General features: G+C 55.6%; 48 protein-coding genes and 2 tRNA genes. 7 read left to right on the top strand and 43 right to left on the bottom strand.

Annotated features, from left to right (window positions below):
- The coding region (locus B088_RS02740) for a transposase family protein (protein WP_038973857.1) at positions 1-192 on the bottom strand (192 nt) is incomplete at its 3' end.
- A gap of 310 nt (positions 193-502) precedes the next feature.
- Here B088_RS02740 and B088_RS02735 point away from each other — a divergent pair.
- Positions 503-1,318, top strand: coding sequence for a hypothetical protein (locus tag B088_RS02735; protein ID WP_018106874.1), 816 nt, complete (start codon positions 503-505; stop codon positions 1,316-1,318).
- Positions 1,319-1,376: 58 nt separating this feature from the next.
- Here the strand turns inward: B088_RS02735 and B088_RS02730 are convergent, their stop codons facing one another.
- From B088_RS02730 to B088_RS02680, 11 genes are all read right to left on the bottom strand, one after another.
- Positions 1,377-1,571, bottom strand: a complete 195-nt coding sequence (locus B088_RS02730; RefSeq protein WP_018106873.1) for a hypothetical protein — start codon at positions 1,569-1,571, stop codon at positions 1,377-1,379.
- A 7-nt stretch (positions 1,572-1,578) separates the two neighbouring features.
- Positions 1,579-2,145, bottom strand: coding sequence for a Maf family protein (locus tag B088_RS02725; RefSeq protein WP_025081878.1), 567 nt, complete (start codon positions 2,143-2,145; stop codon positions 1,579-1,581).
- 14 nt (positions 2,146-2,159) lie between these two features.
- Positions 2,160-2,684 carry a KdsC family phosphatase gene (locus B088_RS02720; protein WP_018106871.1) on the bottom strand — a complete coding sequence of 175 codons (525 nt, stop codon included), beginning with the start codon at positions 2,682-2,684 and terminating at the stop codon, positions 2,160-2,162.
- Positions 2,681-3,496 carry a Rossmann-like and DUF2520 domain-containing protein gene (locus B088_RS02715; protein WP_025081879.1) on the bottom strand — a complete coding sequence of 272 codons (816 nt, stop codon included), beginning with the start codon at positions 3,494-3,496 and terminating at the stop codon, positions 2,681-2,683. The genes B088_RS02720 and B088_RS02715 overlap by 4 nt, the downstream gene beginning before the upstream one ends.
- Positions 3,497-3,501: 5 nt before the next feature.
- Positions 3,502-4,053 (bottom strand): nitroreductase family protein, encoded by a 552-nt coding sequence (locus B088_RS02710; RefSeq protein ID WP_018106869.1) that lies wholly within the window; start codon positions 4,051-4,053, stop codon positions 3,502-3,504.
- Positions 4,054-4,135: 82 nt separating this feature from the next.
- On the bottom strand, positions 4,136-4,681 hold the full coding sequence (locus B088_RS02705) for a pyruvoyl-dependent arginine decarboxylase (RefSeq protein WP_018106868.1): 546 nt from the start codon (positions 4,679-4,681) through the stop codon (positions 4,136-4,138).
- A gap of 111 nt (positions 4,682-4,792) precedes the next feature.
- The gene (locus tag B088_RS02700; protein WP_050560112.1) at positions 4,793-5,557 is read right to left on the bottom strand and encodes a glycoside hydrolase family 16 protein; all 765 of its coding nucleotides are present in this window, start codon (positions 5,555-5,557) and stop codon (positions 4,793-4,795) included.
- A 7-nt stretch (positions 5,558-5,564) separates the two neighbouring features.
- Positions 5,565-6,290: a YjjG family noncanonical pyrimidine nucleotidase gene (locus tag B088_RS02695; protein ID WP_018106866.1), complete on the bottom strand. Its 726-nt coding sequence runs from the start codon at positions 6,288-6,290 to the stop codon at positions 5,565-5,567.
- Between the two features lie 108 nt (positions 6,291-6,398).
- On the bottom strand, positions 6,399-7,289 hold the full coding sequence (locus B088_RS02690; RefSeq protein WP_018106865.1) for a Cbp1 family collagen-binding glycoprotein adhesin: 891 nt from the start codon (positions 7,287-7,289) through the stop codon (positions 6,399-6,401).
- 64 nt (positions 7,290-7,353) lie between these two features.
- Entirely contained in the window at positions 7,354-8,061 is a 708-nt protein-coding gene (gene rsmI, locus B088_RS02685; RefSeq protein ID WP_018106864.1) for a 16S rRNA (cytidine(1402)-2'-O)-methyltransferase, read from the bottom strand.
- A gap of 6 nt (positions 8,062-8,067) precedes the next feature.
- Positions 8,068-8,550, bottom strand: a complete 483-nt coding sequence (locus B088_RS02680; protein ID WP_018106863.1) for a hypothetical protein — start codon at positions 8,548-8,550, stop codon at positions 8,068-8,070.
- 252 nt (positions 8,551-8,802) lie between these two features.
- Here B088_RS02680 and clpP point away from each other — a divergent pair, with 252 nt between their 5' ends.
- The 5 genes from clpP (at position 8,803) to B088_RS02655 (ending at position 12,231) form a co-directional block, all read left to right on the top strand.
- Positions 8,803-9,501, top strand: coding sequence for an ATP-dependent Clp endopeptidase proteolytic subunit ClpP (gene clpP, locus B088_RS02675; RefSeq protein ID WP_018106862.1), 699 nt, complete (start codon positions 8,803-8,805; stop codon positions 9,499-9,501).
- Between the two features lie 59 nt (positions 9,502-9,560).
- Positions 9,561-10,844 (top strand): ATP-dependent Clp protease ATP-binding subunit ClpX, encoded by a 1,284-nt coding sequence (gene clpX / locus B088_RS02670; protein ID WP_025081882.1) that lies wholly within the window; start codon positions 9,561-9,563, stop codon positions 10,842-10,844.
- Positions 10,841-11,824, top strand: coding sequence for a tRNA dihydrouridine synthase DusB (dusB, locus tag B088_RS02665; RefSeq protein WP_018106860.1), 984 nt, complete (start codon positions 10,841-10,843; stop codon positions 11,822-11,824). The genes clpX and dusB overlap by 4 nt, the downstream gene beginning before the upstream one ends.
- A gap of 215 nt (positions 11,825-12,039) precedes the next feature.
- Positions 12,040-12,126: transfer RNA gene (locus B088_RS02660), tRNA-Leu, on the top strand.
- A gap of 21 nt (positions 12,127-12,147) precedes the next feature.
- A tRNA-Leu gene (locus B088_RS02655) sits at positions 12,148-12,231 on the top strand.
- Positions 12,232-12,370: 139 nt separating this feature from the next.
- Here B088_RS02655 and B088_RS02650 read toward each other — a convergent pair.
- The 23 genes from B088_RS02650 to B088_RS08275 all read right to left on the bottom strand — a co-directional run bounded on the left by B088_RS02650 (position 12,371) and on the right by B088_RS08275 (position 44,539).
- Positions 12,371-15,328 (bottom strand): putative LPS assembly protein LptD, encoded by a 2,958-nt coding sequence (locus tag B088_RS02650; protein WP_018106859.1) that lies wholly within the window; start codon positions 15,326-15,328, stop codon positions 12,371-12,373.
- Positions 15,329-15,387: 59 nt separating this feature from the next.
- Positions 15,388-16,281, bottom strand: coding sequence for a DMT family transporter (locus B088_RS02645; protein WP_018106858.1), 894 nt, complete (start codon positions 16,279-16,281; stop codon positions 15,388-15,390).
- A gap of 260 nt (positions 16,282-16,541) precedes the next feature.
- Complete coding sequence (locus B088_RS02640; protein WP_018106857.1) at positions 16,542-16,865, bottom strand: hypothetical protein; 324 nt, start codon at positions 16,863-16,865, stop codon at positions 16,542-16,544.
- A gap of 7 nt (positions 16,866-16,872) precedes the next feature.
- Positions 16,873-17,991, bottom strand: a complete 1,119-nt coding sequence (recF, locus tag B088_RS02635; RefSeq protein ID WP_018106856.1) for a DNA replication/repair protein RecF — start codon at positions 17,989-17,991, stop codon at positions 16,873-16,875.
- 14 nt (positions 17,992-18,005) lie between these two features.
- Complete coding sequence (locus B088_RS02630; RefSeq protein ID WP_018106855.1) at positions 18,006-18,989, bottom strand: glycosyltransferase family 2 protein; 984 nt, start codon at positions 18,987-18,989, stop codon at positions 18,006-18,008.
- Between the two features lie 2 nt (positions 18,990-18,991).
- Positions 18,992-19,369, bottom strand: coding sequence for a dihydroneopterin aldolase (folB, locus tag B088_RS02625; RefSeq protein WP_018106854.1), 378 nt, complete (start codon positions 19,367-19,369; stop codon positions 18,992-18,994).
- Positions 19,344-20,414 carry a bifunctional 3-deoxy-7-phosphoheptulonate synthase/chorismate mutase type II gene (locus tag B088_RS02620; protein WP_018106853.1) on the bottom strand — a complete coding sequence of 357 codons (1,071 nt, stop codon included), beginning with the start codon at positions 20,412-20,414 and terminating at the stop codon, positions 19,344-19,346. Before B088_RS02620 ends, folB begins: the two co-directional genes overlap by 26 nt.
- Complete coding sequence (locus tag B088_RS02615) at positions 20,414-21,427, bottom strand: DHH family phosphoesterase (protein ID WP_018106852.1); 1,014 nt, start codon at positions 21,425-21,427, stop codon at positions 20,414-20,416. The genes B088_RS02620 and B088_RS02615 overlap by 1 nt, the downstream gene beginning before the upstream one ends.
- Positions 21,428-21,433: 6 nt before the next feature.
- On the bottom strand, positions 21,434-22,705 hold the full coding sequence (locus tag B088_RS02610) for a DEAD/DEAH box helicase (RefSeq protein WP_018106851.1): 1,272 nt from the start codon (positions 22,703-22,705) through the stop codon (positions 21,434-21,436).
- A gap of 19 nt (positions 22,706-22,724) precedes the next feature.
- Complete coding sequence (locus B088_RS02605; RefSeq protein ID WP_018106850.1) at positions 22,725-23,522, bottom strand: type 2 periplasmic-binding domain-containing protein; 798 nt, start codon at positions 23,520-23,522, stop codon at positions 22,725-22,727.
- 9 nt (positions 23,523-23,531) lie between these two features.
- Positions 23,532-25,772 carry a putative porin gene (locus B088_RS02600; RefSeq protein WP_018106849.1) on the bottom strand — a complete coding sequence of 747 codons (2,241 nt, stop codon included), beginning with the start codon at positions 25,770-25,772 and terminating at the stop codon, positions 23,532-23,534.
- A complete protein-coding gene (locus B088_RS02595; protein ID WP_018106848.1) occupies positions 25,769-27,148 on the bottom strand; it encodes a dihydroorotase in 1,380 nt (459 codons plus the stop codon). Before B088_RS02595 ends, B088_RS02600 begins: the two co-directional genes overlap by 4 nt.
- A complete protein-coding gene (locus B088_RS02590; RefSeq protein WP_018106847.1) occupies positions 27,108-27,890 on the bottom strand; it encodes a polyprenol monophosphomannose synthase in 783 nt (260 codons plus the stop codon). The genes B088_RS02595 and B088_RS02590 overlap by 41 nt, the downstream gene beginning before the upstream one ends.
- A complete protein-coding gene (locus tag B088_RS02585; protein WP_018106846.1) occupies positions 27,887-28,267 on the bottom strand; it encodes a hypothetical protein in 381 nt (126 codons plus the stop codon). The genes B088_RS02590 and B088_RS02585 overlap by 4 nt, the downstream gene beginning before the upstream one ends.
- Complete coding sequence (locus B088_RS02580) at positions 28,267-28,587, bottom strand: FtsB family cell division protein (protein ID WP_038973856.1); 321 nt, start codon at positions 28,585-28,587, stop codon at positions 28,267-28,269. The genes B088_RS02585 and B088_RS02580 overlap by 1 nt, the downstream gene beginning before the upstream one ends.
- Before the next feature lie 837 nt (positions 28,588-29,424).
- The gene (locus B088_RS02575) at positions 29,425-32,613 is read right to left on the bottom strand and encodes a type I restriction endonuclease subunit R (RefSeq protein ID WP_018106844.1); all 3,189 of its coding nucleotides are present in this window, start codon (positions 32,611-32,613) and stop codon (positions 29,425-29,427) included.
- A gap of 15 nt (positions 32,614-32,628) precedes the next feature.
- A complete protein-coding gene (locus B088_RS08435; RefSeq protein WP_018106843.1) occupies positions 32,629-33,768 on the bottom strand; it encodes a restriction endonuclease subunit S in 1,140 nt (379 codons plus the stop codon).
- Complete coding sequence (locus B088_RS02565; RefSeq protein WP_018106842.1) at positions 33,768-35,333, bottom strand: type I restriction-modification system subunit M; 1,566 nt, start codon at positions 35,331-35,333, stop codon at positions 33,768-33,770. The genes B088_RS08435 and B088_RS02565 overlap by 1 nt, the downstream gene beginning before the upstream one ends.
- Positions 35,334-36,194: 861 nt before the next feature.
- On the bottom strand, positions 36,195-37,283 hold the full coding sequence (locus tag B088_RS02560; protein ID WP_245546715.1) for an endonuclease/exonuclease/phosphatase family protein: 1,089 nt from the start codon (positions 37,281-37,283) through the stop codon (positions 36,195-36,197).
- Positions 37,267-38,706, bottom strand: a complete 1,440-nt coding sequence (locus tag B088_RS08280; protein ID WP_018106840.1) for a DUF5689 domain-containing protein — start codon at positions 38,704-38,706, stop codon at positions 37,267-37,269. Before B088_RS08280 ends, B088_RS02560 begins: the two co-directional genes overlap by 17 nt.
- Positions 38,707-38,735: 29 nt before the next feature.
- Positions 38,736-41,489: a carboxypeptidase regulatory-like domain-containing protein gene (locus B088_RS02550; RefSeq protein WP_026170450.1), complete on the bottom strand. Its 2,754-nt coding sequence runs from the start codon at positions 41,487-41,489 to the stop codon at positions 38,736-38,738.
- Between the two features lie 36 nt (positions 41,490-41,525).
- Positions 41,526-42,446 (bottom strand): fimbrillin family protein, encoded by a 921-nt coding sequence (locus tag B088_RS02545; RefSeq protein WP_081605452.1) that lies wholly within the window; start codon positions 42,444-42,446, stop codon positions 41,526-41,528.
- A 35-nt stretch (positions 42,447-42,481) separates the two neighbouring features.
- Positions 42,482-44,539, bottom strand: coding sequence for a DNA/RNA non-specific endonuclease (locus tag B088_RS08275; RefSeq protein WP_081605451.1), 2,058 nt, complete (start codon positions 44,537-44,539; stop codon positions 42,482-42,484).
- A gap of 442 nt (positions 44,540-44,981) precedes the next feature.
- Here B088_RS08275 and B088_RS02535 point away from each other — a divergent pair, with 442 nt between their 5' ends.
- Entirely contained in the window at positions 44,982-47,456 is a 2,475-nt protein-coding gene (locus tag B088_RS02535) for a heavy metal translocating P-type ATPase (RefSeq protein WP_018106836.1), read from the top strand.
- 76 nt (positions 47,457-47,532) lie between these two features.
- Here B088_RS02535 and B088_RS02530 read toward each other — a convergent pair whose 3' ends face one another.
- The 8 genes from B088_RS02530 to B088_RS08270 all read right to left on the bottom strand — a co-directional run.
- Positions 47,533-48,021 (bottom strand): hypothetical protein, encoded by a 489-nt coding sequence (locus B088_RS02530; RefSeq protein WP_018106835.1) that lies wholly within the window; start codon positions 48,019-48,021, stop codon positions 47,533-47,535.
- Positions 48,022-48,047: 26 nt separating this feature from the next.
- A complete protein-coding gene (locus B088_RS02525) occupies positions 48,048-48,461 on the bottom strand; it encodes a hypothetical protein (protein WP_018106834.1) in 414 nt (137 codons plus the stop codon).
- A 77-nt stretch (positions 48,462-48,538) separates the two neighbouring features.
- The gene (locus B088_RS02520; RefSeq protein WP_018106833.1) at positions 48,539-49,108 is read right to left on the bottom strand and encodes an RNA polymerase sigma factor; all 570 of its coding nucleotides are present in this window, start codon (positions 49,106-49,108) and stop codon (positions 48,539-48,541) included.
- A 13-nt stretch (positions 49,109-49,121) separates the two neighbouring features.
- Positions 49,122-51,197 (bottom strand): HD family phosphohydrolase, encoded by a 2,076-nt coding sequence (locus B088_RS02515; protein ID WP_026170448.1) that lies wholly within the window; start codon positions 51,195-51,197, stop codon positions 49,122-49,124.
- A gap of 137 nt (positions 51,198-51,334) precedes the next feature.
- Positions 51,335-52,234, bottom strand: a complete 900-nt coding sequence (locus B088_RS02510) for a bifunctional 5,10-methylenetetrahydrofolate dehydrogenase/5,10-methenyltetrahydrofolate cyclohydrolase (protein WP_018106831.1) — start codon at positions 52,232-52,234, stop codon at positions 51,335-51,337.
- 36 nt (positions 52,235-52,270) lie between these two features.
- Positions 52,271-53,623, bottom strand: a complete 1,353-nt coding sequence (gene ffh / locus B088_RS02505) for a signal recognition particle protein (protein ID WP_018106830.1) — start codon at positions 53,621-53,623, stop codon at positions 52,271-52,273.
- 302 nt (positions 53,624-53,925) lie between these two features.
- The gene (locus tag B088_RS02500; RefSeq protein WP_018106829.1) at positions 53,926-56,493 is read right to left on the bottom strand and encodes a peptidase associated/transthyretin-like domain-containing protein; all 2,568 of its coding nucleotides are present in this window, start codon (positions 56,491-56,493) and stop codon (positions 53,926-53,928) included.
- A partial coding sequence (locus B088_RS08270) for a GLPGLI family protein (RefSeq protein WP_018106828.1) occupies positions 56,490-57,038 on the bottom strand: 549 nt, incomplete at its 5' end. The genes B088_RS08270 and B088_RS02500, both read right to left, overlap by 4 nt.

Genomic DNA, 57,038 nt, shown 5'->3' with positions numbered 1-57,038 from the left:
CGAAATCTTGAAATAGAGTTTCCTCAAGTCCTTCTGATGGATCTCGGCATAGTCCTCCATCGCATGCCACGAAGTTTGGTTGCACATCATTGTGCAAAAAGCCACAAGCAAAAGGTAATCAATGGGATAAACCAGATGATTTCCTTTCCTGAACTCAGGAATAAGCGAGATGACCGAGAGCAAATTATTCATACCTAATAACGCTTAAAAAGAGAGACAAACGATTGATTATCAGGTATAAAGGTACGAATAATTCTCAGACTGTGCAAGCTTAATGCCCTGATTTTCAGATAATTTTCTCGTTTTTGCTCAGGAAGACCTGAGGCAAATCCAAAAACGTCAGCCCTGCTGGGGTAGATGTGGTGCGCCTACCGAATAGGCTCCTGGTGATAAAATGTCAAAGGGCTTGGCAGTGAGTGGTAATAATCTTAAATTTGCCTGGAGGGTAAGCCGGTCGAATCCCTTTTTCGACTCTACCAGAGACCCATATCAGCGAGACAATATGATTGAAAGAAACTACCCTGCGGACTTTAATACACTCAACGCCTCTCCAAAGGATGAAAAAATACTCTTCGACCCCGACTGCCACGAGTACACCTACGCAGACACAGGGGAGAAGCTCCACTCGGTGACCAATCTCATCTCCTCCTTCTTCCCCGCATTTGATGTCCGCTCTTGGGCGGAGTATAAGTCCCGCACCCTCGGGACGACTGTCCGGCAGCAGCTGGATCTGTGGGAGCATAATGGGCTTCTGGCGCGTCACCTGGGGACTTTCATGCACGAGCAGATCGAGCGTAGTCTCCTCAAGCAACCGGTCGAGCACTTCTTTGATATCACGCTGGAGGACAATAGTAAGCAGCATCTCTCGATCGAGAGTGAGATGAGGGCCTTTGAGCAGTTTTTTGACGAGGTTCGACCCACGCCCTACCGCACGGAGTGGCAGATCTTTGAGCGGGAGTACAATCTCGCCGGGACGCTCGACCTGCTGGCGCAGGACTACAATGGGGACTTTGTCCTCTTCGACTGGAAGCGGAGTCGCAGGATGGGCAAGGAAGACGGCTACGACTTTGTGCCCAATACTTACAATCCCCACTCGCCCGGTCTCAATGGGCTGGAGCACCTATACAGTACACCGTACGTGATCGGCTGTCTGCAGCAAAACCTCTACCGGCACATCCTCCGGGCAGGGTATGGCATCGAGGTGAAGAGCATGTACCTTGTGGCGCTCAATCCCGCATTCTCAAGGTACTACTGCCTCCCGGTACCGGTTATGGATAAGGAGATAGAGCATATCCTCTTCTGTATCGGTAAGCACTAAGCGCATATCCGACAATAAAACACCCGCCTCTCATACGGAGAGACGGGTGTTTTTTGTCTTAGAAGTCAGATGACCTCCTCCGCCGGACCGGATGCATCAGCTTCCAGATATACTGCCCGAGGCGGAGGACGATGGCCACGCCGCCGACGATGAAGAACCAGGTCTTGTCCTGCGGCATGGCGAAGTAGATGACGACAGCTCCCACAGCGAGGAGCATGAAGAGAGCGGTCAGTGCGTTGTAGATTTTTCCCATGATGGTATTATAAGAAGTGGGACAGTGCGCTGTAGACCTCAGCCGTAGGCAGTCCCATCACATTAGTATATGATCCATTGATCCGCTCAACGGCGGCGAGTCCGATCCAGTCCTGGATGCCGTAGCCACCCGCCTTATCCATGACGTGGCAGTGGCGGATGTAGTAGGTGATGTCGTCCTCAGTCAGCGGGGCAAAGAAGACCTCAGTCTCCACGCTTCGCTCTATCGTCTGCGTGCCGTCCGTAAGCACCAGCCCGGTGATCACGCAGTGAGATCTGCCGGAGAGGCGGCGGAGGTGGTCTCGCGCATCCTCCTCAGAGACCGGCTTATCGAGTATCTCGTCATCCAGCAGAACCACTGTATCAGCTGTGAGGAGGAGATCTCCATCCGACAGCCCGGGGATCAGAGCGTCAGACTTATGCCGAGCAAGGAAGAGGGCCATATCCTCAGGAGCCACCTCCTCAGGATGAGGCTCATCGACATTGGCGGGACGGATCTCCAGGTCCTCGATGCCTAAGCGCTGCAGGAGCTCCCTGCGCCTCGGAGAGGCCGATCCAAGTATCAGATGTCTCATGCGTCGGTAGGGAGTCAGAAGGTGGGTAGGTCCGTGACGATGCCCCATTCCCCCCGAGCACGAAGCATCTCCTCCAGCACTTCTCGCGCCACGCCTTGACCGCCGGCGACGGCGCAGACGTGATCCGCCACCATCAGCACGTCCTCCGCAGCATCGGACGGCGCGACACTGTAGCCCGCCAGACGCATCGCAGGGATGTCGATCAGGTCATCGCCACAGTAGATCACTTCAGACGGCTCTATCTGAGCGGTCAGACAGAGCTCCATAAGCTTCTCAGCCTTACGGTGACACCGCTCGTAGATGTACTTAACACCTATGGGCTCAAAGCGATTTCGGATCTCATCGCCATGTCCTCCGGTGATGATGCCCAGGATGATGCCTGCACGTGAGGCCAGTCTCATAGCATAGCCGTCGTGGACATTCGTGGTGCGGATCAGTTCGCCCCGATCATTCATCGCTACAGTCCTCCCGGAGAGGACGCCATCGATATCGAAGACGACCGCCTTGAAGCCGGACAGGTCTTGGGAAAATTTGCTCATGATTTCTCTGCTCTCTCTTGGATGGATTGGGTCATCAGTTGATAGATTGCGGTCAGACGGGGATCCCCATTTAGGAGAGCCTGATGTCTCTGTAGTGTGGACTCATCGTGCCGAATTGCCGGACCGGTCTGTAGTGTGGCGGGATCGTCTGACGCCATCGCCTTGGAGATCGTCTCCTCGATGAGTGGACTCATATCGCTGAGGGATAGCGGTGTCTCTCGGAGTAGATCCTGCGCCACAGCCAGCAGGTGATTGACAAAGTTGCAGCCGAAGCAGGCCGCCAGGTGGAGCCTTCCGCGCTCCTCTGAGGTCACTTGGCGCACATCCTCGCTTCCGAGCGCATCGGCGAGCGCCCGAAGGAGACTCTCTGCCTCCGGGTCGCTCCACTCTAAGAGTAGGGGAACCTGAGACATATCCAGTGCCCTCGACTTGGAGAAGGTCTGCACTGGGTAGAGAACCCCATACGAAGGGATCCTGGAGAGGACGCTCATCGGAGTACTACCGGAGGTATGGACCACTGTAGCCGTGAGCTTTGGTGGGAGTTTCTTTGCCACATCCGACAGACCATCGTCAGTAAGGCATAGTAGGAGTAGCTCTACTGAGGGATCTTCCTGCAGAAGGCGATAGAAATAAGCACAGTCGGAGGTGCTCTCGGCTCCTACTGTAGATGCCAGCTCAGCGGCATGCTCTTCCGAGCGGCTCCACACAGCTCGACAGCGCCAGCCGACTCGAGTAAGCGAGGGGGCGAGATGAGAGGCGACATTGCCGCTTCCCATGATCGCAAAGGTGTGGGGCTCTTGGGGTGTAGTCACCGCAGTTACTCTTTCTCCTCTCCTGTCGAGTAACGCCCGACGTAGACGTGCTCCCACGGCAGAGTGCGCTCCACCGGCTCCAGTTGATCGGCATCCTCGGGGATCCCGAGGGCGATGAGGCAGTGGCAGAGGTAGGACTCCGGCAGATCCAGCAGCTTGTGTACAGTCTCCTGAGCCGTCTCGTCGACAGCACCGGGCGTATCCTCCACGTGGCACCAGCAGCTGGCGAGGTTGTTGGAGGTGGCTGCCAGCTGGAGGTACGATGCTGCTATTGCCGTATCTGCGAGAGGACGACGTGTCACGGAGGTATCAGCACAGACGGCGATCACCACCGAAGCACCTGCCACGAAAGCGGAGCCATGCTCCCTTATGCCACTCAGCGACCGGATCGTCTCGGGATCGTCCACGACTATCAGTCGGACACTCTGACTATTCCTCGAGGTGGGTGCCTGGAGTGCACACTCCACGATATCGGTCAGGAGATCAGGGTCGATCTCCTCGGAGCTATACTTGCGTATGCTGTGGCGGCGCTGTGCCAGTTGATTGAAGTACGACATATCAGGTATGTATCAAAAGACCGAGCCCGCCGATACTCCTTGCAAAGTCCCGACAGTCTCGATCCATTACTCATTCAGATAGTTACTTAGCCTCCTTGATCTCCGGCTGCTCGAAGTCGATGAAGCAGAGCCCGGCGAGAGCCGTGCCATACCGCTTCTCGATCGTGATGCCCTCAGTGACGAAATTGAGCTCTCCGAGGAAGTACTGCGAGTAGGTCTTGTCGTGCAGATCGGTAATCACGCGAGTGAGACGGCTCTCCAGCTCCTCGATCAGGTAGCGACCACTCACCTCGCAGACGAGACCTCCCACCTTATGGTCAAAGTTCTCGTCGCTGTACATCCACGAGTAAACCACCCCGGCGGAGACAAACTCGTCCTGTGTGCCGTGAGACACCGCCATGATCGTCTTCATCTCGGACCCAAAGGGAGGCAGGTCGATCTCATCCATCGTGGTGAGGACTGCCGTGGCTGGGATGACAGACGAGTAGGTCATGATATTGAAGTCACAAATCCCGGCATCATGCAGGGCCATGTGATAAGACCCGGCATGCATCTCCAGGTCAGACTCCCCGCTGCCCTTTGTGATGAAGAAGGTGCGAGGGATCAGATTTCCAACGAGCTTACTCATGTCTTTCTTTATTATCCTAATAGTTCTAATTGCCAAACGTAGTCGTCCGAACCGATCGGCTCGAACCACAACAAAGGTACTATTTTGTACCGTCTTCCCACAGAGACCACCTTACTCAGCGCTCAGGGGCATGTAGTGGCGGATGTAGTCTATCTCCAGCGTGAGGGGATGCGCCGGCGGTACCGGTTCGCCTACCCAGGATCCCCCCATCTGAGCTGAGAGGATAAGGTAAAGGGGATACCGAAACTGCTCTTCGTCACCCTGTTCCCTGACATAAGTGTGACAGAGTTGATCATTAACTAAGAGCATGATCCTGTCGCTCTCTATCACCACGCTATAGATGTTATATTCGTCGGGATCGATCGACATAACGCTGCCGCTCCCTGCGCCATCGGGGTTAGAGCTTGCCGTATGGGCAGTGTGTACCGTCTGGTAGACGATGGAGTCTTGATTGAGATGCTCCATAATATCGATCTCGCCATTGTGCGGCCACGACACCTCAGGAGAATAGCCCAGCATCCAGATGGCAGGCCAGAATCCCTGACCGCTATCGAATCGCGCACGCACATCGATGCGTCCCAGCCGGATCTCCTGCTTGCCCTTACCCCACAGCCCGGCGGTTACGTAGGTTCCTGCGGACCGGTCGTAGTCGGCCCTGAGCTTCAGTGTGCCATCCGAGATCTCGATGAGCTCGGGATGCTCAGATGTCATGTGGCGAGCCCAGTCGTACGGCTGCGCCGGCACCATACTCCACAGCGTACTGTCCGGGGTCTCCGACACGAAGTCCTCCTCCCAAACGAGCTGGTAGCCCTCCTGTCCTATGCAGACACCGACTGCGAAGATTGAGGAAAAGAGTGTAAGTAAAAATCTATTCATATCCTTGTCAAGCAAATGGAGTAAAACTCCTCAGCAGGGACGGTATCTCGGACAGTTCGCTCACCTCATAGAGTGGTACGCGAAGGGGTTCGTCCGGGCGAGCCTGGCCTCGGAGGTTAAACCATATCGCAGGCAGTCCGGCATTGTCTGCCCCCTGTATGTCTGACTCCCAGTCGTCACCGATCATCACCGTCTCCGACCGTCGTGACCGGGAGCGGGAGAGAGCGTAGTCAAAGATCGCCTTGCTTGGCTTATTGATCCCCGCCATCTCGCTCAGCACGATGCAGTCCACGTAGGGTAGGATGCCCGCTGCGGTCATCTTGCGGTGCTGCACCTCCATGAAGCCATTGGATAGGATCACAATCCGATAGCGACGACGCAGCTCCTGCAGCAGCTCGATGGCACCGGGGATCGTCTCCTTCTTCGTTGCGGTAAGCGATAGGAATTGTGTATTTATCTCATCTATGAGAGACTCATCGAGAGGTCCCATAAAGTGCTCAAGAGGCTCCTTGAAGCGTCTCACGGTAAGCTCCGGCTTCGTGATCTCACCGATACGATAGAGATGCCAGAGGTGGTCGTTGATAGGCTGATAGACATCTCGCAGGGTCTCGAAGGAGTCGATCCACCGGCTCCACTCGCGTGCCTCATACACCTCACGCAGGGCAGACTGATTATTGCGGGTCGTCGCCCAGAGGGTATCATCGAGGTCGATCAGCACCGTCTTAACGATCATAGATAAGGGGGCTTTGTTTACTTAGAAAAACAAGAGACGAGGTAAGGAAAAAGAATGCTCCTCGCCTCGTCTCAAAATAGATATCAGATAAAATCTAAAGGTCGGAGATCACTCCACCTCCACGACGAGATACTTGCTTAGGCTCCAGAACTCCTGCTGATTGTCGATGACAAGCGTCTGATTGCCATCTGCGTCCTTCTCGAAGTGGTACGAGGAGGCAGGGTGCTGAGTGCGCAGGTGTGCCTTAGCGGCAAAGAGCGCGATCGTCGTCAGGTCGCGGGTATCGACCTGCTTGAAGTAGTCCTGATTGAAGCCCTCGGGAAGTACCTTTGCCTTAGAGAAGAGACCACCACCCTTGATGATATTCTCCTCTTTCAGCTCGCTGAGTGTGCCGAAGCAGTAGTAAGCCTGATGGAGAGCTGCATCCTGAGCCTGGAGCTTCTTATTCTGGATCGCGATGGTTGCCTCATTTACGGCACCCTTCTCGGTCTGCTCAGTGATGAGACTGTCCTGACGGGCGATCATACCCCTCGCACTCTCGAGGTCAGCCTGGAGAGACTGGATCATCTGGTCCTTCTCTGCGATCTGACTGCTGAGGAGGTCGATCTTCTTATTAAGTGCAGCGATATTGATACCGCTGCGCTTGAGCTTCTCCTGCTGCTGGGCAAGGTTTTGCTTATTCTCCTGCAGGGTCTGACGGAGCAGCGAGATCTCATCCATGATTTGCTGCTTCTGAGACTGATTGAGCTCGCCCTTGAGGGCATCTGCCTGCACGCGGTGCTCGGCATCTGCGATCTGACTGAGATTGCTCTCCACCTCGTTGATGATGCCGATGGCTTCATTGAGATCAGCCTGATTCTTGTCACTCTGCATGAGCAGCGAGTCATAGCTGGTCTTCAGCTTATCGTAGCTGGATCCCTTATTGCCGGTACAGCCGACCACCATAAGCGAGAGAGCCACAGAGACCCCTGCTATGGTCTTGACAAATGATCTGATCATACTCTTCTATTGTTTTCTTACTTAGTTTCTATCTCGGAGATCACTATTGAACTCCGCTACAAAATTATCGAAATTTATTCTTGTGCACCTTCTCCCCCTTCGGCAACCCCTCCACCACCAGGACCATCTCCCCCTTAGGATCCTCAGTGGCAAAGTGTTGCAGTAACTCGGACGGGATTCCCCGTAGGTACTCCTCGTACCGCTTGGAGATCTCTCGAGCGAGTACGACGCGCCGAGTATCGCCATATAGCTCACCGATCTCCTCGAGCAGCCTGACGATACGTGTAGGAGCCTCGTAGAATATCGTAGTCTCCTCCCGCTGCTCGAGTGCCCGCAGTCTGGTGAGGCGTCCCTTCTTGTGTGGCAAAAAGCCCTCGAAGACAAAGCGATCGCACGGCAGTCCTGAGGCGACTACGGCAGGAATCACTGCTGTGGCTCCCGGCAGGCAGCTCACCTCGATGCCCGCCTCCACACAGGAGCGGACGAGGAGAAACCCGGGGTCAGAGATGCCCGGTGTGCCGGCATCGGAGATGAGGCACACCCGCCGCCCCTGAGAGATCTCCTCCGTCACCCGCTCGACGATCTTATGCTCATTGAATATATGGTAGCTGATCATCGGTGTCTCGATGCCATACTCTCGCAGCAGGGTCGCCGATGTGCGGGTGTCCTCCGCCAGGATCAGATCCGCCTCCCGGAGGAGACGGACTGCCCTGTAGGTCATGTCCTCGAGATTGCCCACCGGAGTGGGGATGATGGTCAGCGGCGTGCTCATGACAGACTAACGGCGGGTAGAGCAGGAGAGGACAAAGTCGTAGAAGCGCTTCCCCTCATCTGACTCTACATTCAGATCAAGGGTCTCTGTGAGGTAGTGCCGCATCTGAGAGACGGAGCTCAGTCGGTCGACCTCGCCGAGTACTCTATTGAGCTCGGGACGATTGCCGCCGAAGAGCTCATTGGCAAAGAAGAAGGAGTCCGCCACCGACAGCTGTCCGGCGGTGTGGAAGTCGACCATCGGCTCAAAGGCTGTCTCCAGAGTTAGCTCCGGCACCTTCTCTTCCAGCTCCTCATCCACGACTATGGGCGTCTCGTCGATCTCCTGGGACGTAGTCTCCTCTGTTACCTCCTCCATAGTGGGAGCGACGGGCGTCTCGGATGAGGACTCTGAGAGAGCCGTCACCTCATCGCGTATCTCGGTCAGCTCTTGTATCAGCTGATCGATACGCTCTACCAGCCGGGCTCCATTACCATTTACTTCACTCATGGCGATCGTTACTGAGTCATTTATTTCTCTCACAAAGGTACCAAAAATGGGCACCCGGACTACGATGATTCTTTTACCGGTATTAGTGAGCACTATTACCGGTAATAGAGTTACCTATTACCGGTAATAGAGAAATGTCTAAAGGGGACCGAAAATGAGGGGGGCACTTTTTCGTATCTTTGTTGTGCCGATGAGTGTCTTGGCTTGGTTTTTGCCATACTCTTCTTGGCAATCAATTTATACGACTACATTATGAGCAATTACTCAGACGAATTTCAGAGATACGCCACGAAGCACCTTGGGATGAACTCGCTGGCGCTGGATCAGTATACGAAGTTTAATTCCGAAGCCTCCCGAGGCTACGTTAACCCCACAATCATTGAGGAGCGACAGCTAAATATCGCCCAGATGGACGTCTTCAGCCGTCTGATGATGGACCGGATCATCTTCCTCGGCTCCGCCATCGATGACTATGTCGCCAATGTAATCCAGGCGCAGCTCCTCTTCCTCGAGTCGAGCGACCCGGGCAAGGACATCTCCATCTACATCAATAGCCCCGGCGGATCGGTCTATGCCGGCTACGGGATCTACGATACGATGCAGTACATCGACTGCAACGTCAGCACCATCGCCACCGGCATGGCTGCCAGCATGGCATCGATCATCCTCGTGGCGGGGACTAAGGGGAAGCGCTTTGCCCTCCCGCACTCTCGCGTGATGATCCATCAGCCGCTCGGTGGTGCTCAGGGTCAGGCCTCCGATATGGAGATCACGGTTCGCGAGATCCTGAAGGTGAAGCAGGAGCTCTACGAGATCCTCGCCAAGCATACCGGTCAGACGGTCGAGCAGATCGAGAAGGACTCCGACCGCGACCACTGGCTTCGTGCTAAGGAGGCAATGGAGTACGGACTCGTGGATAAGGTACTCACTAAGGCTAAGGAGCAGAAGTAATGGCAAAGCGTAAGAAACCGACTTCTAAGGAGACTGACCTGGGAGGTGACGACGACTGGATGTTTGGCGACGAGCACTTCTGCAGCGTCTGCGGTCGACCGGAGAGTATGGTCGACTTCGTGGCGCGCGGACCCGTCGGCTACCTCTGCAACGAGTGTGCCGAGGCGGTCTACAAGGCGCTCCAGGCGTCTCAGAAGACGGATGCGGTGCATGAGAAGTACACAGCGCCCACCTTCGACAAGCTCCCTAAGCCTACCGAGATCGTCGACTATCTGGATAAGTATGTGATCGGTCAGGAGGCTGCCAAGCGAAGCCTTGCCGTGGCGGTGTACAACCACTACAAGCGGCTCTACAGCCGGGGTATCCTCGGTAATGGTGAGGAGGCTCGGGTGGATGACAAGGAACTGGATGAGGTGGAGCTCGACAAGAGTAATATGATCGTCGTCGGGCCCACCGGCACCGGTAAGACGCTCCTTGCCCGCACCATCGCACGGATGCTCAAGGTCCCCTTTACCATCGTGGATGCAACTGTCTTTACTCAGGCAGGCTACGTCGGCGAGGACATTGAGAGCATCCTGACGCGACTCCTGCAGGCGGCCGACTACGATGTCAAGCTGGCTGAGCGCGGGATCGTCTTCATCGACGAGATCGACAAGCTTGCCCGCAAGAGCGACAACCCCTCCATCACCCGGGATGTGGGTGGTGAGGGTGTCCAGCAGGGGCTCCTGAAGCTCCTCGAGGGCGAGGATGTCAATGTCCCGCCCAAGGGAGGACGCAAGCACCCCGATGCCGAGATGGTCGTGGTGAATACGGAGAATATCCTCTATATATGCGGTGGTGCCTTCGAGGGTATTGAGCGGAAGATCGCACAGCGGATGAATACCCACACCGTCGGCTATGCCAGCGCCACACGGGGGAAGAAGCGGGAGCAAGGAGATGACCTGCTGAAGTACGTCACCCCGGCTGACCTCCGGAGCTATGGGCTGATCCCCGAGCTTATCGGGCGTCTCCCGATACTCACCTACCTTACACCCCTGAGCCCTGAGGCACTGAGGCAGATCCTGACGGAGCCGAAGAATGCGATCGCCAAGCAGTACACCAAGCTCTTTGCCATGGACGGCATCAAGCTGACTATTGATGACGAGGTGTATGACTTTATTGTGCAGAAGGCAGTTGACTTCGGCGTTGGAGCTCGTGGTCTGAGGAGTATCTTCGAGGGCATCATGACCGATGCGATGTTTGAGCTACCCTCCACGCGCAAGCGGACCTTTCACCTCACCCTGGACTACGCCCGGGAGCACTTCCGTGCCACCGATCTGGAGAGCATAGCGACAGAGGCGTGAGGATCGGGACGATAGACGTAGGAGAGCGCCCGGTGGTGCTGGCACCGATGGAGGATGTGACTGATCACCCCTTCCGCCGGATGTGTCACCGTATGGGGGCAGCTCTGGTCTACTCGGAGTTTGTCAATGCGGATGCGATCGTGCGGGACATACCCAGCACGATGCGCAAGATGGAGCTCTACGACGACGAGCGACCGGTGGCGATACAGATCTACGGACGTGATGCGGAGACGATGGCGGAGGCAGCTAGGATCGCTGCGGACGCCGGACCGGACCTGATCGACATTAACTTCGGCTGCCCGGTAAAGAAGGTGGCAGGCAAGGGTGCCGGCTCAGGTCTCCTGCGCGATGTGCCCCGGCTCCTCGAGATCACCCGGGCGGTCGTGGAGGCGGTCTCCCTGCCGGTGACGGTGAAGACACGCCTCGGCTGGGACAAGAACGACCTCATCATCACCGACCTCGCACCTAAGCTGCAGGACTGTGGCATAGCCGCCCTGACGATCCACGGACGCACCCGCTCACAGATGTACAAGGGGGATGCGGACTGGTCCCTGATCCGGGCGGTGAAGGCAGATCCGCGCATCACCATCCCGATCATCGGCAATGGGGATGTGACGGATGGCGAGACGGCTCACCGGCGATTTGAGGAGACTGGTGTCGATGCCGTCATGGTGGGTCGCGGTGCGATCGGTCAGCCGTGGGTCTTTGAGGAGATCCGGGCGATGCGCCACGGCGAGCCTAAGCCGCAGCACTCCAAGGAGTGGTACCTCGACTGCCTCAAGCAACTCACCGAGGAGAATATCGAGCGCATCGGAGACGAGCTGCGAGGGATCATCCATATGCGACGCCACCTTGCGATCACGCCTTTACTAAAGGGCATCCCGGACTTCAAGCAGCAGCGTGTGGCGATCCTGCGTGCTCAGACAAAAACCGAGCTCTTTGCCCTGCTCGATGATGCCATCACCCGAATCCCCGACTGACGACACATCGAGGTGTGTCGTCGCTCATTTAATTTCGATGGGTTAATGATTGACTTTTAGGCTGATGTGGATTTCGTTAGCTAGGGAATGCAAATTGGGACCGGGATGGTATTGGAAAAAACGGAAAGTCTTCTTACCTTTGCATTCACAAAACGGAAAGAACAGGGTCGGAAGGCAGACCCGTAGGTCTGACAGAAGCCGATAGTGCTACAATCGCCCAAGTGGCGGAATTGGTAGACGCGCTAGTTTCAGGTACTAGTGATAGCAATGTCGTGCAGGTTCGATTCCTGTCTTGGGCACCAAGAGCGGTGTCAGACCGTAATGCGCAGGTGGCGGAATTGGTAGACGCGCTACTTTGAGGGGGTAGTCCACGTATGTGGGTGAGAGTTCGACTCTCTTCCTGCGCACTCTTTTGTTAAGACGGTTTAGTTAGTTAAGATCAAGGCATATCCTACTCATCAGAGTGGGATATGCTTTTGTCTATGCGATGGTTCTTGTAGGGCAGTGAGGGGGTTGCCTCCCGATCTTAAGCGACGTGGTGTCGGATCAGTAATACCAGGGATTGGTCCGCTGGGGATGGCTGCTCTCCTGATACTTCAGATCCTGGAGGAGAGACGCATCGACGGCAATGGAGAAGTTGTAGGACTTATAGGGCCCTACGGGGATGAAGCTGGCACGCATTGACCAGCAGTGGAGGTCGCGCTGTAGGTTGCACGACATATTGGTGATCTTATTCAGCTGGAAATTGTAGTTGGCGGAGAAGTTGAAGTGCCAATTCTTCGTCACACTGAGGTTTCCATTGAAGCTGAGATCCTGAGAGAACTTGTAGGTGAACTCGCGGATCTTCGGATCGAAGGGGCCCTGACCCATGGTGAGGCTGTAATTGAAGCCCAGATTCCAGTCGATCACATTCTTACTGTAGCCGTAGGCATCGTACTCGAGGTCGCTCTGTCCGGAGGTGAAGAGTGAGCCTCCGCTACCGGCATCCGGAGAGTTGCCGGATCCTCCTCGTGGGCGCTGCTCGGTACCGGTGGAGTTGTCGGAGTCATCATCTCCCTCCTTCTCGTCCTTACGCCTTAGTCCTACCTTACCCAGTAATTCTCTGAGAGTTGTCGGATTGAGGTTATAGGAGAAGCTTGTGGATGTACCGCGGAACCAGCCGATCCCTTTCCCCGCAGCGATGCGGAGCTTGTCGACACGATAGGGGACTACCTTGCCGTCATACTCATAGTAGTCCCAGATGTATGGGTCAAAGGAGCCACCCAGCCTCAGGGTGAAGTCCTTAGTAAAGCGGAGGGCAATATTGGCCTGGAAGTCACTCCACCTGAAGGAGTCGGCGGCAAAGTTGTAGGAGGTGGAGAAGGAGAGGTTATCGATCAGACTGATCTTCCGAGCCTGGACACTGTCGCTCTTAGCTGCCAGCTTTGCCTCTACGTTGTTGCTCACGGAGAGACTGACGCTACCGCTCTTCCCACGACCCGGGACGCCGAATAGCTGCCCGTCGTAGGGACTGTACCACCTATCCAGCTGTCGACCGTCGCGACTGATGTACTGCAGATGCTCCCAGTAGCCAAACTTCGGGTCGGCGAAGTCTGGCTGGTAATTGAGCGAGATCGAGGGCTCCATGCGGTGACGGATCATCTCTACATTCTTCCCCGCCCACGGAACCCAGGACATGGGCTTGAAAAATCCGTAGACGGTCGTCGAGAGAGCCAGAGATGCGCGGAAGTCATACACTCGATTGAAGCCATAAGTGGTATCCACGGGAACGATTTTGTCCTTCTCGGGATCGTAGGCTTGGGTCACCCGGGAGCTGTACCATCGCTCATTGTAGCTCACGGATGGTGTGACCTTGAAGTAATTGAAGAGGTCAAAGGAGGCGCTCACCGGGATGGAGTGGTTGACGCCATTGCGCCAGTCCTTGATGATATTCTTCTTGAAGAGCTCATTCTCCTTTGTGGTGATCGAGTTGCGCAGCTGACCGGAGTAGGAGAGGGAAATCTTCTCGTACCAGCGCTCCTTGCCGACAGCCTTTTTTCGCTTAAAGGGGAAGATCCTGCTTGCCGACCAGGAGAGGTTGGGCAGTGTCACCGCCACCGTACTGTCCTGAGAGCGTTGCGTGATGTCGACTGATCCGGTGATGGACCAGGGACTATTGGGGAACCTTCTGGAGAAGCTGATCGAGGAGCTCTTCGTATTCTGACCCATCATCGCCTGATTGTAGAGCGCATTGAGGTCATTGTGGTTGTAGGACGAGGTGGAGAAATTGACGTTGGCAGAGAAGGTCCTGTAGGGATCCGCCTTAGGGTCTTGCTGGTGGGACCAGGCGATTCGGAAGTCTGTGCTCTCGGAGTAATCCCCGGCGATGCGGTCACCGCGCTTCGTCTTGAGGTAGGAGGCGTTGACAGATCCGCTGTGCCGGTAACGCCGGCGGTAGGTGGATCGTCCAGTAAGCCCCCACGAGCCCTTGGTGTAGAGATCTCCTGTCAGCTCGAGGTCTACATGGTCATTGAGTGCCAGGTAATATCCGCCGTTGCGTAGGTAAAATCCTCGGTCGCCCTCCTCTCCGTAGGTCGGCATAAGGAGTCCGGATGAGCGCTTGGTGGTGAAGGGAAAGAAAGCGAAGGGCAAGCCTATCGGCAGCGGCACGTCAGCCACGACAAGGTAGACCGGCCCGGAGACCAGATCCTTGGCGGGGCGGACCTTAGCCTCCGTCATGGCGATGTAGTAGTGGGGGTGCTCGTGGTTTTCGCAGGTGGAGTACTTGCCGTCCTTCATGTAGAGGTCAGAGTTCTCCATACGCTTGGTCTTCTGAGCCACCACATATCCCTCGCCCTGCTTCGTGATCACGTCGGTGATGTAACCACGCTGCGTCTTCACGTTGTACCGCATCGACTTCGCCTCGTACTCGTCCTGACCTGTGGTGATCTTGGCGTAGTGTCGCTCCTTCTGGAGGGAGTCGGGATAGTCGATGTAGGTAGAGAAGATGGTCCCCGAGTCGGTCTTCATCTCCATGAAGTCTCCCGTAATCTTATTGTCTCCATAATTGATCGTCCCCTCGCCGTACATACGCACGATATTGCGCTTGGGGTAGATCGCAATGGAGTCATTGGAGGTGAAGTCCATCGGGGCCTTGAGCTCACTCAGCAGACTGTCCGGCACGACACTATCCCTCTGGAGACTGTCTGTTGGGATGGTATCTCCGATCTCTTCGCTCTGCTTTTCTCTCAGGATAGAGTCGGCTGACTCTGTCGTACGGTCGAGGCTGTCCCTCAGTGCCGTTACTGTCTCGAGGGAGTCAGAGGGTATGGAGTCGGTGGCTACCTTAGGGGTCTCCTCCCTCACCGGGAGGGAGTCTCTCGCTGCCGCCACCTTTGCCACCTCCTCAGGGGTGATGCTCCGCCGGTGGACACCACACCCGGTAACGAGAAGTCCCACGAGGATCGACAGTGTGATCCACGTGCGGTAAGGATAGGAGAGAAAGTGGTGACCGTTAGCCTTCATGCAGTCCTAATAGTGAGCCCGTCGTCCCTTCTGTGACAGCTTCGAGCAAAGGTACTATTTTACTTGCTCTTATCTGTGGTCAGAAGCACCACTGCCACGAGGATCATCAGTATCCCGAGGATGCGGATAGGTGTCAGCACTTCGCCAAAGGCAATCACCCCAACCATCACTGCCGTCATAGGCTCCAGCGCACCCATCACCGCAGTCGGTGTGGAGCCTATGAGATCTATTGCCTTGACCAGCGTGATATTGGAGATCGTGGTGGATAGGACACCCAGCAGCACTAAGTTGGTCCAGTCCATCGCCGAGGCAGGTAGCACCATCTTGTCGTCCGCAATGCAGTAGAGGGATAGGAAAATAGTGGTGATCAGCAGGATGTAGAAGGTAAGCGCCTCGTGGCTCAGCGTCCGGGCCACACTCTTATTGACCGTGATGATGTAGACGGCGTATAGGAATCCACTTGTGATCACCAGAGCAGGTCCCTCGGGATTGATGGGCTCTGAGGAGGTGACCCCGCTGACGAGAGAGACCCCGGCCACGGCTGCCATGATTGCCATCATGCCTCTCTTGCTGAGCCGGACGTGGAAGATCAGCAGCATAAGGAGGGCGACGAATATAGGATATGTGAAGTGGAGTACCGTGGCCATACCGGAGGAGATAAACTCGTATCCGGTGAGGAGCAGGTGTGCCGTGGCAAAGTAGAGGAAGCTGAGGAGAAGTAGCCAGACGAACTGCTGTCTCGTGATGCGGAGGGATGACTTACGGACCAAAACGTATATGCTCATCGCCAAGGTGGCAAAGAGGAAGCGGTACATAAGGACCGTAGAGGTGGGCATTCCATCTGCGAGGAGTGGGACGCTGAAGAGAGGGATGAGTCCGAATGTAAAAGCTGAGAGAAGGGCGGCAGTGTAGCCCTCTGCTGTCTGGTGTCTTTTTTTTGCGATCTCTGTCATTCGATATGCTTATTTGGTCGCAAAGGTAGCTCATTTCCGCTACAAAGAGCGCCAAGGAGTCAGTCGTTGTCGGGCAATCGGATCAGAATCAGCACGTAACCTTTTATAGGTATATTAGTCGTTACTAATATCTGTAAAAGCTAATAGAATTACGTCAGAGGGTTGGGGTGCTTTCTATCCTCTCATAAGCCTTGCTTATCCTGCCCCAATGATAAGTTGCGATCTGAGTAATAGAGACTTGTATGGATGGTCTCTCGTTACTATTGGCCGCTGTCCTGGAGTATTATCGAGAGGGTGTCGAGCTTGTACCGATCCATCAGCGGTCGGAAGTGCTGCTCAATGGTGGGGCGCTCTCGGCGAAGGAGATTAAGTGCTACACTGGAGGAGCAGTGGATGATTATGGTGGACTTGCTCTCGTCGAAGGTAAAGACAGGTCGGATCCGTCGGAGCCTGATCCCCGGCAGAGACTGCCACTGCTCGAGGAATGCTCGGTGTCGCTCTAGGTCGGTGAAGAGGGAGGGCTTATTCCCCTCTCTCATCTCCTGCAGTATCTTACCCAGTGTCTCCGACCTATAGATGCGCATAACCCTCTCAGAGTACTGTAGAGACCCCGTCCTCCACCCGGACGATGGTATACTCTGTGTCCGGCACCTGGGCGATGATCTGATCTAGGTATTTCCTATTGGTATCGGTCATAAAGATCTGCCCGAAGTCCTCCCCGGCCACGAGGTGGACGATCCTATCGACTCGCTCCTCGTCAAGCTTGTCGAAGACATCGTCCAGTAGCAGGATCGGACTATTACTAGGGTAGAGTGTGGAGAGGATCTTGAATTGTGCAAACTTGAGTGCGATCATATAGCTCTTGCACTGACCCTGGGAGCCGATCTTCCGGATCAGCGTCTCCTCCAGGAGCATCTCCAGGTCGTCCTTGTGGGGACCGACAGTGGTATAGCCCATGTAGAGATCCGCCTGTCGGGTCGCCTGCCACGCCTCCATGAAGTCCTCGGCAGAGGGAAGGTGGTCTGTCGTGAGTGAAGGCTGATACCGGATGTCTACCGAGTCTCTCGACTCAGTGATGTAGCTGTAGTAGGAGAGGAAGATAGGCTTCATCCGCTCAGTCCACTCGGCTCTGTGCCTGACGATTGTCTCAGCCTCGCCGGCCATCTGGTGATCCAGGATACTAAGGGTAGGGAGGTCGAGGAAACCTTTATTCTTTAGGAGTGCATTACGCTGCCCGAGGAGTTTGTCGTAGTGCATCACTGATGTGAGGTAGGGATTGGACTCCTGGGAGATGAGCTGGTTCATGAATTTTCGCCGCTCCACGCTGCCGCCTCGTATCAGGTCTATGTCGGACGGAGCGATCATCACGACCGGTAGTTGCCCTATGTGATCGGTGATGCGGTCGTAGCGCTTGCGATTCCGCTTGATCACCTTGGGCTTCTCCGTGGTGATGCCGATATTGATCGCCACCTCGTCCTCATCCACTCGGTAGCCGCCTTGAAGTATGGCGTAGGTCTCCCCCTTCCGGATCACCATCTGGTCAGGCACATGGAGGTGCGACTTGGTGAAGGAGAGGTAGTAGATGCTGTCCATGAGGTTTGTCTTCCCCATGCCGTTGTTGCCGATGATGCAATTGAGCTTATCGGAGAAGGTCAGGTCGCAGCTCTCGATATTCTTGAAGTTGGTGAGCGAAAGGTGTTTCAGGATCATCTCGTGAAGTGCTATTACTGACGGATCAGCGTATTACGGAGACGAAGGAGCATCTCGAGACCCTTCAGTCCGGTGAGTCTCCAAGCTCGGTTAGCGAGTCGCACCTTTGGGCTTTGGTCGTAACTTAGGAGGTACTGGTGCTTCCGCATCCAGGGCTCTATGCTCTGCCTTTCCTCCTTAGTGAGTACATCCATATGGCTGAGCAGGATGCAGTACTCTGTGGCGTAGAAGGAGAGGAGTGCCTCTCTCATCCCAGGCGAAGGCTGGCTGTCAGCGAGCCGGAGCCCGTCCTCAATGATGAAGACGAGGTCGTGGAAGCGTCCCGGGGAGTACTCCCTCGTGATCGAGCCGTCCACCTCCTGTCGGTAGCCATAGAGGTAGTCGTGGAGGAAAAGACAGCCCTCTGCATGACAGAGAAGGCGCATAAACCACGGGATGTCCTCTGAGGTGATCCCCGGGATGAAGGATAGCTCACTCTTGATGAGGAAGTCTCGGCGGAGAATCTTGATGCAGGCACTCATTGGGGTGTCTCCTGACCGGAGGATGCTCCTCAGCGCCTCCTCACCACTGACTACCTCCGGGACGTAGTTGCCGAAGTCCGTCCAGCGACTCTGCCTTTCCTTAGAGAAATAGTAGACCCAATTGAACCCGATAAAGTCGCACTTCGGATGGCTATCCATAGCGTCAAAAAGCGTGGTGAGCGTATCCTGCCGTAGCCAGAAGTCGTCGCTGTCTAAGAAGAGGACAAACTCCCCCTGAGTTCTTGCCAGACCATTATTTCGCGCAACGCTCAGCCCCTGATTGGGCTGGTGCAGCACCTCTATCCGAGGATCGGTCGCCGCATATTGGTCACAGATCGTCCCACTGTCATCGGTGGAGCCATCATCGACGAGGATGACCTGCCAGTCAGAGAAGTCCTGATGCAGGACACTTCTAATGCACTCCTCGAGAAATCGAGAAGTATTGTACACCGGGATGACAATGGAGACGCGAGGCATTGTCAGAAGGTCGCTTCGGCAGAGAAGGTAGCTCCATCCCCACGGAAACCCTTGATCGGGGGCTGAACCTTGGTGATCGAGATGGAGGCCCGATTGATTGAGAGTGGCGCAGTCTCCAGCTCTTGCAGGATCCTATAGGCCACATGCTCTAAGAGGTCAGAGGGACGCTCCTCTATCATCACACGTCGTACCAGATCGTAGAGATCGGCGTAGCTAATCGTCTCTCCCACGTTGTCACTCATCATGGCGGAGTGCTCTGTAGGCCAGACAGAGAGCGAGACGCAGTAGGTATTACCTGCCACTTTTTCCCTCTCCTCCACACCATGACCGGCACGGAAGAGGAGGTTAGTGAGATCAATCCTTGTCTGAGTGATTTTCATTCTTTAGTCGCTTGATCTGATCGGTAAGTGAGTAGTCGTGGATGATGCGGAAGAGATCCTCCACCAGATCAGGCGAGATCCCGTAGAGCTCTGCCTGACGCCTGTGGTGATGGATCATGCTCTCAAGCCGAGCGGACTGTAGTGCGGGTAGGTGGTGGTTTTCCTTCCACGCGCCTATCTCTGTGGTCAATTCGGATCTCATAGAGAGGAGATGGATGAGGTCACTGTCGACCTTATCTACCTGCTCCCTGTAGGCGGTAAGGGCGCAGTCACCATGGGTGGACTCGCCGTGAAGGAGAGTGCTTATCTCCTCCGGGATGATCTGCTGAGCTGCGTCTGTCTGGGCCGTCTCCGGGTGGTAGTGACTCTCGATGAAGAGCCCATCGTAGTCTCTACGCAACGCCTCCTCAACGATCTCTCTCAGTAGACGACGGTCTCCAGAGATGTGACTCGGGTCACAGAGGATCGGGAGCTCCGGATTGTGAGACTTAAAGCGATCTACCGCCTCCCACAAGGGATCGTTACGGAGGAGACCACTCGCCACAGTGGTGAAACCTCTCAAGATCAGTCCTATACTTGTCAAGTGATGGTGCTGTAGTCGCTCGACTGCCCCTTGCCACAGCTGGAAGTCAGGTGCTATGGGATTCTTGACAAGTACGGTCAGGTCGCTGCTGTCGAGGACTTTTGCTATCTCCTCCACCACGAAGGGGGATCCGGTAGTGCGGGCACCGAGCCAGACGAAGTCGCACTTATACCTAATTGCTATCCGTGCATGCTCCGGTAGGCAAACCTCAGTCCCCACTTTGAGTCCCAGCTCGTCAGCAGCCTCGCGCATCCAGCGTAGTCCGATCTCCCCAACGCCCTCGAAGGCACCCGGTCGTGTCCGAGGCTTCCAAGCGCCGGCACGAACCATCCCGATCCCGCACTCCTTTAGTCGGCGCATGGTCTCATAGATCTGCTCCTGAGACTCAATGCTGCAGGGTCCGGCGATGATCGGGAGATCGCCATTAGGCAGTGTCTCCCCGGGGAAGAGTGAAGAGAGCATCAGGGATGGAGTATTCGTACTGCTGTCTCGACTAACTTGTAAGTATTGGATAGGGTGTCGCAGACTTCAGCCCCTGCCGCATTGGTATGCCCACCGCCGTTGAAGAATTTAGAAGCAAATTCGTTTACGGCAAAGCTTCCCTTGCTCCGCATGGAGATCTTGGTGTACTTCGGCATCTCGTGGATCAAGATCGAGAACTCGATGTCCTTAGCTGCAAGGGGATCGTTCACAAGCCCCTCCACGTCCCCGGTCTGGTAATTGTACTTTCCCTTATCAGCCATACTCAGGGTGATGATCGCAGTCTTGTACTGAGGGAAAATGGTGAGCTTATCAGCCATCAAGTGCGCTGTAAGACGCAGCTTATCGATGGTAAAGCTCCTATTGATTGCGTCGTAGACGGCATCCTTCCGCACCCCTATCTCAAGCAGCTCGGAGATGACCTGATAGATCTCGGGGTCCTCAGAGTTGTAGGCAAAGTTTCCCGTGTCCGTCATCATACCGGTGTATATAGCAGTGGCTGCCTCAGTGGACAGCCGGTCTCTCCATCCCATCGCTCGGATCAGCTCATAGACAATCAGGCAAGTGGAGGATCTGTCGGGATAGGAGAAAGAGAGGTCTGCAAAGTCGGAGGGGCAGGGATGGTGATCGATCAGAAGCTTGAGTGCATCAGACTCTTCCAGCGGGGCGCTCAGTTGCTCAACACGCTTCGTCTCATTGAAGTCAAGGCAAAAGAGCCCCTCCGCCTCACGTATCGCCCGGAGAGCCTCGTCTGGCTTATCCTTAGCAATCAGTGCCTCCGATGCTCCGGGAAGGAAGGCAAAGCTATCTGAGTAAGCCGTCGGGTAGACCACCGTGGCAGCGTGTCCCAGTGTCCGAAGGAGTGAGGCAAAGCCGAGGGTGGAGCCAACGGCGTCACCATCCGGTGAGACATGCCCCAAGAGTGTGATACGGCGTGGTACGGAGAGGAAGTCCTGTAGCTTGGCGAGGTCTTCTTTAGCAAAGTCTATCTTCATATCGTCTTATTTCTTAGGTCGGTTACCGGATCTTCTGCCGTCTCGACCACGAGGGGATCCTCCTCGTCTGCCGGAGCGACTTCGTCCTCTATCCCCTGAGGAGCGGGGCTTACCGGGCTTAAAGTCTGCCGGAAAGTCCGGTCGCTTGAGCTTGTAGCCGAGGAACTTCTCTATCCTGGCAAATGAGTCCTTATCCCACGGGGAGACAAAGGTGACCGCTGAGCCTCCCAAGTTGTCTCCGCGCGATGTGCGACCAATTCGGTGGACATAGTCCTCCGGGTCGGATGGCACGTCGAAGTTGATGATCAGCTCAATATTATCAATGTCGATACCGCGCGAGAGGATATCGGTAGCCACGATGACGCTGGCATGACCGTTCCGGAAGCGGTGCATCACCTCATTGCGCTCCTCTTGGCTCAGGTCCGAGTGCATCTGCTCGACCGAGTGCCCCTGCATGCGCAGCATGCGAGCCGCCTCCTTGACCCGCTTCTTCGCTGCTAGGAAGACGATGCACCTCTCCGGCCGTTTCTCATTGAGCAACGATACCAGTAGTGACAGCTTGTCGTCATCGGACACTATAAAAGCGGACTGGCTGATGCTCTCCGGTGGACGTGAGATGGCGATATTGACCTCCTTTGGCCGACGCATAATCTTGCGGGCAAAGGTCCGGATCTGCTCCGGCATGGTGGCAGAGAACATCACGGTCTGCACGCCTTTCTTGGGCAAGAGGGACTGGATCTTGAGTATATCCTCCGAGAAGCCCATATCCAGCATCCGGTCTGCCTCATCCAGGATGAAGAAACTCACCTGAGAGAGGTCGACTGAGTTCATATCAATATGGGACAGCAGACGCCCGGGGGTGGCAACGATGATATCGGCACCCTTGGCCAGCGCTCTGCGCTGCTGCTCGTACTCTATGCCGTCGGTCCCTCCGTAGATCGGCTGAGCATTCACCTTCACGTAGTAAGCAAAGCCGTCGATCTGCCGGTCGATCTGCTGTGCTAGCTCTCTCGTCGGCGCCATAATGACGCAGTTGACATGATCCTTTGGGTAATCCCCGTAAGCTAATTCGCTCAGGATCGGGAGGAGGTAGGCAGCAGTCTTGCCCGTACCGGTCTGGGCACAGGCGATGATATCCTCACCGTCCATGATAAGGGGGATCGTCGCAGCCTGTACCGGCGAGGGCTTGCCGTAGTTCATCGTATCCACAGCATCCTCGACATCGGGGTGAAGTCCAAAGTCATAAAAGGAGTCTATCTGTGACTCTTGCTTGGTCATATTTCTATCTTACGTACTGTTATTCTGTCGTATCTGTCTTGCGGATCCTCTGATTGAGGGTGTCTCTCAAGCTCTCTGCATCGGATCTGAGGAGCCACACCTGAGGAGCCTCCAGCGATATGTCGGTAACCACGCGGATCTGCGGGAAGCGCTCTGCCATCTCCTTGGCGAGGTTATGCTTCACTACCGCGAAGTAGATCTTCCCCTTTACCATCTCCAGCATCATCTCCAGGGGAGGTAGATCGATCTCGCTTGGTCGGATGGCTGTATAGGAGATATCGTGGAGGTTTTGTAGGATCAGCCGTGCCTCCTTATCCTCGGCAGAGTAGTAGACCTCTACCGGACTGGGACCACTCAGCACGTCGCCCCAGGAGAGACTATCCTGCAGGCTCATCAGTGCATAGTGGGAGCTACTGATGGGCTCTGTCGTGAGGAGGTCGGAGCTCTCCGTGAGATCAGTAAAGGTTTGCTGAGTCGCAAGTATATCGACCCTCTTCTCCCTCAGCAGATCTGTCCCGAGGCTCTTCTCTGACACCGGCACCCAGATATAGCTGATACCGGTTAGCAGCCTGTCTGCTACTGCAGGTAGGCTCCCCGAGATCTCTCCCTCGTCATCGATCTCAAAGAGCCCCGGCTCCATCACCACCGCTATCCGTAGCGGATGAAGACTGTCCCCCGTGGGGACTTGCACCTGCTGGTCGATCGGACCAAGAGTCTCCTGACGAGACGAGCTGGGTCGAAGGAGTATGACAAGGAGCACTCCGAGGATCACCACCAGCCCCACAATCACGGCCCTATAGGATCTACTGATCTTCATACTCAGGCATCAATTCTTCAGGTCCACGACCACTCCAAACTGTACCTGAGAGGGGTAGGTTGGGTAGTAGGGCATAGTAAAGTGATTGGGCTTAAATAGCTGTGCACCGACATTATAATATCTCACGAAGACGCGTGCGCGCTTGAGATGAAAATTGGCATACGCTGTCATCATCGGGGCATCTCCCCCGATAAGGATCTTATCCTGTGGCGTAAACATCTGCGTCGTCGGCTCGTAGTAGGGCGCCATATACTTGCTGTGCCACTTGGCATCCACACCCACCTGTAGTGTCATCACCTTGGCGATCAGTCCGCTGAAGTAGAGATTGGCATACGCAGCAAACTTCGGCATCGGGATCACGTAGCTGTCGCTGCTGCTCTGCCAGACGAAGGAGGTCTCGAGATTGACAAATCTCCACCGAAGTGCTTGGTCGAAGCCGGCGCTGATCACTCGTACGTTGCCCTCATGCTGGATCGGCTGATAGGACACTGAGTCAACTTGGTAGGGCTGCTGGATCGTCTCAGCTCGTACAAAGAGGTGGGACTCTGTCGCAGGGATAGTGAGGTCAGCTCCGAGTCTAAGCCGCTGAGTGTTCTTCAGATCCCTGTCCCAGGCGTGGAATGTACTCTTGAAGTGCTCCAAAAAGTAGGGCGGCACCGTATTGAGAAAGAGTCCATTCCCACTCAGGATCACGTCCCGCTTGAGCAGCTTCATCCTCAGATCCACGTTACCCCTCACATCGATCTCCCCGGCGCGATAGCCCTCGATCCCCACATGCCCCTGCACATACCACTTCAGGTGCTTAAAGGAGTCGCTCTTGATCCTCCCCCCGACAAGGGTGGAGTGGAGCTTGGACCCCTGCTCCTCGTAAGGGAGGTCCAGTCGCTCAGCATCCTCCGGCAGGATGAGTGGCTGCTTATTGATCTGGTAGTCGAAGGAGGCAAAAGCGCTGATGCCCATCTTCGCCCACTTATGGAAGCCCTCCATCAGCTCTACGCCCACGGTATTGGATATGGTAGAGCTGCTGAAGCGGTCGTAGGGATAGTACTTCATCCCCTCCTGCTTGGGGATGTACTTCTCCTTGAATCGATCAAGTAGGGCAGGGTCTTGTGAGACAAATTCGTGACCGCCTCGCTCGATCGTCAGGTCATGGAAGATCGATGTGACAGGGATAAAGACCTTCTTCACTACTTCGTCTTTCTCCTCGTTGTTGTCTTCGTCTCCAGTATCCTTCGGTGGTGCACTTCTCCTTAGTATCTTCTGCTCCTTAGGCACCTCTGCTGGCGCTGCCAGAGAGTCCGGTAGTGCTGCCACTTCCAGAGCTGCCGGCAGAGAGTCCTGCTTGGCCACCTCGTCCTTCAGAGGAGTCTTCGGGGCTTCGATCAGCTTGCCGTCCTTGTCGTACTCGCGATAGCGTCCGAGACGGTACCGATGGTGGAGCCGACCGCGACCATAGGAGGCGGAGTTCCAGGTGGACTTATATCGAGTCGGGATGTCACGCGGAAGGAGCGTGCGTCGTCCGCCGGCTATCTCCTCCACATTGGAGATATACCTCATGTCGGTGATGCCGCCATTCTCCTGATTGATGACGTTAGTATTCCCCACCTCGGCAAAGAGCTCATACCGCCCCTTGGTGTAGGAGCCAAAGATGCGGTACGTAAGCGCCTGCGATGCGGTGTTATTGTACACCCCATTGGCCTTGTCTATCTCTGCCTCACCGCCGAGATTGACATTGGGACCAAGGTTTGTCGTAAAGAGGGCATGGAGAAGTTGCTCCAGTTCGTTGGATCCGCCCAGCTTCTGCACACTGAGGAATGTGTAGGGAACCTTTGTGTCGAAGTACCTCGCCATGGTCCCTCTCCGGAGGAGGTGGAAGTAGGGCGCCAGGTAGTAGAAGTCTCCCCACTGGTCGATCGGCTGATCGAAGTAGACCTTGGACTGGTAGGGCCCTGCATAGGTGCCTAAGTAGCTCTCTGCGATGCTCCTGCCCTCGATGTGCTCCCGTCGGAACGAATTAAGCTTGAGGGTATCAAGGGGTGCCGGTCTTAGGTCTCCCGTGCGACCGGTCAGATAGTAACTCTCGAGCGTCCCATGTCGATCGGCATCGGTGTCGTCATTGAGCAATGAGTCCGGGGCAATGATACGATCCCGAAGTTGCTTGTCTATGTCGATCTGTCCCAGTGCCTTTCCGCCGGAGAGGAGCAGCAGGCAGCAGACTGCAAGGGTATGTAAGAGGCTTCTCCGGCTCATCTCGTAAGACGGTTGCCAAAGGTGAGAGCTCTCTTTGAGTGGAGAGCTAGCTCTTCATCGAGCACTCCTCCTCTCACCACCGGAGCTCCATTGAGTATCGTCCCGACCACGCTGGTGTGGAAGGTCTCTCCCTCGAAGGGGCTCCAGCCGCACTTGCTCCGGATCACCTCCTTCGTCACCGTGGTACTCTTATGAGGGTCTACCAGCACCAGATCGGCATAGTAGCCCTTGCGGATAAATCCTCGCTCCTCGATGCCGTAGAGTAGGGCGGGATTGTGCGCCATGTACTCCACAACCCGCTCGATCGGGAAGACTCCCTCCTGGACAAGCTCCAGCATAAGGGGTAGGGAAAACTGCACCAGCGGTCCACCGCTCTTGGCACCGAGTGCGCCACCCACCTTCTCCTCCGGCAGGTGGGGAGAGTGGTCAGTCGAAACCACATCGACGAGGCCGCTATTGATGGCGGCTCTCAGGGCAGCTCGATCGCGCTCGGTCTTGATGGCGGGATTCCACTTTACCCTTGCCCCAAGTCGCTCGTAGTCCTTGTCGGTGAACCAGAGGTAGTGCACGCAGACCTCACCGGTGATCCGTTTGCTCCTAAATCCCTCTGTCGTGCGAGACTTCAGCAGTGACAGCTCGTCCTCCGTGGAGAGGTGGAGAATATGAAGTCTCGCCCCTGTCTCCTCTGCCATGGCAACAGCTCGCCTACTGCACTCATAGCACGCCTCGCGACTCCTGATGAGGGGATGAAACTTTACCTCCGGGTCGTCTCCGTATAGTGCCGTATACTTCGCCTTATTGGCCCGGATGATTCTCTCATCCTCGCTATGGATGCAGATCAGTGTAGGACACTCCGCAAAGATACGCCGCAGTGTCTCCGGAGCGTCGACCAGCATATTGCCGGTGCTGGAGCCCATAAAGACCTTCACCCCCGGGGTGTGCTTCAGATCAAGTCTTGAGAGCAGGTCGACATTCTCATTCGTAGCGCCGAACATAAAGGAGTAATTCCCCATCGACTCCTCCTCGGCACGTCTCATCTTATCCTCCCAGGTCTCCAGTGTGATGGTCTGCGGGAGGGTATTGGGCATCTCCGCATAGGAGGTGACCCCTCCCAGTAGAGCGGCACCGCTCTCTGAGGTGATCGAGCCCTTGGCGGTCAGTCCCGGCTCCCGGAAGTGGACATGCATATCGATTACTCCCGGCAGACAGAGCAGCCCCTCCGCCTCGATGGTCTCGTCGGCAGAGGGTAGGGGCTCATCCTCGCGGATGATATCCGTGATGCGCTCCCCGGTGATGAGGATAGAGCCGCGGAAGGACTCGCCCTCATTGACGATCTCAGCGTTGTGGATTAGTAGTCTCTTCTCGTCTCTTCTCATATCCTGTAGTCTTGGGTATCTTATGGGTGAGTGACCAGTAGCGCATCTTCAGCACACCGAAAAAGGCTTCGCCAAAGATCCCGGAGCTCATCTTGCTGACACCAAGTCGCCTATTCACGAAGATGATCGGCACCTCCTGTATCTTGAAGCCACAGAGCGTCGCGGTGTACTTCATCTCGATCTGGAAGGCGTACCCCTTGAAGTGGATCTTGTCCAGGTCGATCGTCCGAAGCACCTCGGCACGGTAGCAGACAAAGCCCGCCGTGGCGTCATAGACCTTCATCCTCGTCACCGTACGGACGTAGAGGGAGGCGAAGTAGCTCATCAGCACACGACCGAGGGGCCAATTGACCACATTGATTCCGGTCAGGTACCTCGACCCCACCGCCACGTCAGCCCCTCCGCTGTGGCACGCCTCATAGAGCTTAGGGAGAGACTTGGGGTCGTGGCTAAAGTCGGCATCCATCTCCAGGATGTAGTCGTAGTCGTGCTCGAGAGCCCACTTGAAGCCGGCAATGTAGGCTGTCCCCAGTCCCTGCTTACCGCTGCGGCTGAGCAGGAAGACCCGACCCGGCTGCTCCTCCGCAATCTTGGTCACCTCGGCACCGGTGCCGTCGGGCGATCCATCGTCCACGACGAGGATGTCGAAGGAGGGATCGCTCAGCTCCAGTACCGCAGCCGTGATGGCGCGGATATTCTCTATCTCATTATAGGTAGGTATGATGACCAGCTGACGAGTCATAGTTTATTCTCTTTATCAGTGTGACTGAGGGCAAAAAACGTATAGGCGACGAAGACCGTGCCTATGACAAAGAAGAGGATCCACATGCTCCTGCCCTCGACGGCGGAGCCCCCGGCGATCATATACATGGCGGCGCCGAGGAAGTTCATCCGCATCAGTCGCTTAGCACGTACGCCGAGGTTACTCACTCGGCGAGCATCGGCGATGTGGCTGATGATGATTAGGAGTCCGCCTCCGAAGAGGGTCCAGCCGCCTACCTGGGGAAGCCATATATGGAGGATGGCTCCGAGGGCGCAGGCAATCAAGCCGACCGGGTAGAGGCTGCTGCTGATGGTATTGTGCGGTCCCTTCTGACCGCCACTCTGTAGGTCTGTCATTACTTTTTGTCCGGGTCTGTGAGCAAGTAGAGATCCTCATCCTCCTCCTTCATCAGATAGCGCTCTCTCGCATACTTCTCGAGCATATCACGCTTGTACTTGATCTCGTCGAGGTGCTTCTGAGACTTCTTGATCTCATCCTTATAATACTGATACTCCTCTTGCTTCTCCTTGAGCTGCCGGGAGGTCTTGATCTGAGACCAGATGCTGTGCTGGCCCGGCACCACCAGTACAACCGCAAATAGACCAGTCATGAGGAAGAGAGGATTAACCTTGCTCAGGAAGTCTCTCACCCTCTGCCAAAAATCCCTTACTGACATAATTGTAGTCCGATAAAAGAGCCGATCAAGTTCAGTGAATGTAGTACTAACTGACTACAAATGTACTAAATAATATGCCGCTGATGGATCTGTCTGCCATAGCGAGCCGGAGCAGACGCATTTGATCTTATACATAAGTCATTCAACTCATCGCAAGAGTGGGGTACGAAGCACCCCGATAGGGGTGCCCGCTTTTTAGCCCGGATGTCGAGGGGCGCAGCCCCGAAGACTCCGGGTTACGATGAGACTCTAGCCCGGCGACCCCGCTAGGGTGTCGCACTGATTGCCTGACTGGTAAGTGCGACACCCTGGCGGGGTCGTGCATATTAAAGAGCGTCTTCTTACCCGGGGTCATCGGCACTTCGTGCCTTGACCGCCGGGCTAAACAGCGATGATCCCTCCGGGGCTTTGCCCCTGCGGGATCGGCAGTCGGTAGCAGCAGGGGAGGGATCAGTCAAGGGGATTGCACAGCGACAGGGATTATCACTTCATTGCTTTAATGCTCAAATACGTCAGCCCTGCACAGCGAGCCGGACCTGGGAGGTGAATGCGGGATCCGCATACGCCCGGCACACAACCTTGGTCCTCGACTCGTCGCTGAGAATGGCAGATGAACTCAGCTTCTTGCGGTCGGGTGTACGACAAGAGCAGTTGACCTCCAGACTTCCTCCTGATAGTTTACTCCCAAGGGGAGCTGCAAATATAGCACCCCCACGAGGAGCCGTTGTCTCGTATAGTCTCCTGCGATCCTCTTACTGCAAAAATAATCCTAACCACCGGGACGGAACAGCCCCGGTCGGGGTCAGTCAGTAGGGGCGTGCTTTCCGTTATCAGGCGCTACTCTCCTCTATACTTCTTGAAGTTCTCCGCCTGCTCAAAGATCTCCTTGAATACTTCATCATTTGTTACAGGTGGATAGCCATACTCGGCAAGTACCAGGATGAGGTCCATCTTTAGCTCAGACTTGATATCGGAGCGATTTGCCCAGTCGGTGTACTTAGACTTGTCATCGACGATCGCCTTGATCCTTGTAGCCAATGCGAGCAACTTATCCTCAGGGTATTCGAAGCCAAACTTCCTTGATATCGCTTTCAGAATGTCGTAAAAAGCTTTCTCCTCATAGGATATCCCCAGGTCGTTAAAGGATGCCTTCTCCTTATGGACCTCGGAGAGTAGCTGTGCCATCTGGTCTGCAACTTCATTGATGACGTCATTGGCGAAGACCGCATCATCCTTGCGACTATTGTACTTCTGTACAAGTGCGTTGAGCCGCTCCGAGAAGTCCACTCCTTTGATCTTATTCACCTTCTTGAAGTCTGTGATCACCGTCTTCAGGAGTCGCTCCATAAGCTTTACCTTCATATTAGGTAGCTTCAGCTTCTGCAGTCGCTCCATATACTGCTCACTCAGCAGATCGAGGTGCTCCGTCTTACTATCCATCTGGATAATCTCCTCTACGCCCTCCGACCGGAGTGCCTCCTCTATCATCTTATCGACCCGAGCATTCATCTGAGAGAGGTCTGGCGTGTCCCCCTTGGTCAGCTTGTAGATAATAGAGCGCACTCCGGAGAAGAAGTGGATATCCTCCCGCTCCTCATAGCTGATCACGTCGCTATTAGAGCAGAGACTATAGGCTGACTTCATTTTCCGTACATGACCCATGAAGCGTGTTTCCAGCTCCTTGGTCGCTTGTATATACTCAGCACCCCTATTGAGGCAATGCAGCTGCTCGAGTGGCTTGCCGTGTGTAAATGGGGAGCGATCAAAGGCGTGAAACATACGACGAAGTATGTCCAGCTCGTCCTTGACCATGGCGACCGACTCCTCCACCATCTCCACGCTATCTATATCGTCACCACTCGCGGCATACTTGCTCAGAGCTGCGTTCATATTCTTCTTGATGCCGATATAGTCCACCACCAGGCCTTTCTCCTTACCAGGGAATACTCGGTTTACCCTCGAGATAGTCTGTATGAGTGTGTGCTGCTGCAGCGGCTTGTCTATGTACATCGTATCCAGACAGGGTACGTCAAATCCCGTCATCCACATATCCACCACGATCACCACCTTGAAGTTGGAGTCAGGATTCTTAAATTCCTCATCCAGCCCCTTCCGCTCCTCATCACTACCCAGCAGGTCGTAGAGCTCTTTGTCATCATCCTTGTTGCGGGTCATCACCAGCCTTATCCGCTCTATCGGCTTGGACTTATCGCCATATGGGATCTGATCATCAGCCACATGCATACTGGAGATGAGGCCTACTTCCCTCCTCTTACGGGCTTGCGACCCTCGCTTCTCGAGCCACTCCGGTCGGAGAGCCACGATCCGCTTATAGAGGTCAAAGGCTATAGACCGGTTAGAGCAGACGATCATCGCCTTCCCGCAGACCGAGCTACCCTCTTTGATGCGTCCCTCATAGTGCCGGAGGAAGTCCTCCGCCACCGCTTGTAGTCTATTGGGGCTGCCGAGGATACTCTCCATACGAGTCACCGCCTTCTTGCTCTCCTCTATCTGATACTCATTGGTCCCCTCCTCAGCGCACTGCTCATAGTACCTCTCTATCTCATCCAGCTTCTCTTGGTCGAGGAGTACCTTCGCTGCTCTTCCCTCATAGACGATACGGCGAGTGATCCCATCCTCGACTGATTCTGTCATGGTATAGGCGTCCACCACCTTGCCGAAGACATCAATGGTCGCATCTATCGGAGTGCCGGTAAAGCCCACATACGTGGCGTTCGGTAGAGAGTCGTGCAGGTACCTGGCAAAGCCGAAGCTACGCTTCACCCCCTCCTCTGTCTGCACCACCTGCTCCAGGAGATTGGTCTGCGAGCGGTGTGCCTCGTCCGAGATACAGATGATATTGGCACGATCGGAGAGTAGACCGGCCTCCTTGGTAAACTTGTGGATGGTGGTGAGGAAAACGCCTCCGCTCTGTCGACCTCGTAGCTGTAGCCCCAGCTCCTCTCTGCTCTCCACCTGTCGTACATAGTCATCACCGATAAAGTGCTTTGCCTGCAAGAATAGCTTAGAGAGCTGCTCGTCCAGGTCGGTACGGTCTGTGATCAGTAGGATCGTAGGGCTCGCAAAGACCTTGCTCCGCATCAGTAGACGGGTGAGGAAGAGCATGGTCAGGCTCTTACCGCTGCCCGTAGCTCCGAAGTAGGTACCCCCCTTGCCGTCACCCTCGCCATGGATGCGCGATCGCTCTAGGATGTTACTGTAGAGCTTGCGAGCAGCGAAGTACTGAGGATAGCGACAGACGATCTTCTCCTCCCTCTTGGAGCTGTCGGGGAAGAAGACGAAGTTGTGGATCACATCCAGCAGCCTCTCCCGTGGGAATAGTCCATGCATCATGGTCATGAGCGACTCCACCCCCTCTCTTGGCGCCTCGTCGGGCTGTACCTTACGCCACGCATAGAAGTAGTCGTAAGGAGCGAAGAGAGAGCCACACTTGCTATTGACCCCATCACTAATGACCACAAAGGCGTTGTACCTAAATAGCTCAGGGATGTCTCTCCGATAGCGTACCGTCAGCTGTGTATAGGCATCACGGATAGTGGTGTCCTCCTTAACGGCACTCTTAAACTCCAGCACCACCACCGGCAGTCCATTGATATAGACCACCCCGTCCGGTATCCGGCGCACCTGACCTACGATCTCCAGCTGATTGACGATCCTAAAGATGTTATTAGGGACGCTCTCGAAGTCTATCGGTCGTATATGGATATTGGGCTGGTTGCTATCCTCTCGCTCAATACTAAATCCATCGCTTATCAAGCGCATCATACGAGCATTCTCCTCATAGTCTGAGAGTCCTTCGTTTGCCGTTAGCTTCAGTATCACCCGCTCCACCTCCAGCTGAGAGAGGTCCGGATAGCAGCTCCTCAGATAGCTCCTCAGGTCGTCCCTGAGCAGTACATGCGACACCTCCTTATGGATGGTGTCTCCACAACTATAGATATACCCCTCCTCCTGGAAGAGCTCCATTATCCCCAGCTCTAAGGCGTGCTCATTGAAGTGTGGCATGATAGAAAACTTGACTTATGCGATTCTTGTTAGGAGTAAATCTTTCAAGGAGACTAGGTGCTTATTCTCGCTTTTTCTTCTAACCATCGAGTTGATTATTGACCTCATCCTTGAAGAGTATTCTTTCAAATCATCTTCTGGAGGAATAACAATCTCAATAGGCCTAACCATTGAAGTGTACAATCGAGTTTGACTAGTACTCCCTTGTGATATATGAACAAAGTAGTTTTCCAACTTAGAGATTGTAATCCATAAAAACTCCATTAGAAAGTCTTTTAATGGTCGTACAAGTGTCATGTTTGAGTCAAACGTAAAGTCTTCGAGGGGTTCATGCACCTGTGCACTTCTTCCTAAGGTTCCAGATCCTGTAGAATTGATCAAAATGTCTCCGTACCTCAGCTCTATAAACTCTTTCCTTGGAGTATGATTCCTAGCATAGGAAGTATCTACAAAATTATCGTGAATACATCTCTGCCCCAAAACAAAGCATTTGTCCTCCGTTGAATACTTAGGAATAATGCCTGCGGTGATTATTTCTGAGCAGTTTTCTATAGAGTCAATTCGCCAGCCGTCGGGGAGGTTGTCGGGGTCAATGTCCTGGACAAACATCTTGTTGTAGAGAGCTTGGGCGGTCTCTTCGAGGTTGGCACAGATGCGCTCATTCAGGGCGATACGACGAGTGATCGTCTCATATTGAGCCACAATCTTCCGCTGCACCTCAATATCAGGGATAGGCAGCCGAACCTCACACATCTCCTCCCAGTCAAAAACCTCTCGGGCACTACCGTGAGACTTAAAGCGTGCATAGCGATCAAACTCCGGTCGCCTAAACCACATCATTAAGTAGTCAGGCAGAAGCTGAGTCTGGTCCACCACCTCGAAGACAGTATAGGCCTGTGATACGATCGCCTTATCTTCCTGCATTAAAGCGACAGAGAGCTTATCTCCATTACGAGAGGTGACAGTGACATAAGCAAACTGCCCTTTCGTTATGACTTTGTATTTGGACATATCTGTGCCGATCGTATTGGCAATGGATGGGATGAACTCTTTCGCATTGCTTACCCCCAGTAGAGTCTCGACCTCGAGCTCTTTGTTGCGGATATCGACCGGCTGTATATAGTCGCCCAGCCTCTTATAGCTTGATCGCCCCATTATGCCTTTCCTTTGGTTAGTTTTGACATTAGGGTGATCAGCTCCTTACGTGAAGCTGCCTCCTCCTCTAGTAGTTGCATCAACTCGGCATTGAGCTCGTGGAGTCGCTCATTGTAGTCGATACCCTCATCACGATTGATAAACTCAATGTACTTACTCGGCACTAAGGAGTAGCCTCTCTCGGCAATCTCCTCGATAGTGGCGGAGTAGCAGTACTCTGGTACGTCGTGGTACGACTTGTCCCCCTCCTGCTGCCACGTGTGGAAGTCATCAGCTATCTCCGCAATCTGCTCCGGGGAGAACTGAATGTACTTCTTCTCAAAGGGCTCTCCCCTCTGGCGCAGGTCCATAAAGAGAACCTCTCGCTCCCGATCGCGGTACTTCACCAGGACTTCATTTTGGGTGACAGTACGTGCCTTCTTATTCTTATTCAGTATCCAGAGGGTGACACTGATATCAGTGGAGTAGAACATATTACGAGGCAGTATCACGATCGCCTCTACCAGCCTATTCTCTATCAGCTGCTTGCGGATCGCCTGCTCTGTGCCCTCACCGCTGAGGGCTCCATTCGCAAGGAGGAAGCCCGCCACTCCGTTGGCGGAGAGCTTGGAGACGATATTGAGGATCCAGCCATAATTGGCATTACTGGTGGGCGGCACCTCGTAGCCGGCCCAGCGAGGGTCGTCCACTAATTCACTCTCAGCACGCCAAGCCTTCTGATTGAATGGAGGATTGGCCATGATGAAGTCCGCCTTGAGATCCTTGTGCTGGTCGTTGTGGAAGGTGTCAGCAGCTACTACGCCAAGGTTGGAGGCGATACCACGTATGGCGAGGTTCATCTTTGCCAGCTTGTAAGTCGTATTGGTGTACTCCTGACCATAGACTGAGATATTCTTCTTATTCCCATGGTGTGCCTCGATAAACTTCATGCTCTGCACAAACATACCTCCCGAGCCGCAGCAGGGGTCGTAGATCTTCCCCTCGTAGGGCTGTATCATCTCGGCAATCAGATTGACGATGCTCTTAGGGGTGTAGTACTCCCCCTTACCCTTGCCCTCGGCGATGGCAAACTTGCTTAGGAAGTACTCGTAGACACGCCCGATCAGGTCGTGCTCACGATCCTTGAGGGTGTCGATCTTATTGATCTCATCCAGGAGCGCAGAGAGCTTGGTCTGATCCAGTCCGAGACTGGAATAGTAGTTGGAGGGGAGGGCACCTCTCAGGGAGACATTCTCTCGCTCCACGTCAGCGAGTGCCGTATCGATCTTGATGGCGATATCCGCCTGCTTGGCATGCTCCATCAGATAGCTCCACCGGCTATGCTCAGTGAGGTAGAAGACATTCTTGGCGTTGTAGAAGACCGCTTGATCTAGAAACGCCTCCTTGCCCTCAGCTATCAGCTCCTCTCGCCGCTCGATAAAGCAGTCATTGGCATACTTGAGGAAGATAAGACTCAGCACCACATGCTTGTACTCCGACGGCTCGACCGAGCCGCGTAGTTTATTGGCCGACTCCCATAAGCTCTCCTCGATGCTCTTCTGCTTTTTACCCTGTTTCTTCGCCATTCTCTACTCTGGTTGCCTGTTTCCTTAGTATCTACAAACTTACAGATTTAATCATTGCTGTCCGATAGGCCTCAGGGGGGTATATGCAGGGCTGACGCATTTGAGTGGTACAGAAAACCATTTAGCTCATTGCGAAAAGGCAGGGATGAAGCACCCCTCCACGAGTGCGTCGCTCGGGAAGATCCTCAGTGGACATAGCAGGATAGCAGGTGAGGCACCTCGGAGAGGTGAGTTCTGCATAGCCCGGTGGTCGGAGGAGCGTAGCCCCGACGACCCCGGGAAAGCATAGCCTCTTTAACTCCTCGACCTCGCCAGGGGTCGCTCGTAATAGAGATCGCCAGAGGGAACGACACCCTATCGGGGTCGTATATATAGGGCAGATCGCAGGTAACCCGGGGTCTTTGGCACTTCGTGCCTCGACCGCCGGGCTATGAAGAAAGCACCCCTCCGGGGTGCCCCGCGGTCGTCCGATCCAGCCGAGACTCACACGAATCGCCCGATAAGACAGCGAGATAGGCGGAGAGACACTCAAAGAGGTACGTTTCGCATAGCTGTTAAGCTCAATTACGTCACTCTTGCACGTCCATCTGAGCGTGTCATGCTCTCGAGTATGCGGTGCTGAGGGAGGGGCTAAATGGGGCGTGTCACAGTAGACTGGGAGTCAGGGTGAGGAGATGGGCTGACTCTAAACCCGGTATTAGTCGTCACTATTAGCGGGTTTAGTCTCATCTATTACCGGTATTAGTTTTATCTGAGATCAATGGGCTAATTCAGTGCTAGGGTCTGGCCCTAATACAAAAAGCCCTCAGGCATGAATGGCATGCCTGAGGGCTTTTGTCTGAGGTGAGTCCCGGGGAGATCTTACTGTCGCTCCTTGATCAGATAGGTGATCACCGGGAGGTGGTCGCTGTAGCCGTCGATGAAGGTATTTCCCTCAAAGGTGCGGTGTGGAGTGCCCTTGCGGCTGCCCTCCTTCCGGATGAGGAAGGGACGATTGAAGATCTCCACCTTCCAGAAGCTAAGTGACTTCCGAGAGCTGTCGAGGAGTGGCTCGGTGAGGATCATCTGGTCGAAGAGGTTCCATTTCCCCTGATAGGTCAGTGTCCCTATGCCCTGGGCGTAGGGCTCCCAGGTGGCGTTGAAGAATCCTCTCTCACCCACCTCCTCGATGGTGCGCTTGGCACCGAGGACCTTGGCGGTGCTATTGTCCACCGGGTCGTCGTTGAGGTCGCCCATGATAATGAGCTTTGCCTTGGGATTATCATTATAGAGGGAGTCAGCGATGTGCTTGGAGAGCTTGGCGGCGGTCTCTCGGTAGATGCTGGAGGACTTGCCGCCGTAGCGGGAGGGCCAGTGGCAGACCAGCACGTGGAAGGGCTCACCGGCGAGTGTCCCGCTGACGATGAGCTGGTCTCGGGTGCGGTAGCCGGGGCGGAAGTCTACCTCGGGATAGCGGTAGGCCTTGTAGTCGGTTACCTTGAAGAGCTTAGGATTGTAGAGTAGGGCGGTCTCGATGCCTCGCCAGTCGGGCGAGGGGACGTCGATCACCTGTAGTCCCATATCGGCAATCTCCGGACGGGCGACGAGGTCATCGCAGACCCGCTTATTCTCCACCTCGGCGAGACCGATGATCGCGGGGCCGGCGGGAGTGACCTCCCGACCCAGCTTGGAGATCACAGAGGCGATGTTGTGGAGCTTCTTCTCATACTTCGCCCGGGTCCAATTGTAGGGACCTGAGGGGAGGAACTCGTCATCCCCCTTGTTCTCCGGATCGTCCTCAGCGTCGAAGAGGTTCTCCACATTGTAGAAAGCGACCGCATAGGCGTCATACTTGGTGTCCGACGCAACCGTCCGGTCACTCGTGTGGCGGGATGAGCCACAGGAGGTGGTGAGGACGAGGAGGAGAAGCCCCGCGAGGAGCGAGAGCCTTGGCTTAGTTGGCGACATCATAATTCTTCGTCTTCATGGAGTCGATAGTAGAGCCGGAGCCCTCGGTGATCACCTTGCCACCACCGACAGTCTTCAGCTTGAGCTCCTTGATCTCCCATGAGGAGGTCTGACCGTCGGGGGAGGTGTACCTGAAGGCAAAGCGGACGGCACCCTGACCGAGGACTGACTTGGGGAGGTCAACCGTGGTGTCGATAAACTTCCAGTCCTTCCCCTTGGGCAGCTCGATGGTGACCGGTGTCCAAGTGGCGGAGGAGGGGGCACCGGACTTGTAGTCGGTGGAGACGAGGAGCTGATGGCACTCCTTGATCGTAGCAGGATCGGCAAAGTTGATCGCCTGCTTGAGGGTGAGGGTGGCCGAGGTGACGCCTGTCAGATCGAGGAGCGGAGAGATGAGCCAGTCCTCATTGGCGTGTCCGGTGGTGCCGTCGTGGCCACTCATCACGGCGAAGTGGTCGTACACCTCGCCGGTGGTCTTATTGCTCTGGTGCTTGATCCTCCAAGACTGGTCACCACTTACACTCACTGGGGTGAAGGGCGCGAGATCCTTGCTGAAGGGGGCGTCGAGGATCGTACTGCCGGTGCCGGGTGTCGGCTCCTCGGTGTCCCCCTCGCCGGAGGGATCAGAGGGGGTCGTGCCGGGAGTGAAGCCGATCACATCCTCGCGAGAGCGTAGGAAGAGCTGGTAGTCGTTGCCAAACTTAGAGAGGATCGCAACGATGGAGCCAGTGCCCTCCGGCAGCTTGTCGGCAGCGAAGTCAGCGTAGCCGCTATTGCGCACAATGATTGAAGCGCCCTTGCCGTCGGTGATGAGACGATTGACGGTCTCCTGAGCCGGTGCAAAGGGCTGCCCCTTCTGCTCGAAGTAGACATTATCGATACGGATCAGGCGACCGACGAGGTCATCGGAGAGGTCAGAGATCCTGACGGTCTTCGGCTGCACAATGTCGGCATTGGGCCAGCCATTGGGCAGCATCTTCTTTTTTATGATCTCGAAGGGGATCCGATTCTTCTCCGCTGTCGGGTGGGCTATCGAGGGCTGTCCGCCATACATGCTGATCGCAAGCCCGTGGAGATCGATGAAGACCTCCTGACCGACGGGGTAGGTCCCGGCGATGGCATTCTGGTCTATGCTCACGGCTATGCCGCCTGTCTCGTCCTGGATGTAGATCTGCTTATAGATATTCCCGGAGACGTCGTTGGCGGATACGGTCGCCCTGAGGACGTACTCGTACTCGATCTCCATGGAGGAGCGGTCGGCGACGCCGGAGTACTCTTTCTTGAGCTGAGCGATGGTGACGTTTGGCGTCAGACCCTCCACCTTGGGCTCCGTGAGTAGTGGTGCGTCGTACTTTAGGTCGCTACAGGACGAGACCGTCACGATGGCGGCTGCGGCGAGTGCCAGTAATTTTAGTCCTTGTTTCATATCGTAGTGTATCTCGGATTGTCTGGTGATTAAAAGATGTAGCCGGCATTGAAGAAGAGGTTAATGCCCTGCATGTAGTAGTGCTTATTACCGAATCGCTCAGGGTTCTTCAGATTGATACGTCCCTGCTCGTATCCACCGGTGATGATGTCCCGGCGGTTGGTAAGGTTCTGGACAGAGAGGTTGAGATTGATCCTCTGTCGTCCGGGGAGGTAGATGATCTTGCCGATGCTTAGATCGAGGGTGCAGCCACCCTTGAAGCGCTCCTGAGTAGTGATGCTCTTGAAGGCAGCGTACTCCTCCGGATTGTGTCCCGGGACGCCCTCGGGGCGGACTCCGGTATAATTGGAGGCGAGACGACGGATAGGCGCGGGGTCAATGTGGTTGTAGCCGAAGCCATTGACATTAAGATTGAGGAACCAGTAATTGATGAAGTAATTGATCCCGACAGTGCCGACCATCTGCGGCATCCCTCCGAGGTAGAGGTTTTTCATATAGACCTTCTCCTCGCGATTCCGGATCTTGCCGTTGGTCGAGTTCATTACCCCCATCGGGTCATTGGCATAGAAGTACTGGGAGACCGTCCCGACGAGGTCAAAGCTGAGTGCGTCGGTAGCCTTCACATTGATACCCGCCTCGATGCCACGATGCACCTTCTCCATATCGTAGAGGGTGTGGTAGACGAAGGTGCGCTCCACGTCGTTGTAGTAGGCGATCTTGCGCATGTCGTCCCAGAACTTGGTGTAGAAGAGCCCCAGACGACCCGACACGCGAGGCGTGGAGAAGACGTAGCTGAGGTCTACAGAGGCATCACTGACCGGTTTGAGGTCATCGACCGTGAGATCGGTGACATTAGGATTGACGTACATATCCCAGACCAGTGGCGGACGAGACTGGTAGACCGCATTTCCGAGAAGGAAGTGGTGTCCATTAAACTTATAGTTGAAGCCGACCTTGGCATCCCCGGTGACGAAGCTGTAGGACTTTCCCTTGCCATAAGAGCTGTCGGGATAGCGACCGTTGCGCATATATCCCTCACGCAGCATATTCGTGTAGGCGATACGACCACCATAGTAGAGGTCGAGGTGCGCCCAGGTGTGGCTATTCTGTACCCACGCCTCAGCAGAGTGGAGGTCGTGGCCATAGTCGTAACCGAAGACATCGCCCTCGTAGACTCGTCTGTCCGGACGATTGAGGTCATTCTGGATTCGGTCGTGGTCGCCGGGGAAGTCTCGCTCGGCAAACTTATCCACATCACGGGCATACTGAGCACCCATCAGGTCCTCCACGGTCTGGTACTGGTGCGCGTGCCCGTACCGGTAGCCGACGCCACCAGAGACCTTGAGGGTAGAGGTGATCTGCTTGGTGAGGGTCGAGTTGAGCGACACCTCGAGGAGATCATTATTTCGTCCCTGAACCATGTACACTGCGGAGCCGTCGCCGGTCCTATTGCTCAGCTCATTGATCTGATAGAGACGGTCCCAGTCGATCTGCGACGTGCGACCGGACTGCCAGAGATAGCGGTAGTAGTCCTGCACATCGGGCGACCCGGTAAAGTAGGAGGGCAGATAGCGATAGTAGTCCGGGCGTGGGTCGGCACCATTAAACCAGTCGAGCGACGTCTTCTGGTAGTGGCTGTGGTGGACGCCCACGGCGGTGGTCCAGCTGGTGAGCATGTCAGGCTTCCAGTCGTAGGTAAGGATCGCTGTGGGATCGTAGGAGGTGACGACCCGAGAGTTACGCTTCTTGCCATCCTGCCAGCCCCAGTTGGGGTTATAGGTGTAGCATCCCGCGAGCTGCACTGCCTCATCGACTGAGGCTCCCTGCTGACCACGACGGACAGGGGATCCGAAGGTGATCAGACTGAGTGCGTGACGTCCCTCGTCCCACCGGTACTCAGCCCCAAGAGCGTAGGAGAGGTTCTTATAGAAGGTCCCCTCTACCACTCCCTCGTGGGCATATCGTCCTCCAAGGAGTCCGGTAAATGCCCAGCCATTATCCATCAGACCGGTATTGTAGCTGATCATTGTGCGGGCGTAGTAGTTGCGATTTGTCCCTGAGAGCGTCAGCTTCCCGCCGCGACTGTAGCCGGACGGACGCATGTTGATGTTCTGTGAGCCACCCAGGTCCCCGAATGAGAAGTCCGACGCTCCCACGTAATTGATCGCATTACCATTCTTCGTCAGGTCATTGATTGCACCGATGGAGGAGTAGTTGAAGACTCCTCGGGCGAGATCGTTGAATGCCACGCCATTGATGTACCGTTGCTCGTAGCGACTGTCGTAGCCGCGAGTGCGGTAACGGAATTGGGAGAAGTTGAATCCGGCTTTCTTCAGGAAAATATCATTAGAGAGAATGACGGTCGGGCTGATCGTCTGATCATTACCCGACTCTCCCAGCTCTAAGGCATCGACCACACCCACGAGGGACTGGTCAGCCTCCATAATCGTTACCGATACGGTGAGATCCCCGAGATCGGTCACCCCGTGAGGGGAAATGCTCACATCGAGACTCCGAGTAGTAATCTCATGACCCGACAATGTCAGCCGATCTGTACCAGGGGCGGGAACGACAAACCTAAAGCGTCCGTCCGATGCAGTAATCCACGACAGACCGCTTTGCTCGAGATGGACTCGTACGCCTGCGACGGGGTCACCTCCCTCCGCATCCACGACGCGACCGATGACCACAGGCTCGGTAGCTGTCTCCTGGGCAGATGCATGGGATACTCCGGCTAGTGCCAGTATGATAGCGAGTCCCGCTGCTAATTTTCGTCTAAACATATATTCTTGATTCACTGATTGACAGAGCTAAGGTATTCAGTCGACATGGATGGTGCCGGCATCTATGACCACATCCTCCATCGGAAGGATCGTCCCATCGGAGGTGGTGACAGTGCCGGAGGTGGTGCCGCCATCATCCATCAGCTTTAGCTCGATGATATTGGGCTCACCACTCTTCAGCTCTATGTCTTGTGTGATGAGATAGGAAAAAACATACTGAGATGTAACGATCCTCAGGGTCATCCCCTTGAGGCTTTGCCCGGGGATCAGACGCAGAAAAGCGGTCCCGGCATTGTCCCCGGACACTGAGAGTGGAGCGTTAATGACCCCCTTCTCCTCGCTAATGATCATCGTGCCGTCCGTTACGTTCACCTTCCCCGACTTGGCTACTCTCTTCAGCTCGAGCTTTGCCCCTCTGAGGTCTACCCCTGAGAGTTTGATCAGTAAGGGGGAGAGTACAGGGTGGAGCTCCAGCACAGCCTCTGCATCGGCGGTTACACCGGTCTTGATGCGAGAGAGGTAGAGCGGCGAAGTCGTCGACACCGGCAGGAGATTACCCTCCTGTAGTGCTTCGCTGTATGGGTAGTATGCAATCAGGTCACAGCTCTCGCTCTCTCCGAGTCGTATGCCTCGTGTGGCAGCGACGAAGTGATTGCCGAGGGAGCGCATAGTTGTGTACTTGACATTTGTGTCCAGTGCAACTCCGCCTGAGATGGCTGAGATACCGATGGCATCACGATCTCGCCAGCTGGGACTGATTATACCAGTGGAGGGATCATAGTCTCTGAGGATACCGACCACCCTCAGGTTACCGGCCCTTAGGACGTATGGATCCTCCGGATCATCGGGCGTACAGCCTGCGGAGCAGTGCTCCGGTCCTCTACAGCAGGAGGAGAGCCCCAGTGTGAGTGCGCACATCGCTACTATGAGTGTACGCAGAGTCGAGTGATGTATCATAGTGTATTCGTTATTACTTGTCGTGACTTCTATAACTAACGCCAGTGCGAGGGGTCATTCTGTGACTTAATGCCCACCGCCTTATTCTTGGGGAGGTGGGTAAAGAACTGGAGTCCCGTCTGACGCTCCACCTCGGACACCGGCACGGCGTATGCGTCATACTTCGTCCCAGAGAGGGATCTGTTGGGCATAATAAAGCCGATGCTGTGCCAGTTTCCTGTAGACTTCTCCTGCCGGAGGAAGACCTTGTAGGTGGCATCCGGTACGGGGATTTGCTTCCCCGCGCGATCCTTGGTCATCTGTAGCGGCTCCTTGCTATACACGGGACCGCAGACGACGTACAGGGTGTCGTACTTGGAGACCTGCTGAGCCCAGGCGCGCTCCTTATTCTCCAGCTGATTCCACTGCCCTCCATTCTGATCCTGGTTTTGAGGGATCATATTGGTGAAGTAGAAGGTGGTCGCATTAAGCCTCCTGGATGCCGTCCTGGAGCTACTGGCCAGCATGTGTCCTCTGGACCAGTGCCCGAGATAAGACTTATAGAGCTGTGGCTGGACCGTGGTCGATAGCTCAGGATCGAAGTCCCACTGATTGGTCCTCTTAGCACTACCTATTACGCCGGGATACATCGGGAAGGCAACATATCTGGGGCTGTGATTCTTTGTGTCAAAGAGGATGGAGTAATTTCGTCTCGTGCCGCTACCACCATCGGCAAACCACGAGTCCGGTGCCATATGACGGACAAAGATGGCGTGATCCAGTAGGTTTGCATCACGGACGACAGCCTCCTCCCGGTACTGAGCCACCACTCCCGGTCGGACGTTGCCCAGAGGGTCATTGGGATCCACGCCCGGTGTGTGCTCGTCAGGATCAGTAGGGTCGATACCCGGAGTGGAGGGATCGATCGGCACATCCTCCTGATCCTTTACGGTAAAGTCTCCTCCGGGATTGAGGGGAATCACCTCTCCGGTACTTGGGTCAATCGGAACACCCTCAGACGGAGTCTCGTCTCCCTTGATCGAGGGGTCCATATCTGCCGGGTCAAGAGGGTCGACGCCGGCGCTCGGACTTATCGGGACATCTTCCCTGTCATTGACAGAGGGCTGGGTGGGAGAGGGCTGCGTAGGGTCTATCCCTGCTGTCGGATCCACCGGCTTTGCCCCATACTTAGGATCATAGGGATCATAACGCTCGCCTATGAGCCCGTCCGGAGTCAGGACAATAGGACCCTCGGGTGCCTCTGTGGGCAGCTCTCCCGGACCCTTGGTCTCTGTCACATAGATTCCTCTTCCGGAGCCGGAGAGCGTCAGATGGTACGAGGCTACCTCCCCCCTCTTACCCTGATAGGGTGTTGGGTGCCACTCGGCAGAGCGTCCGTTATAGGTGAGCTTTACCACCACCTCGCCATAATTTACGTCAGGAATGACCACCGCCGCTGCTACTGCAGATCCACGTCTGCCGGTGACCGCAAGGGGAAGGGTCCCCACCGCTCCCCTCGAGGAGAAGTGACCGGACTTCATATCAAAGCAGCCTGAGAGGGGCACATCGGTCATCTCGACCTGAAGGTGCGACAGATCCCCAAAGTCAGGAGAAGCAGTGATCACTATCTGCAGGAGGGCATTGATACGTCGGAGTGAGACCGTAGGGTAGTCACGCTCTCCGGAGGGCGTGCTGCTGAGAAGTCCGTAGAAGTAATCCGGTGCCTTGCCCTCCCTCTGTGAGGTATAGCTCATTGGGATCAGCCCCTCCGATACCGCCGAATTATATGGGTAGTAGGCAATGATCTTCTCCTGTAAGGAGTGCGAAGTCTGTATCGGGGTGACAGAGCCGAAGATGCCATCCTCCGTCTGTGCCAAGTACAGGACATTGTCCTCCCGAACACTCCCACTTATGAAGGAGGTCACCCCCATCTGATCATTTATCTGCCACTTAGTGTGACCCGACTGAAAGCCAGCTCTGTACTGCAATCCATCGGTCTGAGGCAAGGTCTCTCCTGTGTCTCTGTGAGAACAGGAGTACCCGAGGACCATCAGCATCGCTACGGCTATTGATAGTCCCGGAGATGATAGACGGTTGAGGATTTTTCCTTTCATTACTATTGAGGTGTGATGAAGTGATCAAATGGTGATGCTCAAAGGTACCGATTATTGACCTAAGTTTCCACTTGCAGTCGGCGATCATTCCGATCCGGAGTCGCCCGCTTTAGCTCATCACAGTAATACTTGCGCAACAATTCAGACCGTCTTAATACGCAATTACCAGGCATCATAAGCAACAAAAGTCATAGTCCGGGCTGATGCTCACACTTCGCTGGTAATCAGTAGGTGGCGATCAACGCTCACTAATACCGGTATTAGACTCAACTATTACCGGTATTAGTGTCATCTATTACCGGTAATAGTCAGGACTAATACCGATATTAGTTCCAGGGATCTGCCAGTGGTTCAAGCGCAATTGCCCTGACTTCTTATGTAGAAACGGCAGGACTTTTGTGTACATTTGTAAGACAAGACTAATGAAGAGAGACGGTATCCTATGAGAAAAGCTATAAAGTATAAGGTGGAGGGAATGATGTGCGAGGGATGTGCGAAGAATGTCCGAGAGGCTCTCGAGAGGCTCTCGGGAGTTGAGTCTGCACAGGTCGCTCTGGATGAGGGATGTGTCACCATTAACTACGATGACGATGTGACCAATGAGGATGAGCTGGCTGCTGCTGTCCGGGATGCCGGGTACACGCTGGTGCTCTCAGGGGCGGGTCACTCAGCTGAAGACAAGTCCGCTCCATCTCATCCCACTGATACGTCTGAGGTCTCGCAGAAGCGCCTCTTCACCGTGACCGGGATGCACTGTGCTTCTTGCGTCAGTGCGGTGCAGGAGCAGCTCCTCAAGACGAAAGGCGTGCGCGAGGCGGAGGTCAATCTGATGGAGGGACGGACGCTCATCTCCTACGATGATCGAGAGACCTCACCAGTAAAGCTTCGGGAGGCTGTTCGGTCCATCGGCTATGACATGCTGATCGATGAGGATACGGAACTGCAGGATCGGGAGCTGATGATCTCACAGGAGAGCGCCCTCCGCCTTTTGCTCCGTAAGTTGGTCATCACTGCTGTGCTGGCGCTCCTCGCTATGGGACTGATGATGACCTACGAGAGTCTTGGGATCTCCCCTAAGCTTACCTACATTCTCTCCTTTGCCGTCGGAGCGATCATCTATGTCTATGCCGCAGGGGATTACTTCGTCAGGGCTGTCAAGCAGCTTACCAAGGGGACCTTTACTATGGACACGCTCATCGCCATAAGTACGACGGTCGCCTTTGTCTACAGTACCATCCGCTTCATATTTGTCGAGGAGCCGGCACAAGTCGGACTGATGCATACCTACTTTGATGTCATCGGGATGATTATGACCTTTATCCTCCTTGGACGATATATAGAGGAGCGTGCCAAGCGACGGACCACCGACTCCATCCGTAAGCTGATGTCTCTCGCACCACAAGAGGCGCTGGTGAGGGTAGGAGAAGACTTCGTTCGACGCGATATCAAGGAGCTGAGGGTAGGGGATGAGGTCATGCTCCGCAAGGGGGATCGAGTACCTGTGGATGGTGTCCTTCTCTCGGAGGGTGCGTTTGACGAGAGCAGTATTACGGGCGAGCCTATTCCGGTCGAGAAGGTAGCAGGAGATGAGGTCTTCTCCGGATCGCTCTCCGTTGGCAGAGCTGCCACGCTACGAGCCACTCAGGTCGGGCGGAAGACGCTTCTCGGCCGCATCATCGCTACCGTCCGTCGAGCTCAGGCAAGCAAGGCGCCGATACAGAGGATCGCGGACAGGATAGCCTCGATCTTTGTCCCTGCTGTGCTGGTCATCGCGCTCCTGACACTCTGCCTCTGGGGGCTCTGCTCTGATGCCCCGGAGCCGTGGCTGAGGGGGCTGGATCATGCCATCAGTGTCTTGGTGATCGCCTGCCCCTGTGCTCTCGGTCTGGCTACACCCACCGCCATTACCGTCGCCATGGGTAAGGCCTCGCGCAATGGCCTCCTGATCAAGGATGCTGTCGCGCTGGAGCAGCTGGGGAAGGTAACTGATGTCGTGCTCGATAAGACCGGGACCATCACTGTCGGGCGACCCAAGGTGGTTCAGGCAACGTGGACGACTGAGGATAATCACCTCCAGAAGTCACTCCTCGTGCAGGCAGAGGAGAAGTCCTCCCACCCGCTTGCGAGTGCGATTGTCTCCCGCTACGGTCATCGAGTAGAGGAGGATCTGCCGGTGGAGGTGACCGAAACGGCCGGGGGGGGGATCTCCTTCGAATACCTGGGGAAGACTTATCGGGCGGGTCAGAGACGATTTGTCGGTGACCCTGAGCTGACGGAGGAGATGCAGCAGCTGGAGAGTCGTCATCCGGATGGCACCTTTATCTACTATACATGCGATGGGGATCTGCTCGCTCTGCTCGTCCTGGAGGATAAGCTTCACTCGGAGGCGGAGATAGCTCTCAGTCGTCTGCGTGAGCGTACCGGCGTCGAGCTGCACCTCCTCTCGGGCGACACACAGGCTCGGGTCGATGCCATAGCCGCTCCTCTCGGTATAGAGAGGGCACAGGGCGGTATGCTGCCGCTTGATAAGAAGAGCTACATCGATGAACTTCGGAAGGATGGGAAAGTGGTCGCCATGGTGGGTGATGGGATCAATGACTCTCCGGCGCTCGCCTCTGCCGACTTGAGCATAGCGATGGGGAATGGTAGCGATATCGCAACGGACGTGGCGCAGGTGACGGCACTCGGTAACTCTCCCTTTGCCATCGAGCGTGCCATTCATCTCTCCAAGTCGACCGTACGGATCATCTACGAGAATTTCCTCTGGGCATCGATCTACAACATCGTGGCGATACCTCTTGCAGCGGGGCTTTTCTCCTCTGTGGTGATCGATCCGGCGGTGTCAGCTGCGGCTATGGCCTTCAGCTCCATATTGGTAGTACTCAATTCACTCCGACTTAGGTCAGTTCGTCTCTGAGCCCCTGTTAATAAAAAAGTCCAGCCCGGCAACTGCGGAAAGCAGCTGCCGGGCTGGACTGTATAGTAACGTGACTTTATAGCTCTCCCTGTCTGGTGGAGAAGTCCTGCTTGAAGTCCTTGATGGCGATGTAGATCTCGCCGAGTTTTTTATTCTGGAAGTATGGCTTCAGTGAGAGATACAGGTGCAGGCGACACTTCTTCAGCTCGACGTCCAGATTGAGTACCCTCTCCAGCGTCTTCCCATACTTATAGTCGCTCAGGTCTTCATCCTCAAGCAGCTCAAGGAGCTCTGCTCGCTCTTTCCAGAGGATCATCTTCTTTCGGTCATAGCGTGCCAGCTCGGTGTCCAGAGCTTTCTCCTCATCCGCATTGAGTCGACAGGTGCGGACCACGTAGGCTACGCACTCCTGACGTATCTGCTCCGCCTTAGGGATGACATCTGCTGAGGCTCCGGCGGTTACCCGCTGCGGTGCTAACTGTGCCATGGCGCTGCCGTGAGCCTTGCAGAGTGACAGGGGAAGGAGGAGAAAGAGGAATATAAGGGTGAGTATTAGTCTATTCATGGGAATGGTGTGGGTGAGCTGTGAGATCAGAGGCTGCCGTAGGTAGCATCGAGGTAATAGTCGTCTGCTATGTCTTCGGAGAGGTAGTCCCTGTAGTCCTGGTCGCTGTACTGCTCGTAGCGCTCCAGGTCGTCATTGCGTCCCGAGAGCGTCGTCTCCTCGTCCTGGATCTTCACGATACCGGTGGTATAGACCAGCGGGACGGCGAGCAGCACCGCCACCACAGAGGCGACGGCTATGTAGAGGCGCCTGCGGGACCTCCGTCTCTCGCTTCGGTTACGGTGATTCAGTCGCTCCTCCACTCGCTCTATCGTCTCAATCCGTTGCTTGACGCGATCCGCCAGTCCCTCGAAGTACCCATCGGGTACAGAGAAGTGCCGTGCGGGGTCGTTGAACTTAATGATATTGCGGCTTCTTAGGGGAGTCTTCTTTATACTCATATTTATCTGATAGACTTTTCTAATCGTATCTCTTGGTTACCCGGTACATTTGTGAGATCCTCCGTAGGGAGAAAAGTTTAATCCTCATCCTCCACCACACCCAGATACTTATACAGCTTCTGAGTGGCGTGGTGATAATTTGCCTTAAGCGCCCCGACACTGGTGCCGGTGATCTCCGAGATCTCGGCATAGGGCAGTTCCTCGAAGTACCGTAGCTCAAAGGTTGTCCTCTGCTTCTCGGGGAGTTTCTCTATCGCCTCCATTAACTGGATCTCCGCCTCATCGCCATCGAAGTAAGGATCGCTGGTCAGCGTCTCAGCGAGGCTGTAGGTATCGGTCTCCATGGGCAACTGACGCTCGGGTCGGTTTCGCCTGAGGAGCGAGCGTGCTTCATTGAGTGCAATGGTGTACATCCAGGTGGTGAGCTTGGACTTGCCCTCGAAGCGACCAAGGTTTTTCCACACCTTGATCAGCGTATTTTGCAGGGCGTCATTGGTGTCGTCGTGGGTGATGAGCACACGACGGATCACAGCGTAGAGCATCGGCGAGTAGCGGTCGACGATGAGGCGGAAGGCCTCCTCTTGGGTCTCCGGCTGTCTTGCGAGCTCTATCAGCTCCTCCTCGGGTATGTCAGGACTGATCTTCAAGGGCGTGTCGGGCTCACTTGGCTTGGGCAGCCTTGGCCTCCTTATTCAGCTCAGGGTACTTGATCCGAGAGTGGTTCATCGTCCGGAGCTTATCGAGGAAGACCTGCTTGATCATCTCGATGTCCTTAAGTGTCAGTGGAGTATTCCGCAGGTAACCACCACTAACAATGCCATCGACGATCTTGTCGATGTGATTGGTGAGGATCTCCTCATTCATCTCCTTGAGGCTGCGGGATGAGGCCTCCACCTGATCCGCCAGCATCATCACGCCCTGCTCGCGTGTCCAGGGGTTGGGTCCCGGGTAGCGGAACATACTCTCGTCCACCACCTCACCCGGGTGCTCATTACAGTACTGGATGTAGAAGTACTTCGTCATCCCGAGACCATGGTGTGTACGGATAAAGTCGATGATCTGCTCGGGGAGCTTCGCATTACGAGCCATCTCCACCCCGTCCGTGACGTGGCTGATGATGATTTTGGCGCTTTCCTCGGGGCGGAGCTTGAAGTGGGGATTATTCTCTCCGCCCTGGTTCTCCGTGAAGTAGATCGGGTTTTTCATCTTCCCGATATCGTGGTAGAGTGCGCCGGTGCGGGTCAGCTGCACGTTGCCACCGATCTTGGAGATCGCGGCGGTGCTGAGTATCGAGACATTGAGCACGTGCTGGAAGGTCCCCGGAGCCACCTCGCTCTCCCTCTTGAGGAGCGGCTTGCTGATGTCACCCAGCTCCACGAGGCTGATCGGCGTGATGTAGCCAAAGACCTTCTCCACCATATAGAGGAGTGGATAAGAGAACATCAGGAAGATGAAGCCGATCGCAAAGTACCACACCAGATTGATATCAAAACCCGCAAGCGTCCCCTCCATAGCAAGCGTGTAGGCGGTGTAGACGGCGATCTGGACAAAGGGCACCCACACCGCGGAGTAGATCAGGTCTCGCCTCTGAGAAATGTCAGACAGCGTCGCCAGTACTACCGCCCCGCTGATCACCTGGAGTAGGAGGAAGAGGGCGGCATCAGGCACCACGAGGGTGCTGAGGAGCACGGCCGTGATAAAGGTCACCAAGGCAGTGCGCCCGTCCATCACCACTCGAGTCAGGATCAGCACCATACAGTAGGGGATCACATAGACCACCATCGGTGAGATCGGAGCCAGTAGGTAGGAGGCTGCTGGGAAGAGAAGTACCTGTAGGAGTAAAAAGAACCTGTTGCGTCGCTCACTCATCAGGTCAGGACGGGCGATCCGGAGGTAGAAGTAGAGTCCCAGGAGCGTGCCGGCGATCAGTGCCAGAAGCCCCAGCCGGATGATCACTATGTCTGACGTACTTCGGGCATACTCGTTGTAGGCTGCCTCATACCCCTTGAGCTGCTGGTAGATCTCGGGGGTGACCATCTCGCCGAGGCCGACGATCTTCGTTCCCTTGAAGACCACCCCCAGCACCTCATTGATTGACGCGATGCGGGCGTCCGCCATACGGCTCGTCTGATCGGTGTCGTAGATCACATTGGGCATCAGCAGCGCCGTCAGGTCTGCCTGACGCAGCGTGAGGCTGTCGAGCCCCTTGGGAGCCTTAGCTATGATCGAGTCGTATGCCTCCGTCGTCGTAATCAGGTCCGAGAGCTGGCGCTCCCGAGCCACATTGTCCTTGCCGATCACAAAGACCTTGGCGGAGTCAGAGAGCTGCTCCACCTCCGTCGGATCCACCATGCCGAGGTCGTAGAAGTGCTCCAGCTCTCTCAGCAGATAGGCGACGTAGCTGCTGTGCTCCATGATCACCCGGGGCAGCTTAGCATCGTGATAGGCCTCGAGCAGCTGATTCTTCTGCTGCCCGTACACCTCTTTATTATATGAGAAGTAGAGATCCTTGTGTGCCTCTATGTAAGCCTGCTCCTGCTGTACCGCCTCCGGACTCTTCCTCACCTCGAAGTCGTATGGAGCGATCAGCACGTCCTGATAGCGCCAGGGCTGATTGACCGCATACTTGTACTTGAAGTGTGACTGACCTCCCGGGTAGCACAGTGCCAGGATCGCCGCCGTGGCAAGGATGGCGACGAACGTCCAGAGAGCGGTGGTGCGATGTACCTTCTTCATATCATCTGATGAGCTGGCGTGTAATAAGGAGGAGATGACCGATGTCTGATGGGGAGTCTCCCGCATGACCTCGGTCATCCCTCTTTCTCCTAATCGTGCATTACAAGTATTGCTTCCCTCAAGGCAAAGTTCGGGACTTACTTCTCGAGCCCCCTATTGCGCCGAGCGGCGAGGAGGGTGTTATGAAGCAGTGCGATGATCGTCATCGGGCCCACACCTCCCGGCACGGGGGTGATGTAGGAGCACTTCGGTGCGACGTTGTCAAAGTCTACGTCACCACAGAGGCGGAAGCCCTTCGCTCTCGAGGCATCCGGTACACGGGTCGTGCCTACATCGATCACTACAGCGCCCTCCTTGACCATATCGGCCTTGACGAAGTGGGGCTGACCCAGGGCGGCGATGATCACGTCGGCATGACGGGTGTAGAAGGCGATGTCCTTCGTGTGGCTGTGGCAGACCGTCACGGTCGCATTGCCGGGATTGTCCTTGTGAAGCAGCAGCTGTGCCACCGGCTTACCGACGATGTCGCTCCGGCCCAGCACCACTACGTGCTTACCATCGGTGCTGATGTTGTACCGCCTCAGCAGCTCGCAGATGCCGAAGGGGGTGGCGGAGACAAAGCCCGGCAGTCCGATGGAGAGCTTACCGACATTGGTCGGGTGGAAGCCGTCTACGTCCTTTTTGGGGTCAATCGCCTCGATCACCTTCTGCGCATCGATATGCTTAGGCAGTGGCAGCTGGACGATGAAGCCGTCGAGGTCGTCGTCCGCATTGAGCTTTGCGACCTCCTTGAGCAGCTCCTCCTCCGTGATGTCTGCCTCGAAGCGCAGGGTCTCGCTGCGGATCCCGCACGCCTCGCAGGTGATCATCTTATTGTGCACGTAGGTCTCGCTGCCACCATCGTGGCCGACGAGGACGGCGATCAGTCGGGGAGACTTGTGTCCCTCGGCGACCATCTTCTCCACCTCTGCCTTGATCTCCTCTCTCATCTGCCGATTGATCTCCTTGCCATCGAGCAGTGTGTAGGGTGTTTCCATAATGTTGTGTGACTATTTTGGTAAAAAGTGATTATCTCATCTGCCGCCTCTCATCTGCTGTCGCATCTGAGCCATAGAGGGAGCGCCCTTGCCATTGAGACCGAGGCTGCTCATCTTCTTCATCATCTTCTTGGCGGAGTTAAATTGCTTGATCAGGCGATTCACCTCCTGTATGTCCTTCCCGCTACCTGCAGCGATACGCTTCCGCCGCTCAGCGTTGATGATGTCAGGATTGGCGCGCTCCTCGGGCGTCATCGAGCGGATTATTGCCTCGATGCCGCTGAAGGCACTGTCGTCCACGTCGAGATCCTTGATCGCACTGCCGACACCGGGGATCATAGCCAAGAGATCCTTGAGGTTGCCCATCTTCTTGATCTGCTGGATCTGATCAAGGAAGTCGTCGAAGTCAAACTTATTCTTCCTGATCTTGCTCTCCAGCTGAGCAGCCTTCTTCTCATCGTACTGCTGCTCCATCCGCTCGACGAGGGAGACGACATCGCCCATCCCGAGGATGCGGTCCGCCATACGGGTGGGGTAAAAGACGTCGATTGCCTCCATCTTCTCTCCCGTACCGATGAAGAGGATCGGTTTGTCGACCACCGTGCGGATCGAGAGTGCAGCACCACCTCGGGTATCACCGTCCAGCTTTGTCAGCACTACGCCGTCGAAGTCGAGCCGGTCATTGAATTCCTTCGCCGTATTCACCGCATCCTGTCCCGTCATCGAGTCGACGACGAAGAGGATCTGCGTCGGTCTGACCGCCGCCTTGATATTGGCGATCTCGGTCATCAGCACGTCATCCACGGCGAGGCGGCCGGCAGTATCGATGATGATCGTGTCGCGACCGTTCATCTTCGCAAAGGCGAGCGCCCGCTCAGCGATTGCCACCGGATCCTGATTGCCCTCCTCGCTGTATACCGGTATGCCGATCTGAGCGGCGATCACCTTCAGCTGCTCGATGGCAGCCGGACGATAAACGTCCCCGGCGACAAGAAGAGGCTTCAGTCCCTTCTTCTTGTGCAGCATATTGGCGAGCTTGCCGGCAAATGTGGTCTTACCTGAGCCTTGCAGACCCGACATTAGGATGATATTGGGGTCCGCATCGGTCTTCAGCTCCTCTTCAGCGCCGCCCATGCAGAGCGTCAGCTCGTTGTGGACGATCTGGACCAGCTTCTGCCCCGGCTTGATGGAGGAGACCACCTTCTCGCCCATCGCCTGGTCGAGGACTCTCTTCGTAAAGTCGGAGGCGACGGAGTAATTGACATCCGCCTCCAGCAAGGCTTTACGTATGTCCTTGACGGTGTCAGCGACATTAAGCTCTGTGATGGATCCCTCACCCTTAAGGTTCTTAAAGGACTCAAGAAGTCGGTCCGATAGACTTTCAAACATATGTTGTTGCTACTACTAGTACAAGCTATTATCGATTGCGAGCCATCGGCCCGCCCATAACCTTGCAAATCTACCAAAAAAGCATCATCCGTATGCGGCTGAGATTCACAGGGAAGTTACCTCACACCTTCTGGGCTATTTCTATTACCGGTAATAGGCGTGACTAATACCGATAATAGATTTCTCTAATAGCGGTAACAGATTTCTCTATTACCGCTATTAGTTATGACCCTGAAGTCGTGAGAAAAAACTGCTCTTGGAATAATTGGGTTGGAGAGGGACGGCGGCAAGGGCTTGGGGGCCTACCGCTTGAGGGTAAGTGTAAGAAGCACCTCCCGACAGCGGAGAGTGGTACGCCGGCTGCTGCTATTGATACCGTCGGTCCGGCGGTAGTACTCTGAGCGGACGTTGGTCAGGTTGGTGAGGTCGATCTGGAGACGGAGCTTGTCCCTCGTGTAGTAGATCTTGCCGTCGAGGAAGACTTGGTTGATGGGGTCATATAGGGGCGAACTGCTGTAGCGGTGCTGGAGGTCGGCGGATACTCCCCAGTGCGCGCCGAGGAGTAGGGTACCTCGCAGTGTCTGCTCCAGACTCTTGGTGGTGAGGTCTGTCGCCCTATCCGCGATGTGGACTCGGGATCGGTCGCTCTCGATGCCATACTCGAGGGTCATCAGCGTGCTTCCCATCCAGCTCAGGGATGCCCCATATGAGAGGTCAGACCCGCTATAGGGAATCATCAGTCCCTGCTGGTAGGTGTCGCCCTTGGAGCTGTCCCAGCCTACCGTCCCCTTGAGCGTGATCATCGGGTCAGAGAAGTACTTGGAGAGCTCCGCAGAGAGACCGCCGGAGAGGGCGCTGTGGGCGAGTGGGAGGTAGGAGCGGATCCTCTTGCCCTCCCTGACAGAGAGACTGTAGATCCTCGGTGCGGTCACATGCCCTCCTCGACCGGTGAGCACATAGGAGAGATCCCACGGCGCTGTCCCCTCCTGTCGGAGCAGTAGGTTGTGCGAGCGTGTCACCCCTTGGTCCGTGATCCCCTCCCGGTAGTCTGTCAGACCGACGCGGATCATATGGGGGAAGTAGGCAGTCAGTTCAGGTCGGCTGGTGCTGAAGCTGTAGATGAGTAGTGTCCGCCCACCCCTCCAGTCATACCTGATCGAGGAGCTGACGCCGGGGAGGAGGTGTTGCTGTCTCCCACCGGGGAGATCTTGCAGTCTTGCACTAAGGGCAGGCGTGAGCCTCAGTTCCAGTCCATTACTCTGGTATCGATACTCTACAGAAAGGTCGGAGGTCAGCTCCTTACTGTGGACCTTACGGGGATCCTGCTCTTGCTCCCCGATCCTAAGCCCATAGCTCTCCAGGCCGCCTCTGATCTGTGGGGAGAGCTGATGATGACCTATGGCAAAGGAGCCCTCCAGAGCGACTGCAGCGGTGAGGTCATCGGACTGCAGCCGATAGGGAGTCTCTCCTGCGAGGGTCATCTCCTGAGGACGGCTACTATAGCCTATGCCGAGGGCGGCGGTGTAGAGGTGACCGCCGAGGAACTTCTTCGCAGTGAGCGAATTGGAGAGCCGGAGGGAGGGGAGGAGCATATCGATGGTGCGAGGCTGACCATTGACGGCAGCGTTGTCCTCGGTGGTGAGGTGGTGGTAGCGGACGGAGAGGATGTCCTTGAGATAGAGCTCCTCCCCATTCTGCTCATAGGTTAGCTCATTCTCTGTCGCGCTGCGCCTCGAGAGGTAGTCGGTGGTCTCTCGGAGGTCGATCGATCCGAGCGCAGGGTCGTAGTAGTGGCTCTCCCGCTCCTCTCTAAGTCGGTTTCGGTCGTGGAATCCGTTGAGATTGATCCGAAGGGTTTCGCTGTCGGACAGGGCGATGAGATGATTGAGGGAGAGGAAGGCGGTCTGATTGTCGCGCCTTCGATCGCGTCCGAAGAAGGTGCTGTAGATCTTTCGCTCCGCAAAGAGGTTCTCCGGTCCTCCGGAGAGTTGGTAGGGGTTGAAGACCACCCCCATGCCGATGTTTTGTACTCGGGTCTCGAAGATGATGTCATCGCCGGTATTGTCTCCCTTGGCTACGAGGATGGTCTGCCGCCGGGGCTGGAAGTTCATGAGCGAACCGCTCACCTTGCCGATCGGCGGCCAGCCGCCGACAGCACCGCTTAGGTCCCTGAGCCACCTCTTCTTGGCAGACTCCTTGAGCTTCACATTAAGTGCAGCGCGGTCGGATCGGCTCTGCTCCCTGAGCAGCCTGATCGGCTCGTGGTGCTCGTAGATCTGTACGGAGGCGACATCCTCAGGTCGGATGTTACGCGAGGCAAGGGTGTATCGACTGCCGAGGAGGTCGAGGTTCTCTATGTAGAAGCGATTGATGCTTCGTCCCTTGTAGGAGATCATACCGCCGGAGGAGACAGAGACATCAGGGAGCCGCGCCAGCACATCCTCCAGCTTGGTGTCCATCGCTTGTGCAAAGGCGGAGGTGCGGTAGCTGACCGTGTCGCCATGCTGCTCGATGGCTTTTGCCCGTACTTGCACCTCGGGGAGATTGAAGTCCTGCCGGTGGAGCAGGATCTCTTTTCCCTCTCTCATGAGGAGGGTGTCTAAGCGAACCACCTCCGTCCGGTAGCCGATCAGTGCGGCGCGGACCGTGAGGTCGGACTTGGAGTCGGGTAGATCGAGACAGAAAGTGCCGTCCTCCCGGCTGATCGTCTGGCGGATCACCTTGGTCTCACCACGGAGCAGAAGGATCTGGACCGTCGATATCCCCTCACCGGTCTCGGCGTCCCTGACCACTCCACACCACTCCTCAGCGGTGGCAATGGTCAGGGTGAGGGGAAGGAGAAGAAGAAAAAGGAGATGCCTCCGGATCACTCAGCTCGCTCGATATACTGGTACGACTTGCGTGCGAGTGCCATCCGCCGGAGATCCTCCGGGGTCTCCTCAGGCTGGCTGGACACGGGGTAGAGCTTCTTGAGCCAAGCTCGGTTGTTGGTGGCGCACTGATGTAGGGCGTGGAGGACCTCCTTCTTGGACTGTTTCTTGGATGGTGAAGAGGCGGCCGAGGGTGATGGTATGATAGGACGCTCGTCATCGGGGGTGAGGGCAAAGGAGATGAGCGTGAAGTGGAAGAGACTGTCGGTCGTGACCGCCTCTGTCACCAGACCGGGCAGACCGGTGAGCTTCCACGGTCCCACAGGCAGAGGGACATCCGTCGCATAGGAGACGATCCACTCGCGTCCGTAGAGCTTGCCCCTCGCCTGCTTGGAGGGGATGCCATTGACCTCTTTTACCTCGTCTGACAGCTCCCATGTTACGACCGGAAGAGGCTCCTCGTAGTGGATCTGGGTCATGGGGAACTCGTACACTGTCCTGGTGTTGCCGGCGAGATCGGTGAAGATACGTGTCCTCTGTCCTCT

This window comes from Porphyromonas bennonis DSM 23058 = JCM 16335, assembly GCF_000375645.1.
Classification (GTDB): Bacteria; Bacteroidota; Bacteroidia; order Bacteroidales; family Porphyromonadaceae; genus Porphyromonas_A; species Porphyromonas_A bennonis.
The sequence above is the reverse complement of the archived record's forward strand: the minus strand, read 5'-3'. Positions and strand labels throughout refer to the sequence as shown.

What these genes read in the sequence shown, in the direction of transcription:
- B088_RS02735 (WP_018106874.1), top strand. Translation starts at nt 503, where the DNA reads ATGATTGAAAGAAACTACCCTGCGGACTTTAATACACTCAACGCCTCT.
- B088_RS02730 (WP_018106873.1), bottom strand. Translation starts at nt 1,571, where the DNA reads ATGGGAAAAATCTACAACGCACTGACCGCTCTCTTCATGCTCCTCGCT.
- B088_RS02725 (WP_025081878.1), bottom strand. Translation starts at nt 2,145, where the DNA reads ATGAGACATCTGATACTTGGATCGGCCTCTCCGAGGCGCAGGGAGCTC.
- B088_RS02720 (WP_018106871.1), bottom strand. Translation starts at nt 2,684, where the DNA reads ATGAGCAAATTTTCCCAAGACCTGTCCGGCTTCAAGGCGGTCGTCTTC.
- B088_RS02710 (WP_018106869.1), bottom strand. Translation starts at nt 4,053, where the DNA reads ATGTCGTACTTCAATCAACTGGCACAGCGCCGCCACAGCATACGCAAG.
- B088_RS02705 (WP_018106868.1), bottom strand. Translation starts at nt 4,681, where the DNA reads ATGAGTAAGCTCGTTGGAAATCTGATCCCTCGCACCTTCTTCATCACA.
- B088_RS02700 (WP_050560112.1), bottom strand. Translation starts at nt 5,557, where the DNA reads ATGAATAGATTTTTACTTACACTCTTTTCCTCAATCTTCGCAGTCGGT.
- B088_RS02695 (WP_018106866.1), bottom strand. Translation starts at nt 6,290, where the DNA reads ATGATCGTTAAGACGGTGCTGATCGACCTCGATGATACCCTCTGGGCG.
- B088_RS02690 (WP_018106865.1), bottom strand. Translation starts at nt 7,289, where the DNA reads ATGATCAGATCATTTGTCAAGACCATAGCAGGGGTCTCTGTGGCTCTC.
- rsmI (WP_018106864.1), bottom strand. Translation starts at nt 8,061, where the DNA reads ATGAGCACGCCGCTGACCATCATCCCCACTCCGGTGGGCAATCTCGAG.
- B088_RS02680 (WP_018106863.1), bottom strand. Translation starts at nt 8,550, where the DNA reads ATGAGTGAAGTAAATGGTAATGGAGCCCGGCTGGTAGAGCGTATCGAT.
- clpP (WP_018106862.1), top strand. Translation starts at nt 8,803, where the DNA reads ATGAGCAATTACTCAGACGAATTTCAGAGATACGCCACGAAGCACCTT.
- clpX (WP_025081882.1), top strand. Translation starts at nt 9,561, where the DNA reads ATGTTTGGCGACGAGCACTTCTGCAGCGTCTGCGGTCGACCGGAGAGT.
- B088_RS02650 (WP_018106859.1), bottom strand. Translation starts at nt 15,328, where the DNA reads ATGAAGGCTAACGGTCACCACTTTCTCTCCTATCCTTACCGCACGTGG.
- B088_RS02645 (WP_018106858.1), bottom strand. Translation starts at nt 16,281, where the DNA reads ATGACAGAGATCGCAAAAAAAAGACACCAGACAGCAGAGGGCTACACT.
- B088_RS02640 (WP_018106857.1), bottom strand. Translation starts at nt 16,865, where the DNA reads ATGCGCATCTATAGGTCGGAGACACTGGGTAAGATACTGCAGGAGATG.
- recF (WP_018106856.1), bottom strand. Translation starts at nt 17,991, where the DNA reads ATGATCCTGAAACACCTTTCGCTCACCAACTTCAAGAATATCGAGAGC.
- B088_RS02630 (WP_018106855.1), bottom strand. Translation starts at nt 18,989, where the DNA reads ATGCCTCGCGTCTCCATTGTCATCCCGGTGTACAATACTTCTCGATTT.
- folB (WP_018106854.1), bottom strand. Translation starts at nt 19,369, where the DNA reads ATGAAAATCACTCAGACAAGGATTGATCTCACTAACCTCCTCTTCCGT.
- B088_RS02620 (WP_018106853.1), bottom strand. Translation starts at nt 20,414, where the DNA reads ATGCTCTCTTCACTCTTCCCCGGGGAGACACTGCCTAATGGCGATCTC.
- B088_RS02615 (WP_018106852.1), bottom strand. Translation starts at nt 21,427, where the DNA reads ATGAAGATAGACTTTGCTAAAGAAGACCTCGCCAAGCTACAGGACTTC.
- B088_RS02610 (WP_018106851.1), bottom strand. Translation starts at nt 22,705, where the DNA reads ATGACCAAGCAAGAGTCACAGATAGACTCCTTTTATGACTTTGGACTT.
- B088_RS02605 (WP_018106850.1), bottom strand. Translation starts at nt 23,522, where the DNA reads ATGAAGATCAGTAGATCCTATAGGGCCGTGATTGTGGGGCTGGTGGTG.
- B088_RS02600 (WP_018106849.1), bottom strand. Translation starts at nt 25,772, where the DNA reads ATGAGCCGGAGAAGCCTCTTACATACCCTTGCAGTCTGCTGCCTGCTG.
- B088_RS02595 (WP_018106848.1), bottom strand. Translation starts at nt 27,148, where the DNA reads ATGAGAAGAGACGAGAAGAGACTACTAATCCACAACGCTGAGATCGTC.
- B088_RS02590 (WP_018106847.1), bottom strand. Translation starts at nt 27,890, where the DNA reads ATGACTCGTCAGCTGGTCATCATACCTACCTATAATGAGATAGAGAAT.
- B088_RS02585 (WP_018106846.1), bottom strand. Translation starts at nt 28,267, where the DNA reads ATGACAGACCTACAGAGTGGCGGTCAGAAGGGACCGCACAATACCATC.
- B088_RS02580 (WP_038973856.1), bottom strand. Translation starts at nt 28,587, where the DNA reads ATGTCAGTAAGGGATTTTTGGCAGAGGGTGAGAGACTTCCTGAGCAAG.
- B088_RS02575 (WP_018106844.1), bottom strand. Translation starts at nt 32,613, where the DNA reads ATGCCACACTTCAATGAGCACGCCTTAGAGCTGGGGATAATGGAGCTC.
- B088_RS08435 (WP_018106843.1), bottom strand. Translation starts at nt 33,768, where the DNA reads ATGGGGCGATCAAGCTATAAGAGGCTGGGCGACTATATACAGCCGGTC.
- B088_RS02565 (WP_018106842.1), bottom strand. Translation starts at nt 35,333, where the DNA reads ATGGCGAAGAAACAGGGTAAAAAGCAGAAGAGCATCGAGGAGAGCTTA.
- B088_RS02560 (WP_245546715.1), bottom strand. Translation starts at nt 37,283, where the DNA reads ATGATGTCGCCAACTAAGCCAAGGCTCTCGCTCCTCGCGGGGCTTCTC.
- B088_RS08280 (WP_018106840.1), bottom strand. Translation starts at nt 38,706, where the DNA reads ATGAAACAAGGACTAAAATTACTGGCACTCGCCGCAGCCGCCATCGTG.
- B088_RS02550 (WP_026170450.1), bottom strand. Translation starts at nt 41,489, where the DNA reads ATGTTTAGACGAAAATTAGCAGCGGGACTCGCTATCATACTGGCACTA.
- B088_RS02545 (WP_081605452.1), bottom strand. Translation starts at nt 42,446, where the DNA reads ATGATACATCACTCGACTCTGCGTACACTCATAGTAGCGATGTGCGCA.
- B088_RS08275 (WP_081605451.1), bottom strand. Translation starts at nt 44,539, where the DNA reads ATGAAAGGAAAAATCCTCAACCGTCTATCATCTCCGGGACTATCAATA.
- B088_RS02535 (WP_018106836.1), top strand. Translation starts at nt 44,982, where the DNA reads ATGAGAAAAGCTATAAAGTATAAGGTGGAGGGAATGATGTGCGAGGGA.
- B088_RS02530 (WP_018106835.1), bottom strand. Translation starts at nt 48,021, where the DNA reads ATGAATAGACTAATACTCACCCTTATATTCCTCTTTCTCCTCCTTCCC.
- B088_RS02525 (WP_018106834.1), bottom strand. Translation starts at nt 48,461, where the DNA reads ATGAGTATAAAGAAGACTCCCCTAAGAAGCCGCAATATCATTAAGTTC.
- B088_RS02515 (WP_026170448.1), bottom strand. Translation starts at nt 51,197, where the DNA reads ATGAAGAAGGTACATCGCACCACCGCTCTCTGGACGTTCGTCGCCATC.
- B088_RS02510 (WP_018106831.1), bottom strand. Translation starts at nt 52,234, where the DNA reads ATGGAAACACCCTACACACTGCTCGATGGCAAGGAGATCAATCGGCAG.
- ffh (WP_018106830.1), bottom strand. Translation starts at nt 53,623, where the DNA reads ATGTTTGAAAGTCTATCGGACCGACTTCTTGAGTCCTTTAAGAACCTT.